This window comes from Streptomyces sp. Isolate_45 (assembly GCF_024721315.2).
Taxonomy (GTDB): domain Bacteria; phylum Actinomycetota; class Actinomycetes; order Streptomycetales; family Streptomycetaceae; genus Streptomyces.
In genome coordinates this window covers 1-56,542 of sequence record NZ_JANFAK020000037.1, presented here as the reverse complement: position 1 = coordinate 56,542, position 56,542 = coordinate 1, and the positions used below count along the sequence as shown (strand labels likewise).

Annotated in this window: 49 protein-coding genes and 1 pseudogene (1 of these 50 cut by a window edge); 22 read left to right on the top strand and 28 right to left on the bottom strand. The window is 73.2% G+C overall.

Translation table 11 applies throughout. The features are described from left to right. The 3 genes and pseudogenes from NOD94_RS14985 to NOD94_RS14975 form a co-directional block, all read right to left on the bottom strand. Positions 1–899, bottom strand: the 5' portion of a protein-coding gene (locus tag NOD94_RS14985) for an amidase (RefSeq protein WP_281206399.1). It extends 511 nt beyond the left edge of the window; 899 of the gene's 1,410 nt are visible here — the first part of the coding sequence; its start codon is at positions 897–899; its stop codon lies off the left edge, out of view. Positions 900–1,014: 115 nt separating this feature from the next. Next, a pseudogene (locus NOD94_RS14980) lies at positions 1,015–1,680 on the bottom strand (formylglycine-generating enzyme family protein); the annotation flags it as partial. 42 nt (positions 1,681–1,722) lie between these two features. Next, complete coding sequence (locus NOD94_RS14975) at positions 1,723–2,982, bottom strand: aminotransferase class I/II-fold pyridoxal phosphate-dependent enzyme (protein ID WP_281206398.1); 1,260 nt, start codon at positions 2,980–2,982, stop codon at positions 1,723–1,725. Positions 2,983–3,262: 280 nt separating this feature from the next. On the opposite strand from NOD94_RS14975, the gene NOD94_RS14970 reads away from it, so the two are divergent. After that, entirely contained in the window at positions 3,263–4,120 is an 858-nt protein-coding gene (locus NOD94_RS14970) for a methyltransferase domain-containing protein (RefSeq protein ID WP_281206397.1), read from the top strand. Positions 4,121–4,198: 78 nt separating this feature from the next. Here NOD94_RS14970 and NOD94_RS14965 read toward each other — a convergent pair whose 3' ends face one another. Beyond that, the gene (locus NOD94_RS14965) at positions 4,199–5,572 is read right to left on the bottom strand and encodes an MFS transporter (protein ID WP_281206396.1); all 1,374 of its coding nucleotides are present in this window, start codon (positions 5,570–5,572) and stop codon (positions 4,199–4,201) included. A 110-nt stretch (positions 5,573–5,682) separates the two neighbouring features. Here NOD94_RS14965 and NOD94_RS14960 point away from each other — a divergent pair, with 110 nt between their 5' ends. Further along, positions 5,683–6,600: a LysR family transcriptional regulator gene (locus tag NOD94_RS14960; protein WP_281206395.1), complete on the top strand. Its 918-nt coding sequence runs from the start codon at positions 5,683–5,685 to the stop codon at positions 6,598–6,600. On the opposite strand, the gene NOD94_RS14955 is transcribed toward NOD94_RS14960, so the two are convergent. The 3 genes from NOD94_RS14955 to NOD94_RS14945 form a co-directional block, all read right to left on the bottom strand. Next, the gene (locus tag NOD94_RS14955; protein ID WP_281206394.1) at positions 6,597–8,588 is read right to left on the bottom strand and encodes a DUF5107 domain-containing protein; all 1,992 of its coding nucleotides are present in this window, start codon (positions 8,586–8,588) and stop codon (positions 6,597–6,599) included. The genes NOD94_RS14960 and NOD94_RS14955 overlap by 4 nt on opposite strands. Before the next feature lie 64 nt (positions 8,589–8,652). Next, a complete protein-coding gene (locus NOD94_RS14950) occupies positions 8,653–9,552 on the bottom strand; it encodes an arginase family protein (protein ID WP_281206393.1) in 900 nt (299 codons plus the stop codon). Then, complete coding sequence (locus NOD94_RS14945) at positions 9,549–10,151, bottom strand: GNAT family protein (RefSeq protein WP_281206392.1); 603 nt, start codon at positions 10,149–10,151, stop codon at positions 9,549–9,551. The genes NOD94_RS14950 and NOD94_RS14945 overlap by 4 nt, the downstream gene beginning before the upstream one ends. A gap of 37 nt (positions 10,152–10,188) precedes the next feature. Between NOD94_RS14945 and NOD94_RS14940 the strand changes: the two genes are divergently transcribed. Further along, the gene (locus NOD94_RS14940) at positions 10,189–10,908 is read left to right on the top strand and encodes a hypothetical protein (protein ID WP_281206406.1); all 720 of its coding nucleotides are present in this window, start codon (positions 10,189–10,191) and stop codon (positions 10,906–10,908) included. Between the two features lie 89 nt (positions 10,909–10,997). On the opposite strand, the gene NOD94_RS14935 is transcribed toward NOD94_RS14940, so the two are convergent. From NOD94_RS14935 to NOD94_RS14915, 5 genes are all read right to left on the bottom strand, one after another. Next, the gene (locus tag NOD94_RS14935) at positions 10,998–11,237 is read right to left on the bottom strand and encodes a DUF1049 domain-containing protein (RefSeq protein ID WP_281206391.1); all 240 of its coding nucleotides are present in this window, start codon (positions 11,235–11,237) and stop codon (positions 10,998–11,000) included. Positions 11,238–11,270: 33 nt separating this feature from the next. After that, positions 11,271–13,286, bottom strand: a complete 2,016-nt coding sequence (locus tag NOD94_RS14930; protein ID WP_281206390.1) for a prolyl oligopeptidase family serine peptidase — start codon at positions 13,284–13,286, stop codon at positions 11,271–11,273. A 13-nt stretch (positions 13,287–13,299) separates the two neighbouring features. Next, positions 13,300–14,652 carry a M20/M25/M40 family metallo-hydrolase gene (locus NOD94_RS14925; protein ID WP_281206389.1) on the bottom strand — a complete coding sequence of 451 codons (1,353 nt, stop codon included), beginning with the start codon at positions 14,650–14,652 and terminating at the stop codon, positions 13,300–13,302. Beyond that, complete coding sequence (locus NOD94_RS14920; RefSeq protein WP_281206388.1) at positions 14,645–15,478, bottom strand: M55 family metallopeptidase; 834 nt, start codon at positions 15,476–15,478, stop codon at positions 14,645–14,647. The genes NOD94_RS14925 and NOD94_RS14920 overlap by 8 nt, the downstream gene beginning before the upstream one ends. A 226-nt stretch (positions 15,479–15,704) precedes the next feature. After that, complete coding sequence (locus NOD94_RS14915; protein ID WP_281206387.1) at positions 15,705–16,148, bottom strand: SRPBCC family protein; 444 nt, start codon at positions 16,146–16,148, stop codon at positions 15,705–15,707. Between the two features lie 174 nt (positions 16,149–16,322). Here NOD94_RS14915 and NOD94_RS14910 point away from each other — a divergent pair, with 174 nt between their 5' ends. The 3 genes from NOD94_RS14910 to NOD94_RS14900 all read left to right on the top strand — a co-directional run bounded on the left by NOD94_RS14910 (position 16,323) and on the right by NOD94_RS14900 (position 19,564). Then, positions 16,323–17,408 (top strand): Rv2578c family radical SAM protein, encoded by a 1,086-nt coding sequence (locus NOD94_RS14910; protein WP_281206386.1) that lies wholly within the window; start codon positions 16,323–16,325, stop codon positions 17,406–17,408. Positions 17,409–17,520: 112 nt separating this feature from the next. After that, a complete protein-coding gene (locus NOD94_RS14905; RefSeq protein ID WP_281206385.1) occupies positions 17,521–19,119 on the top strand; it encodes an alpha/beta hydrolase in 1,599 nt (532 codons plus the stop codon). Between the two features lie 25 nt (positions 19,120–19,144). Next, complete coding sequence (locus NOD94_RS14900; RefSeq protein WP_281206384.1) at positions 19,145–19,564, top strand: RidA family protein; 420 nt, start codon at positions 19,145–19,147, stop codon at positions 19,562–19,564. A 54-nt stretch (positions 19,565–19,618) separates the two neighbouring features. On the opposite strand, the gene NOD94_RS14895 is transcribed toward NOD94_RS14900, so the two are convergent. Next, entirely contained in the window at positions 19,619–20,188 is a 570-nt protein-coding gene (locus NOD94_RS14895) for an adenylosuccinate lyase (protein ID WP_281206383.1), read from the bottom strand. Positions 20,189–20,628: 440 nt separating this feature from the next. Here NOD94_RS14895 and NOD94_RS14890 point away from each other — a divergent pair, with 440 nt between their 5' ends. The 11 genes from NOD94_RS14890 to NOD94_RS14840 all read left to right on the top strand — a co-directional run bounded on the left by NOD94_RS14890 (position 20,629) and on the right by NOD94_RS14840 (position 33,833). Further along, positions 20,629–22,431, top strand: a complete 1,803-nt coding sequence (locus NOD94_RS14890) for a 3-hydroxyacyl-CoA dehydrogenase (RefSeq protein ID WP_281206382.1) — start codon at positions 20,629–20,631, stop codon at positions 22,429–22,431. 163 nt (positions 22,432–22,594) lie between these two features. Continuing rightward, on the top strand, positions 22,595–23,407 hold the full coding sequence (locus NOD94_RS14885) for a TetR family transcriptional regulator (RefSeq protein ID WP_281206381.1): 813 nt from the start codon (positions 22,595–22,597) through the stop codon (positions 23,405–23,407). Between the two features lie 416 nt (positions 23,408–23,823). Then, complete coding sequence (ccrA, locus tag NOD94_RS14880; RefSeq protein WP_281206380.1) at positions 23,824–25,161, top strand: crotonyl-CoA carboxylase/reductase; 1,338 nt, start codon at positions 23,824–23,826, stop codon at positions 25,159–25,161. Positions 25,162–25,183: 22 nt separating this feature from the next. Continuing rightward, positions 25,184–27,244: a protein meaA gene (locus NOD94_RS14875; protein WP_281206379.1), complete on the top strand. Its 2,061-nt coding sequence runs from the start codon at positions 25,184–25,186 to the stop codon at positions 27,242–27,244. Continuing rightward, positions 27,241–28,215, top strand: coding sequence for a CoA ester lyase (locus NOD94_RS14870; RefSeq protein ID WP_281206378.1), 975 nt, complete (start codon positions 27,241–27,243; stop codon positions 28,213–28,215). Before NOD94_RS14875 ends, NOD94_RS14870 begins: the two co-directional genes overlap by 4 nt. A 15-nt stretch (positions 28,216–28,230) precedes the next feature. After that, positions 28,231–28,743, top strand: coding sequence for a MaoC family dehydratase (locus tag NOD94_RS14865; RefSeq protein ID WP_073909130.1), 513 nt, complete (start codon positions 28,231–28,233; stop codon positions 28,741–28,743). Positions 28,744–28,745: 2 nt separating this feature from the next. Further along, on the top strand, positions 28,746–29,951 hold the full coding sequence (locus tag NOD94_RS14860) for an acyl-CoA dehydrogenase family protein (protein ID WP_257553451.1): 1,206 nt from the start codon (positions 28,746–28,748) through the stop codon (positions 29,949–29,951). Between the two features lie 186 nt (positions 29,952–30,137). Then, entirely contained in the window at positions 30,138–30,794 is a 657-nt protein-coding gene (locus NOD94_RS14855) for a phosphatidylserine decarboxylase (RefSeq protein ID WP_281206377.1), read from the top strand. Positions 30,795–30,828: 34 nt separating this feature from the next. Then, positions 30,829–31,650, top strand: a complete 822-nt coding sequence (gene pssA / locus NOD94_RS14850) for a CDP-diacylglycerol--serine O-phosphatidyltransferase (RefSeq protein WP_281206405.1) — start codon at positions 30,829–30,831, stop codon at positions 31,648–31,650. A gap of 194 nt (positions 31,651–31,844) precedes the next feature. Further along, positions 31,845–33,329, top strand: a complete 1,485-nt coding sequence (locus NOD94_RS14845) for an AlkA N-terminal domain-containing protein (RefSeq protein WP_281206376.1) — start codon at positions 31,845–31,847, stop codon at positions 33,327–33,329. 12 nt (positions 33,330–33,341) lie between these two features. Continuing rightward, positions 33,342–33,833 carry a methylated-DNA--[protein]-cysteine S-methyltransferase gene (locus NOD94_RS14840; RefSeq protein ID WP_281206375.1) on the top strand — a complete coding sequence of 164 codons (492 nt, stop codon included), beginning with the start codon at positions 33,342–33,344 and terminating at the stop codon, positions 33,831–33,833. A 1-nt stretch (position 33,834) separates the two neighbouring features. On the opposite strand, the gene NOD94_RS14835 is transcribed toward NOD94_RS14840, so the two are convergent. The 3 genes from NOD94_RS14835 to NOD94_RS14825 are packed head-to-tail and all read right to left on the bottom strand — an operon-like array spanning position 33,835 to position 36,591. Then, positions 33,835–34,263 carry a hypothetical protein gene (locus tag NOD94_RS14835; RefSeq protein WP_281206374.1) on the bottom strand — a complete coding sequence of 143 codons (429 nt, stop codon included), beginning with the start codon at positions 34,261–34,263 and terminating at the stop codon, positions 33,835–33,837. A 59-nt stretch (positions 34,264–34,322) separates the two neighbouring features. Beyond that, on the bottom strand, positions 34,323–34,820 hold the full coding sequence (locus NOD94_RS14830; RefSeq protein ID WP_281206373.1) for an NUDIX hydrolase: 498 nt from the start codon (positions 34,818–34,820) through the stop codon (positions 34,323–34,325). Positions 34,821–34,872: 52 nt separating this feature from the next. Further along, on the bottom strand, positions 34,873–36,591 hold the full coding sequence (locus NOD94_RS14825) for a BCCT family transporter (RefSeq protein ID WP_281206372.1): 1,719 nt from the start codon (positions 36,589–36,591) through the stop codon (positions 34,873–34,875). Positions 36,592–36,734: 143 nt separating this feature from the next. Between NOD94_RS14825 and NOD94_RS14820 the strand changes: the two genes are divergently transcribed. Next, complete coding sequence (locus NOD94_RS14820) at positions 36,735–37,883, top strand: glycerate kinase (protein ID WP_281206371.1); 1,149 nt, start codon at positions 36,735–36,737, stop codon at positions 37,881–37,883. A gap of 155 nt (positions 37,884–38,038) precedes the next feature. After that, positions 38,039–38,551 carry a GNAT family protein gene (locus NOD94_RS14815; protein WP_281206370.1) on the top strand — a complete coding sequence of 171 codons (513 nt, stop codon included), beginning with the start codon at positions 38,039–38,041 and terminating at the stop codon, positions 38,549–38,551. Here the strand turns inward: NOD94_RS14815 and NOD94_RS14810 are convergent. Then, on the bottom strand, positions 38,512–39,159 hold the full coding sequence (locus NOD94_RS14810) for a cysteine hydrolase family protein (RefSeq protein WP_281206369.1): 648 nt from the start codon (positions 39,157–39,159) through the stop codon (positions 38,512–38,514). The two genes, NOD94_RS14815 and NOD94_RS14810, sit on opposite strands and share 40 nt — an antisense overlap. A gap of 113 nt (positions 39,160–39,272) precedes the next feature. On the opposite strand from NOD94_RS14810, the gene NOD94_RS14805 reads away from it, so the two are divergent. Together NOD94_RS14805 and NOD94_RS14800 are read left to right on the top strand one after the other, a co-directional pair. After that, complete coding sequence (locus tag NOD94_RS14805; protein ID WP_281206404.1) at positions 39,273–40,259, top strand: helix-turn-helix domain-containing protein; 987 nt, start codon at positions 39,273–39,275, stop codon at positions 40,257–40,259. Continuing rightward, the gene (locus NOD94_RS14800; RefSeq protein WP_281206368.1) at positions 40,256–43,120 is read left to right on the top strand and encodes a SpoIIE family protein phosphatase; all 2,865 of its coding nucleotides are present in this window, start codon (positions 40,256–40,258) and stop codon (positions 43,118–43,120) included. Before NOD94_RS14805 ends, NOD94_RS14800 begins: the two co-directional genes overlap by 4 nt. A gap of 36 nt (positions 43,121–43,156) precedes the next feature. Here the strand turns inward: NOD94_RS14800 and NOD94_RS14795 are convergent, their stop codons facing one another. The 7 genes from NOD94_RS14795 to NOD94_RS14765 form a co-directional block, all read right to left on the bottom strand. Then, positions 43,157–45,214, bottom strand: a complete 2,058-nt coding sequence (locus NOD94_RS14795) for a SpoIIE family protein phosphatase (protein ID WP_281206367.1) — start codon at positions 45,212–45,214, stop codon at positions 43,157–43,159. Between the two features lie 203 nt (positions 45,215–45,417). Further along, positions 45,418–45,897 (bottom strand): DUF3574 domain-containing protein, encoded by a 480-nt coding sequence (locus tag NOD94_RS14790; RefSeq protein WP_281206366.1) that lies wholly within the window; start codon positions 45,895–45,897, stop codon positions 45,418–45,420. Positions 45,898–45,976: 79 nt separating this feature from the next. Then, complete coding sequence (locus tag NOD94_RS14785; RefSeq protein ID WP_281206365.1) at positions 45,977–46,918, bottom strand: DNA-binding protein; 942 nt, start codon at positions 46,916–46,918, stop codon at positions 45,977–45,979. Next, the gene (locus tag NOD94_RS14780; RefSeq protein WP_281206364.1) at positions 46,915–48,123 is read right to left on the bottom strand and encodes an MAB_1171c family putative transporter; all 1,209 of its coding nucleotides are present in this window, start codon (positions 48,121–48,123) and stop codon (positions 46,915–46,917) included. The genes NOD94_RS14785 and NOD94_RS14780 overlap by 4 nt, the downstream gene beginning before the upstream one ends. Beyond that, entirely contained in the window at positions 48,120–48,701 is a 582-nt protein-coding gene (locus NOD94_RS14775; protein ID WP_281206363.1) for a toxin, read from the bottom strand. The genes NOD94_RS14780 and NOD94_RS14775 overlap by 4 nt, the downstream gene beginning before the upstream one ends. 346 nt (positions 48,702–49,047) lie before the next feature. Then, entirely contained in the window at positions 49,048–50,265 is a 1,218-nt protein-coding gene (locus NOD94_RS14770; protein WP_281206361.1) for an aromatic amino acid transaminase, read from the bottom strand. Then, positions 50,258–51,253, bottom strand: a complete 996-nt coding sequence (locus NOD94_RS14765; protein ID WP_281206360.1) for a DMT family transporter — start codon at positions 51,251–51,253, stop codon at positions 50,258–50,260. The genes NOD94_RS14770 and NOD94_RS14765 overlap by 8 nt, the downstream gene beginning before the upstream one ends. Before the next feature lie 146 nt (positions 51,254–51,399). Here NOD94_RS14765 and NOD94_RS14760 point away from each other — a divergent pair, with 146 nt between their 5' ends. Next, complete coding sequence (locus NOD94_RS14760; protein ID WP_281206359.1) at positions 51,400–51,882, top strand: Lrp/AsnC family transcriptional regulator; 483 nt, start codon at positions 51,400–51,402, stop codon at positions 51,880–51,882. A gap of 42 nt (positions 51,883–51,924) precedes the next feature. On the opposite strand, the gene NOD94_RS14755 is transcribed toward NOD94_RS14760, so the two are convergent. From NOD94_RS14755 to speB, 4 genes are all read right to left on the bottom strand, one after another. Next, positions 51,925–52,455: an O-acetyl-ADP-ribose deacetylase gene (locus NOD94_RS14755; protein WP_281206358.1), complete on the bottom strand. Its 531-nt coding sequence runs from the start codon at positions 52,453–52,455 to the stop codon at positions 51,925–51,927. Further along, positions 52,455–53,873, bottom strand: a complete 1,419-nt coding sequence (locus tag NOD94_RS14750; protein ID WP_281206357.1) for an NAD(P)/FAD-dependent oxidoreductase — start codon at positions 53,871–53,873, stop codon at positions 52,455–52,457. The genes NOD94_RS14755 and NOD94_RS14750 overlap by 1 nt, the downstream gene beginning before the upstream one ends. A gap of 86 nt (positions 53,874–53,959) precedes the next feature. Beyond that, on the bottom strand, positions 53,960–54,784 hold the full coding sequence (locus tag NOD94_RS14745) for an inositol monophosphatase (protein ID WP_281206356.1): 825 nt from the start codon (positions 54,782–54,784) through the stop codon (positions 53,960–53,962). A gap of 591 nt (positions 54,785–55,375) precedes the next feature. After that, entirely contained in the window at positions 55,376–56,365 is a 990-nt protein-coding gene (gene speB / locus NOD94_RS14740) for an agmatinase (protein ID WP_281206355.1), read from the bottom strand. Between the last annotated feature and the right edge of the window lie 177 nt (positions 56,366–56,542).

The window sequence follows — 56,542 nt, the reverse complement described above, 5'->3', positions numbered from 1 at the left end:
CGTACGTCGTGCCCGAGTTCGCGCAGGATCCGTACGGTGTCGTCGAGGGCGGCGACGTGTTCGGGATGCGGGCGCACCCCGAACACGGCGGGGGTGGCCGAGTAGCCGATCCGCAGCCTGCCGGGTTCCGTCGACGCCGCGTGGACGAAGCTCGTCCGGGCGGGTCGCGCCGTCCAGCGGTCCCCTTCGGCCGGACCGCTGAGGACGTCGTAGAGCAGGGCGCTGTCCAGCACCGTGCGGGTCAGCGGTCCGATCGTGCCGAGGGCGTACCAGAGGTGCGGATGCGGGGCGGTGGGGACGCGGCCGCGCTGCGGCTTGAGGCCGAACAGACCGCAGCAGGCTGCCGGGATCCGGATCGATCCGCCGCCGTCGCCGCCGAGCGCGGCGCCGGCGAGACCGGCGGCGACGGCGGCGGCGCTGCCCCCGCTGGACCCGCCGGTGGTGCGCGTGGGGTTCCAGGGGTTGCGGGCATAGCCGTGCGCGGCCGACTCCGTGAACGGCCACTGGCCGAACTCGGGCATCGTGGTCTTCCCGATGATCACCGCTCCGGCGTCCCGCAGTCGTCGCACGGCCTCGGCGTCGTGCGCGGCCGGCGTGAGGTTGGCGGCGCCGCCGAAGGTGGTCACCTCCCCGGAGACGTCCAGCTCGTCCTTGATCGCGACGGGGACGCCGAGCAGCGGTCCGTCCGCGCCGGGCCCGCCCGCCGCGAGCGCGGCGTCGCGGGCGTCCGCCTCGGCCAGGGCGCGTTCCGCGAGCAGCACGCGGAAGGCGCCGAGGTGGTCCAGCCGCTCGGCCCTGCGCAGCGTCGCCTCCACCAACCGGCGTGCCGACACCTTTCCGGCCCGCACGAGTTCGGCCTGCCGGGCTGCCCCCAGGAACACCAGCTCACGGTCGTCCATCGACGTCCTCCCCATGTTGTCCGACCTGTTCGGCCTGTCCGACGTGTTCGGCCTCTCCGGCCTCTCCGGCCCGTCCTGCCCCGACGCCCCGCCCGGCCGTGCTCGTGATGCCGGGCATGGAGCGCGCCACGCGGAAGCCGACGTCCTCCACCCGGAAGGTCGGGTGGCTGCGGCGGCGCGCGGAGGCCCGGCAGCTCCAGTGTTCGTCGAACCAGCCGCCGCCGCGCAGCACCCGGTAACTCCCGTAGACCTCCGGGTCGTAGACGTCCCAGCACCAGTTCCAGACGTTCCCGAGCATGTCGTACAGGCCCCACGCATTGGGGAGCCTGCCGCCCACCTCGTGGACGCGTTCCCGTGAGTTGCCGCGGTACCAGGCGATCTCGTCGAGGGGCCCGTAGTGCGGTCCGGTGGTGCCGGCCCGGCAGGCGTGCTCCCACTCGGCCTCGGTCGGCAGCCGGTACCCGTCGGCGGATTCATCGCGGTCGACGCCCTCGCCGTCGGGGTGGAGGCGGTGGACGGGTGTGAGGCCCTCGCTCTCCGACAGCGCGTCGCAGAACCGGACGGCGTCCCACCAGGACACGCTCTCGACGGGCAGTCGGTCACCCCGGGCGGCGCTGGGCCGCAGTCCGGTGACCTCCGCGTACCGGGCCTGGGTGACGGGGAGGGCCGCGATCCGGTACGGCGCGAGGTCCACGGCCCAGCTGCGCGACGTCCGCCGGTCCGACAGGGTGACCCGCCCCGCTGGTACGGCGATCATCCCCGGTTCCGCACTCGCGTCCATGAACAGGGGATCCTACGACATGAGTTCGAGGACGGGCGGAGGTCAGTCGGCCAGCTCGGCGAGGACCGAGCCGAGCAGGTCCAGGGCTCCCCGGACGTGCGGCAGGGCCAGGGGGTCCGGGGACTCCAGGGCGGCCAACCGCTGCCGCGGGCCGCTTCCCAGCAGCGGTCCGGTCGACAGCCGTACGCGCAGCGCTCCCAGGTCGTCCGCGAACCGTTGGCCGCCGGGCGTCGCCGAGCCCAGCCGGGCGCCCAGCCAGTCCTCCAGTTCCATCGCGTCGCCCACCCCGTGCCGGGCCAGTCCGGCACGCAGCGGCGTCAGGTCGGCGTACAGGTGCCGACCGGCCTCGGGGGGCCGGGCGAAAGCCCCGGCGGCCAGCAGCACCCGGTGCGCGGCGGCGGCGACCGTGCCGTGGAGGGCGGCGGCCGCGTAGGCCCGTTCGGTGACCGCGTCGGGTTCGTCCAGCGCGTGCGCGGCCGCCCCGGCGACGGGCCCCGCGACCAGGGCGCCGGTGGCGGTGAGGATGTCCAGGGTCCGGGCGCGCAGCCAGGTGCCGCGCGGGGTGCCGGGGAGGCGGAGCACGGCGGCGGGCCAGCCGCCGGGCAGCAGCGCGCCGGAGAGGTCGACGAGGACGGCGACCTGGTCGGGGAGCATCTCGGCGGGACTCAGCACGAGGGTCTCGCGGGGCCGGTGGACGGTGTCGCGCCAGCTCTCGTCGCCGACCACGAACAGGCCCGCGGACTCCGCCGCCTCGCAGGCCTCGCGGAGCATCTCGGGCGGGGGCACGGTCCCCGTCGGGTCGTCGGCCACGGACAGCAGCAGCACGCGCGGGTCGCCGCCCTCGGCCCGGACCCTCCGTACGGTTTCCAGCAGGGCGTACGGGTCCGGTACGCCGCCGCACTCGGCGGGAGTCGGCACGTGGTAGGCCCGCCGTCCCAGCAGTCGGACCTGCGGGGTCCACCAGGCGGGACAGGGGCGGGGCAGCATGACGTCGCCCCCGTACGCGCCGAGCAGGGCCAGCAGCAGGGCGGGGGCGCCGGGCCCCGCGGCCACGTTCTCCGGGGCGGTGGCGAGCCCGCGCCGGCCCCAGTGCCGGCAGGCGGCCTCGCGCAGGGCCTCTCCACCGCCCGGCGGCTCGGGGGCGGCCCGGTCCGCCGCCCCGGCCAGGGCGGCGGTGAGCTCGGGGAGGGCGGGCAGGCCCGGTTCCGGGGCGGGGGGTCCGTAGCGGACGGGCCCGCGCCCCACGGACACCGGCCCCCACGCCCGGGCCGCGCCCAGGCCGTGCGTCGTCCCTTCGGCCATCCCCGCCACTGTGTCCGCCTTCCGCCTTCCGCCACCACTGCCGCTGCCATCGACTGCCACCGACCGGCCCCACCCCTGCCCTTTATACGGTCATTCGGGCCACTGCGCCCGTCGGCCCGCGCGGCGGCCCGCCGAGCCGCAGCCGCCTCCCCTCCCCAGCCGCACACCCACCCCACACCTTTCCCGACAAGCATCGTGTCCACATGTCAAAACGCAGGTCTCATATGTCGGTCGAATCCCCTACCGTGATCACGACGCTTCGACGAGGAGGGGTTCCGCCATGAACGACGCCACCCGTGCCACCCACGAGAACGACGCCCGCACGACCCACGAGACGGCCGTCTACACGCACGGCCACCACGAGTCCGTGCTGCGTTCCCACCGCTGGCGCACCGCCGCCAACTCGGCCGCCTACCTGACCGGGGAACTGCGCGCGGGCATGCGGGTGCTGGACGTGGGCTGCGGACCCGGCACGATCACGGCGGACCTGGCGGAACTGGTCGCCCCCGGCGGCCGGGTGACGGCCGTGGACGCGGCGGCGGACGTGGTCGAGCAGGCCCGAGCCCACGCCGCCGAACGCGGCCTGGCCGGGGCCGTCGACTTCGGTACGGCCGACGTCCACGCCCTGGAGTTCCCCGACGACTCCTTCGACGTGGTCCACGCCCACCAGGTGCTGCAACACGTCGGCGACCCGGTGCGGGCCCTGCGCGAGATGCGCCGCGTGTGCAGGCCGGGCGGCATCGTGGCCGTGCGCGACGCCGACTACGCGGCGATGACCTGGTACCCCGCGACCCCTGGCCTGGAGGAGTGGCTGGACCTGTACCGGCGGGTGGCCCGGGCGAACGGCGGCGAGCCCGACGCCGGCCGCCGGCTGCTGTCCTGGGCCCGCGCGGCGGGCTTCACGGAGGTCACCGCGTCCGCGACGGCCTGGTGCTACGCCACCGCCGAGGAGGTCGCCTGGTGGTCCTCCCTGTGGGCGGACCGTACGACGGCCTCCTCCTACGCGGCCATCGCCACGGACGGCGGCCACGGCACCCGCGCCGACCTGGACGCCGCCGCCCGGGCCTGGCAGGCGTGGGGCGCGACCCCCGACGCCTGGTTCTCCGTCCTGAACGGCGAACTGATCTGCCGCGCCTAGGGTCTGTCGTCGAACTCCCGTCCGCCTCGCGACGTCCGGCACGCGCTCCCGCCGCACCGGGCGAAAGCCCGGCGGTTCCTACGGGCGGCGCCACCAGGACAGGGTGAGGAGCGAGCCGGCGAGCACCAGGACGGCGACGACGCGCAGGCCGAAGGACATCGCCTCGGAGAAGTCCTGCGAGCCGTGGGAGGAGAGGGCGGTGCCGAGGACCCCGACGCCCAGGGCGCTGCCGATCTCGCGCGTCGCGCCGTTCAGGCCCGAGCCGAGGCCGGCCCGGTCCTGGGGCAGGGACGTCATGACCGCCGAGGACAGGACGGGGACGCACAGACCCATGCCCAGGGAGAGGACCACGAGGAAGAGCGCGTAGACGGGATACGGGGTGGAGGCGGTGGCGAAGGAGATCAGGAAGAGGCCGGTGACGATCGCGGCGAGGCCGACGGCGACGACGGCGTCACCGAAGCGTGCGGCCAGGGCGATGCTGCGGCGGGAGGCGACCATCATGCCGACGGCGAGGGGGACGATCGCGCAGCCCGTGAGCAGCGGCGAGTACCCCTTGGCGTACTGGAGGTACTGGGCGTTGACGTAGAACAGCGAGAACAGCCCGAAGAACGCGACGCCGACACCGAGGGAACCGGCGCGCAGCCTGCGGCTGCGGAACAGCCGCGGGTCGATCAGCGGGTGGGCCGTGCGCAGCGAGCGGGCCACGAACAGGGTCAGCAGGACGGCCGACGCGGCGAGCGCGCCGAGCACCCGGACCGAGGTCCAGCCGGCCGAGGGGCCCTCGATGATGCCGTGGAGCAGGGCCGCGGCGGCAGCGACGAGCAGGACCGAGCCGATCGCGTCCAGTGCCGCGGGGCGCCGTTCGCCGCGCGGGGCGAAGCGGGCCGCCAGCAGGCCCAGTACGACGGCGGCCGGTGCGACGGCCAGGAACAGGGCCTGCCAGGGCAGGTACTGCAGGACGAGGCCGCCGCCGATGTTCCCGACGACGCCGGCGATGCCGGTCGCGGCCGTCCACACGGCGACGGCCTGGGGGCGTCCGGCGGGTTCGGTCACCTCCAGCATCAGCGACAGGGTGGCCGGCATCACGAGGGCCGCCCCCACGCCGGTGACGGCCCGTCCGGCGATGAGGACGGCCACGCCCGGGGCCGCGGCGGACAGCAGGGCGCCGGCGGCGACCAGGGCCAGCCCTGTCAGCAGGGCGCCCTTGCGGCCGTGTCGGTCGCCGATCGCGCCGGCGGGTATCAGCAGGCAGCCGAAGACCAGCACGTAGGTGTCGACGATCCACAGCAGTTGGCCGGCGGACGGATCGAGGGGGCTCGCCGCCAGTGCGGGGATCGCGAGGTTGACCGCCGCGACGAGCGACACCACCAGCACGGAACAAGCGGCCATGACCGTGTACACGGCTCGGCGGCCGGCGGGCCGCGGTGTGCGGCGCACTTCAACCAGGTTCATTTCAGGGGTCTTTCGTCCGAGGGAGGGTGACGGGGCCGGCCGTGCTCCCACGGTAGGCTCGCATCGGACTTGCCTTCAAATGCAACCTTGCGAAGAGATAAGTGCACCGCATGCAACTGGATCTGAATCTGCTGATCGCGTTGGACGCCCTGCTCGAGGAGGGCAGCGTCGGCGGCGCCGCCGACCGGCTCAACCTGTCGTCGCCCGCGATGAGCCGGACCCTCGCCCGTATCCGTCGCGCCCTGGGCGATCCGGTGCTGGTCCGGTCGGGGCGGGTCATGGTGCCCACCCCGCGCGCGCTGGCGCTGCGGGCCGAGGTCCACGAGGTCGTCTCGCGGGCCCGGGCCGTCTTCACCCCGGCGGGCGAAATCGACCCGGCACGGCTGGAGCGGGTCTTCACCGTCCAGGCGGACGAGTCGTTGGTCGTCCGCCTCGGGGCGCCCCTGCTGACCCGGATCCGGGCCGAGGCGCCCGGCGTCTCCCTCCGCTTCCTGGGCGAGGGCCCGCAGGACGTCCAGTACCTCCGCGAGGGCCTGGCCGACCTGGAACTCGGCAACGTCACCGACCCGAGCCCGGAGACCCGGATCGAACCGCTCCTGGCGGACCGCTTCGTGGGCGTCGCCCGGGCCGGCCACCCCTTGCTGGACGGTGCCGTCACCGTCGACCGGTTCGCCTCCGCCGACCACCTCAACTACTCGCGCCGCGGCCGGTTCACCGGACCGATCGACACGGCGCTGGCCGACCAGGGCCTGGCGCGCCGGGTGGTCGCCGTCTACCCGACGTTCGCCTCGGCCCTGCTGGCCCTGCTCGACACCGACCTCGTCGGCATCCTCGGGGACCGCGTCCACTCGGCGACGGCCCGCCGGTTCGGGCTGGCCACCTTCCCCGTCCCGCTCGACCTGCCGACCTTGGAACTGTCCCTCGCCTGGCACCCCCGCTACGCGGCCGACCCCGCCCACGCCTGGCTGCGCGGCCTGCTGCGCGAGGTCGTCCGGGACGAGCTCGGCGGGGCCGCGCCGTACGTCTAGGGCCTGTCGGCGGAGCCGCCGGGCGGGTGCATGCGGAAGTCGTACGCGGGCGGCAGCGGGGCGTCCGTCAGGGTGGCCCACAGCTCGGACAGGGCCTCCTCGCCCTCGCGGAGGTCGGCGAGTTCGAAGCCGTCCTCGAAGAGCCGGCGGGCCGCGCCGACGTGGCCCTCCGCCGCCAGCAGCCGGGCGGCGAGCAGCCGGAACCGGCCCTGTTCGCGCAACGCCGGGCGGAGCCCGTCCCACACCTCGCGGGCGGCGGCCGGTCGGCCCGCGGCGAGCAGCGCGGTCATCGCCTCCCGGCCCAGGGCGGATTCGGCGGCGGTCCAGGCGTCGCCGCCCCGGCTCTGCGCGACCAGGTCCGCGAAGGCCTCGGCGTACCGGTCGGCGGCCCGCAGCGGGTCCCCGGCCAGGGTGTCGGCCACCGCGAGACAGCGCAGCAGGGGCCAGCGGGAGGGGGCCAGGGCCAGCCCGCGTTCCCAACTCCGCACGGCCTGGGCGACGTCACCGGCGTGCCACTGGGCGACGCCCAGGTGGTACTCGGTGAGCGGGTCGGCGGGGGCCGTCTCCAGCATGTCCCGCCAGTGCCCGGCGACGAGGGCCTCGCCGGGCGGGGTCGCCCCGCGCGGCGCGGGCAGGACCCCGCTGCGCCACAGCCTCAGCCAGGGTTCCTGGGCGGCCCCGAGGGTGGATTCCTCGAAGGGGGTGCCGGGCAGGGAGTGGCCCGCGCACAGCACCTCCAGCGCGCCCCATCCGGAGCCGGTGGCGATCCGCTCCCCCGGCTCGGTGTCGGCGCGGGCCCGCCAGGCCTTGAAGGCGGCGTCGAGGGTCGCGGCCGGCAGGACGGCGTCCAGGGCCTCGGCGGCCGCGCCGCGGGCGGCCGCCCAGTCGGCTCCGTGCACCTGGGCGGGGTCGGCGCGCAGGGGCCCGTAGGCCTCCAACCAGCTGAACTCGGACCCGGCTTCGAGGCGTACGTGTTCCAGTTGGGTGCGGGCGAGCCCGGCCTGGATCTCGGCGTAGCCGCCGGTGCCGGGCCGGGTCAGCCATTCCTGCCAGCGCCGGCCACCCGGTCCGGCGCCCCACACGAACAACTTGCGGCCGCGCAGCCGGGCGGTGGAGGCCTGCGCCAGCCCGTACCCGTCGGCGTCGAGGGAGGCGATCCAGGGTCGGTCCGCGTCCGCGTCGCGGACCTCGTAGAAGAAGTCGGCCGGGTACTCGCTGCGCAGCGGGTAGGTGCGGTCCTCGCCCTCCCGATCGGGTACGGGGACGCGGCGCAGGGAACGCTCGTAACCGAAGTGCCAGGCCTCGTCGGCGGGGGCGAGGACGCGGCTGCCCGGCTCCTCGGGAACGGCGGTGTTGGACCACCAGTACACGGGCGCGGGGCGTTCGTGCGGGTTGCGGACGCGGACGCCGACGTACAGGAACTCCGAGTCGGCGGGGAGCCACAGGTCCACCTGGAACGGAAGGTCGCGCAGCCGTTCCCATTCCCACATCCGCAGCATCACGCCCCCGTCGGGCGCGGCGACGGGGGCGGCGTGCAGGGGGGCGCAGGACAGGGTGGTGTGTCCGGTGGCGCCGATGTTCCATTCGATGCCGCCGGAGAACCAGGCTCCGTTGAGGGCGAAGTTCGCGGGCTGGAAGACCGGGTTGCGGTACAGCAGTTCGCGGCCGGTCGGCAGGTGGACCAGGGAGTGGATCCGGCCGCCGAGTCCGGGCAGGACGGTGACGCGGAGCAGGCCGTTCTCGATGACGACCGCTTCGAACTCGCGCTCGGCGCGTTCGCGTCCGTACCCGTCCCGGACCGGGACGGGCAGCAGCGAGCGCAGCGGCTCGTACCCGATCTGGCGGGCCATGTCGCGCGGCAGCCCGTCGCGCGCGCGTTCGTCCAGCACGTGCACTCCGTCGGGTGCGCGCAGGGCGGGGAGGGGGTTGTCGGGACCCAACGGGGCCGCGGGAAGGGTCAGCAGGGCACGTCGGACGGTGGTGGCCATGAGGAAATGGAACACGCCGGCGCGGCCGGTGCACAGGGGTTCCGCGGATCACCACCGGTCAGGATTACGCAAAGGCGTCCGTGACGAGATCGGCGAGCAGTGCTCCCGCACGTCCGTCCGGATCCAGGTCCGGGTCGTAGACGGTGACGTTGAGCCCGACGCAGCGCGGCGAGCGGGCCAGTACGTCGAGCAGTCCGGCGAGTTCGTCGGGCAGCAGCCCGCCCGGGTCGGGGCTGTCCACGGCGGGCATGACGGACGGGTCCAGCACGTCGGCGTCCAGGTGGATCCAGAAGCCGTCGGTGCGCGGCGGGTGCAGTCCCTCCAGTGCGGCCCGGGCCACGGTCGCGGCGCCCCGCTCCCGGATGTCGCCGACGGTGGCGGCGGCGATCCCGGCGGCGCGCAGTTCGGGGAGGTCGGGGTCGCCGTCGCGGAGTCCGAAGAGGCGCACGTCCTCGTCGCGCAGGTAGGGACCGAGGCCTTCCAAGGTGGTCAGGTCGGCCTGGCCGCGGCCGGTGGCCAGGGCGAGTTCCTCGCCGGCGGCGGCGCCGACGGGTCCGTTGAGCGCCTCGTTGCCGGGGTGGCGGAAGTCGGCGGACCCGTCGATCGCGGCGAGCCCGTAGTGCCCGATGCGGCGCATGGCGAGTGCGGCGCCGAGTTGGATGGAGCAGTCGCCGCCGAGGACGACGGGGAATTCGCCGGCCCGCAGGTGCTTCTCGATCCGGTCGGCGAGGACGGTGGTGTATCCGGCGAGCGGTCCCGCGTGGAAGACGCCGTCGCCCTCCTGCCAGTCGCCCCGGTCGTAGCGCGGCGGGACGACGACGCCGCCCTCGCGTGCGCCGAGCCGGTGCAGCAGTCCCTGTTCCCGCAGGGCGCCGGCCAGTTTGTAGACCCCGGGGACGGTGCCCGGCGCGGGCGGCCGCAGGCCGAGGTTGGAGGGTGCGTCGATGAGTACGAGGCTTCTCATGACCCCATCCTGGGCGACTCGGGCGCCGCGGTCCCGGTTTTCGGCCGGCGGGGTTCTCCGGCCGTGACGGCCCAGCGTTCGTGGTCGCGCCAGGCGCCGTCGACGTGCAGGAAGTCCGGGGAGAAGCCCTCCAGCCGGAAGCCGCGGCTCCTGACCAGGGCGATGGAGGCGGTGTTGGCGGGCTGGATGTTGGCCTCCAGGCGGTGCAGGCCGAGGCCGCCCCGGTCCGCCGGCGCGAGGGCGTGGTCGACGGCCAGGTCGAGGGCCTCGCCCATCAGTCCGCGTCCGGTGGCGTGGGCGAAGGCCCCGTAGCCGAGGGCGCCGCACCGGAAGGCGCCCAGCACGATGTTGTTGACGTTGACGAAGCCGGCGATGGCCCCGGTGGCGAGTTCGCAGACCAGGAACCCGGCGCGGCCCTCGTCGCCCGTGAGGCGGGCCGCGTAGGGCTCGTACTCGGCGACGGTGACGGGCGGGAACAGCCAGGGGTGGTGCAGGTGCCGGCTCTCGTGCGCGCGGGCGGCGAACTCGGGGCCGTCGGACTGCCGGAAGGGCCGCAGGCCGACCGCCGGGCCGGTGGCGACGTAGTGCGAATATTCCATCGCCCCAGGCTAGGGGCCGTGACAACATCCCCCGGTGATGATCGCTGAGGACGTTTCCGCCCTGCTGCTCGCCGCGGCCCGCAACAACGCCGACTGGTGCGACGCCGTGTGCTGCGCCCACGGAGTGCCGACCACCTTCGCTCCGGCCGCCTGGAGCGGAGCCGCGCGCACTCCTCCGATGTATCCGGACGCGGTGTCCCTGACTCCGGGAGCCACCCCGGAGGAGGTGCTGGGCGGCGTCGACACGGCCTCGCCGGGTTGCTGCGTGAAGGACAGCTTCGCCGCGCTGGACCTGACCCCGGCGGGCTTCGAGGTGCTGTTCGAGGCCCGGTGGATCCACCGTCCGGCGGGGCCCGCGGCCGCCGGGACGGGCGACGCGGGCCCGGTGTGGTCGCGGGTGCGCGACGCCGGGGAGCTGGCGGACTGGGAGGCGGCGTGGGGCGACGGGGAGCCGTCCGGGCTGTTCCGACCGGAGCTGCTCGTCCCGGACATCGCCTTCCTGACGGGCCGCTCCGGGGGCCGGATCGTGGCCGGCGCGGTGCTCAGCCTCGGGGGCGGGGTCGTCGGGGTGTCCAACCTGTTCGCCCCGGACCCGGCCGGCGCGGACTCCGCGTGGGCGGCCGCCGTCGGCGCCGCCCACGAGCTGTGGCCGGGGCTGCCCGTCGTGGGCTACGAGCACGGGGAGGACCTCGACGCCGCCGTCCGCGCCGGGTTCGCCCCGCTCGGACCGCTCCGCGTCTGGTTGCACACGGCCTGAGCGGTCGGCCGTCGCGACGCCGACCGGTCGCCGGCGCGGGGTGAGCGGTCGGCCGTCGCGGACCGACCGGGCGGCCCGCGCGCCGCGCGCTACTTCGGGCGGCGGCGCCGGGCCAGGTAGGCGCCGCAGAGCCCGCCGAGCACCGCCGTGCTGAGCAGGGCCACCCACAGCGGCATCGTGACGATCGGGACCAGCAGCCGGATCTCCGTCGACCGGGTGTTCTCGAAGATGAAGACGAGGGTGAGGACCGCGAGGGCGAGGATGCCCACGCGGGCCGGGGTGAACGCGCCGCGGCCCTGGGAGCCGCCCTTCGGGGCTTGGTGGGTCATGGGCCCATGATCCGCCCGCGGGGCGCCCGGGGGTCAGCTGTGCAGGGCCAGACGGGGGACGTCGTCCCGGTCGATCCCGAAGACCTGTGCGTACAGCGACAGTTCCGCCTCCAGGGCCGTGACGATCGTCTCCGCGCGTCGGAACCCGTGGCCCTCGCCCTCGAAGGTGAGGTACGCGTGCGGTACCGCGCGGCCCCGCAGCGCGGTGAGCAGCCGCTCGGCCTGGGCGGGCGGGCAGACCCGGTCGTCCAGGCCCTGGAGCAGCAGGAAGGGCGCGGTGATCCGGTCGGCGCGGGCCACCGGGGACCGTTCGCGGCTGCGCAGGGACAGGGTCCGCGGCGGTCCGGCCAGGCCGTCGGCGTAGTGGGATTCGAGGTCGTGGGTCTCGGCGGCGAAGCCCCGCAGGTCCAGTACCGGGTAGATGATCGCGGCGCAGGCGTAGAGGTCGGTGGCGGCCAGGGAGGCGGCCGCCGTCCAGCCGCCGGCGCTGCCCCCGCGGACGGCGAGCCGGGCGGGGTCGGCGGTGCCCTCGGCGGCCAGGGCCCGGGCGACGGCCGCGCAGTCCTCGACGTCGACCACCCCCCACTGTTCGCGCAGCCGCTCCCGGTAGGCGCGGCCGTATCCGGTGGAGCCCGCGTAGTTCACCTCGACGACGCCGATGCCGCGCGAGGTGAAGTAGGCGATGTGCAGGTCCAGGGCGGGCGGGACGTGGTCGGTGGGGCCGCCGTGCGCCCACACCACGTACGGGGGCCGTTCGGCGGCCGGGGCCCGCACGGCGGGGTGGTGCGGCGGGTAGACGTGCGCGTGGATCTCCCGGCCGCCGGGGCCGGGGAAGGTCCTGGTCTGCGGTTCCGGGTAGTGGGCGGGGTCCACCGGGTCGGCGGCGTGGGCGCCGACGACCCGGGCGTGGCCCGTCGTGGTGTCCAGTTCGACGACCTCGTAGGCGCTGCGCGGGCTGGCGGCGACCCCGTAGACGCGGGTGCCGCTGACGGCCAGGGTCGGCTGCCAGGCGGTCCACGGTCCGGCGGCGTCGACGAGGTCCCCGCTGTCGGGGTCGAGGACGCCCAGCACCGAGGATCCGCGGCCGTGCAGGACGGCGAGGAGCCCGCCGCCGGAGCCCTCGGCGCGGGAGCCGGACAGCGGGGCCAGCCAGCTCAGCCCCGGCTTCCACAGGGGGCCGCCGAACTCCTCCTCGCGGGGGCACAGGTTGACCGCCCCGCCGCCCCCGGTGTCCACCCGGTACGGGTTCCACCAGCCGCTGCGGTCGCTCACCGCGAGCAGGCTCCCGTCGGCGGCCCACGCCACCTGGGCGACGGCCTCGTCCGGGCCGCCGAGGACGCTGCGGGGGGTGCCGAGCGTGCCGTCCGGGGTCACGTCGGCGACCTGGAGTTCGGTGCCGTCCCAGGGCATCCGGGGGTGGTCCCACACCAGCCAGGCGGCGCGCCGCCCGTCGGGGGACAGCCGGGGCCCGGTCCGGAAGCGGTGCCGGTCGTCGGTGAGCTCCCGTACGGCGGTCCGGTCGGCGGCGGCCGACCCGTCGAGCGGTACGGCCGCGGTCACCCGGCGCACGTCACCCGGTCCGGGGCCGGTGAACTCCTCCAGCGCGCACCACACCTCGGCGCCGCGCAGCACCGGGTCGACCCAGCGCAGGCCGCCCCCGACCGTGGAGAGCGGGGTCAGGGGGCGCGGCGCGGGGCTGCCGGGCGCGTCGGGTTCGTACGCGTACATCCGTTGGTCGGCGTGGTGGACGAACACCACGAGCGGCCCCCCGGTGGGCCGCTCGGCGCCCGCCCAGGGCATGCCGCCGTACTCGGTGAACCGGCTGCGGACGTTCCACGGGGCGGGCAGCACGGATCGGGCGGCCCGACCGTCGGCGGGGCGGCGCACGAGGGCGCGCCGGCCGCCCTCCTTCGGGCGGGGCTCGGTCCACCACACCTCGGCGCCGACGGTGCCCAGGTACTCGGGGCGGCCGTCGTGGGAGGCGGCGAGCGCGGCGTCGATCGGGGAGGGCCAACTGCCGTAGGGCAGGTACGGGCCTGGGGCCGCCATCACCGGGCTCCCTTCACAGCGCGCGCAGGGCGCGGTCGAGGACGCGGACGCCGAAGTGGAGGGCGTCGACGGGGACCCGTTCGTCCACGCCGTGGAAGAGGGACCAGTAGTCGAAGCCGGGCGGCAGCCTGAGCGGGGAGTAGCCGTAGCCGGTGATGCCGAGCCGGGAGAACTGTTTGGCGTCGGTGCCGCCGGCCATGCAGAAGGGGACGACGTGTCCGTCGGGGTCGAAGTGCTCGACGCTCTCGCGCAGGATGGCGAAGGTGCGTCCGTCCACGGGGGCTTCGAGGGCGACCTCCCGGTGGTGGAACTCCCAGTGCACGTCGGGGCCTGTGAGTTCCTGGAGGGTCGCCATGAACTCGGCCTCGCCTCCGGGCAGGATGCGCCCGTCGACGTAGGCGGTGGCGTGGCCGGGGATGACGTTCAGCTTGTATCCGGCGCTGAGCATCGTCGGGTTGGCGCTGTTGCGGACGGTGGCCTCGACGAGCGCGCCGACCGGGCCGAGCTTGGGCAGCAGCGCGTCGACGTCGAAGCCGGGGGCGCGGGGTTGGACCGACAGGCCTTGCAGGGCGGCGAGTTCGGTGATGCAGGCGGTGACGGTGTCGGTCAGGCGGACCGGCCATTCGTGTGCGCCGATCCGGGCGACGGCCGCGGCGAGCCGGGTGACGGCGTTGGCCCGGTTCGGCTTGGAGCCGTGCCCGGTGGTGCCGTGGGCGGTCAGTTTCAGCCAGGCGGTGCCGCGTTCGCCGGCCGCGATCGGGTAGAGGGTGCGGCCGGGTCCGGCGTGGACGGTGAAGGCGCCGGACTCGCCGAGGCCCTCCGTACAGCCCTCGAAGAGGTGCGGGTGGTGGTCGGCGAGGAACCCGGACCCGTCGACGGCGCTGTCCTCCTCGTCGGCGGTGTAGGCGATGACGATGTCCCGGCGCGGTCGAACGCCCCGGCGCGCCCAGGCCCGTACGAGGGCCAGCACCATGGCGTCCATGTTCTTCATGTCCACGGCGCCCCGGCCCCAGACCACCCCGTCCCGGACCTCGCCGGAGAAGGGGTTCACGCTCCAGTCGGCGGCCTCGGCCGGCACGACGTCGAGGTGGCCGTGGACGAGGAGGGCCTCGGCGCCGGGGTCGGTGCCCTCGATGCGGGCCACCACGTTGGTGCGGCCCGGGGTCCGCTCCAGCAGGACGGGCTCCAGGCCGGCCCCGGCCAGTCGTTCGGCGACGTACTCGGCGGCGGGCCGCTCCCGGCAGTCACCGCCGCCGCGGTTGCTCGTGTCGATCCGGATCAGCGCGGAGGTGAACTCGACCACCTCGTCGAACGCCGTTCGGTCCAGTGCTGCGTCGTCCTCGGCCACCCGGTGCATGTCAGCCATACTGCTCCTCCACGGCCGCCGAGACGACCGTCGTGACCGCCTTGAAGGTGCGGATCCCCTCGTACATGGTCCCGCTGGTGTACTCGACCCGGCGCTCGCCCGAACGTTCGACGCCGGGCACGACGGTGGCGGCGAGCGACAGGTGCTCGGCGTCGAACTCCACCTCGACGGTGAACGGGCCGCCCCGCACCGGTTCGTGCCGAACGGCGAGCGCCGCGGCCTCGGTGGCGGCGGCCCGGATGTCGGCGGCCGTGCGGGCGGGGGTGCGGCACACGGCCGCGTAGCGCGACACGTGGTCCTTGACGGCGACGGTGATCGCGTCCGGGGCGTAGCCGGCGGCGTCGACGCAGGTCAGGTCGTCGCCGGTGACGAGGACGACGGGGACTCCGTACTCGGCGACGACGTGCGCGTTGAGCGTGCCCTCGCTGGCCGGCAGGCCGTTCAGCCAGACCCCGGTGATGGAGTTGGCGAGGTAGGTGTGGGCGAGGACGCCCTCGGCGCCGGCGCCGGTGTGGTAGCCGACGAAGGCGATGCCGTCGACGTCGCCGCGCTGGACGCCCTCGACCATGGAGAGGGTCTTGTGGCGGCCGGTCAGCAGTTCCGCGCGGGCGTCGAGCTTCTCCAGCAGCAGGTTGCGCATCGTCGAGTGGGCCTCGTTGATGAGGACCTGGTCCGCGCCGCCGTCGTAGAAGCCGAGCACGGCGGCGTTCACGTCGGAGGTGAGCAGGCCGCGACAGCGTTCCCACTGGGACGCGCCGGGGAGTACGTCCTCGGGCCAGGTGACGCCCGTGGCGCCCTCCATGTCGGCGGAGATGAGGATCTTCATCGGGCCCCCCGGTGGGTCGGGTCACGGGAGGCCCACCCTAGGCCCTGGCCGGGCGATCCGCGGGGAGCGGCCCGCGCCGGACGGCGCGGCGCAGCGCCGGACGCGCGGTACCGGGCGTCGGGGCAATCCGGCGGCGCGGGGCCGGTCGGGGTTCCGGCGGCGCGGGGCCGCCGGAACTCCACCCGAACCGGTGAGCCCGGGGGTGGCGCCGTGCGAACGGCTCCGCTCAGTTCTCCACTTGGCGGGCCAGGTTGTCGAGGAGGGTGTCGTAGATGCGGCCGAGGCCCTTGGGGGCGAAGGTGCGCTCGAAGAAGCCGCCGATGCCGCCGGCGCCGTTCCAGACGGTGCTGGCCACGACCTTGGACTTGCCCTCGCCCGCCGGGGTCACGGTCCAGGTGGTGACCATGGAGGAGTTGCGGTCCTTCTCCACGAGCTGGCCGTTCGTGGGCTCGGTGACCTCCAGCAGGCAGTCGCGCACGCGCTTGCTGGTGGCCTGGAGCTTCCAGTGGACCAGGGTGCCCTCGCCGTCGCCGCCCTCGCGGACCTCGTACTCGCTGAAGTGCTCGGGGAGCAGCTTGCCGCGGGAGCCGCTGTAGTCAGCCAGCGTGTCGAACACGGTCTCCGCGTCGGCCGCGATGATCCGCTCCGTGGTGGCCTCGACCTGCGCCATACCTGTTCCTCCAGCAGTTGTGATCGCTCGTCACGGCGAAGCCAACCACCTCCGGCCCGGGCGCCCAAATCCGGTCCGCCCGGCCACCGGCCCGTGCGGGTCGGAGGTGCCGGTCCGCACGATCATGGGAACGTTTGTTCTATTCTCGGGGCCGAGCCACCGAGGGAGGCGCCGATGCGCTGGGACAGCCTGACCGATCACGCCGACAACGCCGCCCACGTCGGGGAGGGCGGGGACGTACGGCCCACCGGGCCCGCCGCGCTGTTCGGGGCGGGCGCCGTCGTGAGCCGTACGATCGACGCCCCCGAATTCCGGGGGATCACCTTCCACGAGGTCCGGGCCCGGTCCCTCGTCAACAAGGTCCCGGGCGCCTCGCGCATGCCGTTCGAATGGACGGTCAACCCGTACCGGGGTTGCAGTCACGCGTGCGTGTACTGCTTCGCCCGCCGCACGCACGCCTACCTCGATCTCGACACGGGCCTCGGCTTCGACTCGCAGATCGTCGTCAAGACGAACGCCCCGGAGGTGCTGCGCCGCGAGCTCGCCGCGCCCCGGTGGACCGGCGCGCACATCGCGATGGGCACCAATGTGGACTGCTACCAGCGCGCGGAGGGCCGCTACCGACTGATGCCCGGGATCATCGAGGCCCTGCGGGACCGCGCCAACCCCTTCTCCATCCTGACCAAGGGCACGCTCATCCTGCGCGACCTCCCCCTGCTCCGGGAGGCGGCCGAGGTCACCGACGTCGGCATCTCCGTCTCCGTCGGCTTCACCGACACCGCCCTGTGGCGGACCGTGGAGCCCGGTACGCCCTCGCCCGCCGCCCGACTGAACGCCGTGCGGACCCTGACGGAGGCGGGCATCGAGTGCGGGGTGCTGATGGCCCCGGTGATCCCCTTCCTCGGCGACTCCCCGGAGCAGCTGAGGGACACCGTCCGGGCCGTCGCGGAGTCCGGGGCCACCTCCGTGACACCCCTGGTACTCCATCTGCGGCCCGGGGCGCGCGAGTGGTTCACGGCCTGGCTGGGCGAGCACCACCCCCACCTGATCGAACGGTACGAACGGATGTACGCGGGCGGTTCGTACGCGCCGACCTGGTACCAGCGGCAGATCACCCGCCAAGTCCACCGACTGGCGGCCGAATTCGGCATCGGCCCGGGCGGTCGCGGGGCGCCCCGCCGAGCCGGTTCGGTCCGGCCGCAGGGCGCGGGAGCCGCCGGGGCGGAAGCGTCCGGGCCGACGCAGCTGACCCTCCTGTGACCCGCGACGGCCCTTGAAGGGTCATCACATCGGGCCAATGCGCCGCCCAATCCCGCCTTCCGGGCACGGTTTCCGGGACGATTCCGCCCAGAACCCTCGGCTGGGAGGCCCCATGCTCCACCCCACGAAGAAGCGCGCCGCCGCGAAGAGGCGCGCCGCCGTCCTGCTGTCGATCTCCGCCGTCGCCGCCGTGCTGACGAGTCCCGTGACGGCCGCCCCGGCGGACCCCGCGGCCCCGGCCGCCGCCGCGCCCGGGCAGGCGGCGCTGCGCTGGACCGGCTGCGCGACCCCCCGCTACCCGACGCTCCAGTGCGCCTCCCTCCCCGTCCCCCTCGACCACGACCGGCCCGCCGGACGGCAGATCTCCCTGGCCCTGACCCGGGTGCCGCACACCGCCGCCACCTCCCAGGGCCCGCTGCTGGTCAACCCCGGCGGTCCGGGCGGCAGCGGCCGCGCCCTGGCCGGGTTCGTCGCCTCCACCCTGCCCAAGGACGTGGCCGCCCAGTACGACGTGATCGGCTTCGACCCCCGGGGCGTCGGCAGGAGCGAGCCGTCCCTGGACTGCGCCGCCGGGCACTTCAACCCCGTGCGTCCGGACTCCGTACCGCTCGACGCGGCGACCGAACGGGCCAACCTGGAGCGGGTCCGCGCCTTCGCCGATTCCTGCCGGACCAAGCACGCGGACGTGCTCCCCCACGTCGGCACCGTCTCCGCCGCCCGCGACCTGGAGGTGCTGCGCACCGCGCTCGGGGCGCAGCGCCTGAGCTACTTCGGATACTCGTACGGGACCTACCTCGGCGCGGTGTACGCCCGCCTCCACCCGGACCGGGTGCACCGGCTCGTCCTGGACTCCGTGGTCGACCCGGCCGGGGTCTGGTACGAGGACAACCTCTCGCAGGACCTGGCCTTCGACGCCCGCCACAAGGCGTTCCTCGCGTGGGTGGCCAAGTACGACGCCACGTACGGGCTGGGCACCGACCCGGCGCGGGTCGAGAAGCTCTGGTACGGGATGCGGGACGCGCTGCGCGGCACCCCGGCGGGCGGCAAGGTGGGCCCGGCCGAGCTGGAGGACACGTACATGCCGGGCGGCTACTACAACGGCTACTGGCCGAACCTCGCCGAGGCCTTCGCGGCGTACGTCCTGAAGCAGGACGCGAAGCCGCTCGTGGCGGCGTACGAGCGGTTCGGCGCGGTGGAGCCCTCGGCCGGCAACGGGTACAGCGTCTACACGGCGGTGCAGTGCCGGGACTCGGCCTGGCCGACCGACTGGAACGCGTGGCGCGCCGACATGTGGCGCACGCACGCCAAGGCGCCCTTCATGACCTGGAACAACGCGTGGTACAACGCGCCCTGCGCGTTCTGGCCGACGGAGTCCCTGCGCGCGCCGGACGTGACGAACTCCGAACTCCCGCCCGCGCTGCTGTTCCAGGCGACGGAGGACGCCGCGACGCCCTTCGGCGGCGCGGTGAGCATGCGGGACAAGCTGAAGGGTTCGGCACTGGTGGTGGAGGAGGGGGGCGGCAACCACGGCATCGCCCTCAGCGGCAACAAGTGCCTGGACGAGAAGCTCGCCGCGTACCTGAGGACGGGAGCGGCCGCCGACGCCACCTGCCCGGCCCAGCCGGCCCCGACCCCGGCGGCGGCGACCAAGGCGCTCCCGCCCTCCTCGGGCGGCGCCGCCCTGCACGGGCTCCTGGGCTTCCGCCACTGACCCCGGCCGGGGCAGGATCGTCCCCATGATCACGACACCGCACACGGCCGGCGGGCTCACCCGCGTCGCCGCTCCCGAGGGCGTCGCGCCCGGCTCCGGATACAACCACGTCGTCTGGGGGACCGGCCGCTTCGTGGCCGTCTCCGGACAGTGCGCCTTCGACGAGAAGGGCGAGTTGGTCGGCGAGGGCGACGCCGCCGCCCAGGCCCGGCAGGTCTTCGAGAACCTGCGCCGGTGCCTGGCGGCGGCGGGCGCGGGCTTCGAACACGTGGTGAAGCTGACCTACTTCGTCACCGACGTCGCCCACCTGCCCGCCGTCCGCGCGGCCAGGGACGAGGTGATCGCCCCGGACCTCCTGCCGGCGTCCTCGGCGGTCCAGGTCGCGGCCCTCTTCCGCCCCGAACTCCTCCTGGAGGTGGAGGCCTTCGCGATCCTGCCCGCCTGACCCGCCCCGGGCGGCCACCCGGGGCGAAGCGACCAGGCGTCCGGGGACGGGACCCTAGGCGTCCGGGTGTCCGCCCAGCAGGCGGCCCAGGGCGTCCGTCGCCGCGACCGCGAGGCGCGGGTGGGACTGCGCCCGGACGAGCACGTCGCGGGCGCGGGCGTCGGCCAGGGCCCCCAGCCCCTCCACGCAGGCGAGCGCCACCCGCCAGTACGGGTCGTGCGGCGCGAGCAGCCGCGACAGGGTGGCGATCAGGGCGGGGGCCGACTCGGGGGCGCGCAGCGCGGCCAGCAGCCGCACCGGGTGCAGGGCGTAGGCGGTGCGCAGGGAGTTGGTGGCCAGGGCCGCCGCCGCGCGGGCGGTGCGCGGGTCCCCGAGGACGGCCAGGGCCCGGGCGGCGGCCTCGCAGCGCGGCGGGTCACGGTGGTTCAGGAGCAGCACCAACGGCTCGAAGGCGCGCCGGTCCCCGGCGAGGCCCAGGCGGTAGGCGGCCAGTTCGCGGGCCCACAGGGGCCGGCCGGCCGAGGTCAGGGAGTCCGCCAGCGCGTCGGGGTCGGCCGCGAGCAGCGCCTCGTACTCCGGGGATCCGGTCGACTCCGCCCGCAGGCGCTCCAGCACGTCGTTCACCCGCCCACCCTAGGCGCGCCGGGCCCCCGGAATCAGGCGTTCCGAGGACCCCGTTGATCGATGATCGATGATCGGTACATTTGGGCGTTCCAGGTCACATCTCCGCACTCTGGCGGACCAGTTACCAGCGGGTTACAGTCACTGCCATACGTACGAGGACGGCCTGGTGACGCAGCCGCCCCGTACCAGTCGGTTCAACCGCAACACCACGGCAGGACCCCGGGACAGGGTCGTGCCGCCCCACCGGCCCGCCGCGCCCCACCCTCAGGGCGCCTCTCACCGGGCCCACCCGCACGGCTCCTTCCGCACGGCTTCCGTTCCTTCCGTGCGGCTTCTTCCCCTCTCCCGTACGGCCTCCTTCTCCCCGTACGGACTCCGCGCGCGCCGTGCACCGCGCGCCGCCACCCTCAGTCGTCACCCTCTTCCACTGGAGTCCCGCGATGGACCGTCCGTCCACGTCCAGTCAGTCCACCCTCCGGACCGTCGCCGTCGTCGGCCTCGGCACCATGGGCACCGGTATCGCCGAGATCCTGGCCCGGGCCGGCCGCGAGGTCATCGGCATCGACGTCAGCGAGGCCGCCGCCCGGCGCGCCACCGCCTCCCTCGCCTCCGCCACGGCCCGTTCCGTCACCCGGGAGCTGATCACCGAGCAGGAGCGCGAGGGCGTCCTCGCCCGGTTCCGCACCTTCACCGACCTCGCCGCGGCCTCCGAGGCCGACCTCGTCATCGAGGTCGTCCCGGAGGACTACGAGCTCAAGCACCGGCTGTTCTGCGAGCTCGACGCGATCGTGCGGCCCGACACGATCCTGGCCACCGGCACCAACGCCCTCTCGGTGACCCGGCTCGCCGCCGAGTCGCAGCGACCCGAACGCGTGCTGGGCCTGCACTTCTTCAACCCGGCGCCCGCGATGAAGCTCGTCGAGATCGTCTCCTGCGTGCTCACCGCGCCGCCGGCCGTCGAGGCGGTCACCGATCTGGCGCGCGAGCTCGGCAAGGAGCCGGTGTCGGTCGGCGACCGGCCCGGGTTCGTCGCCGACGGCCTGCTGTTCGGCTACCTCAACCAGGCCGCCGCCATGTTCGAGGCCAAGTACGCCTCCCGCGAGGACATCGACGCGGCGATGCGGCTCGGCTGCGGCCTGCCGATGGGGCCGCTGGCCCTGCTCGACCTGGTCGGCGTGGACACGGCCCGTACCGTCCTGGAGGCGATGTACGCCTCCTCCGGGGACCGGCTGCACGCCCCGGCCCCGATCCTGGGCCACCTCGCCGAGGCCGGCCTCACCGGGCAGAAGTCCGGGCGCGGCTTCTACACGTACGAGGCTCCGGGCAGTTCGGTGATCGTCCGCGACCTCCAGACCCCGCCGGACGGTTCGCTGCTCGGCGCCGGCCGTCCGGTGTCCTCGGTCGGGGTGGCCGGTTCCGGGACGATGGCGAGCGGTATCGCCCAGGTCTTCGCGCAGGCCGGGTACGACGTGGTGCTGGCGGCCCGCAGCCAGGAGAAGGCGGAGGCCGCGAAGGCCGCGATCGGGAAGTCCCTGGGCCGTGCGGTGTCCAAGGGCCGACTGACCGAGGAGGCCGCCGCGGCGACCCTGGGGCGGATCGCGCCGGCCGGTTCGCTGGAGGCGTTCGCGGAGGTGGACCTGGCCGTCGAGGCCGTCGCCGAGGACCTCGCGGTCAAGCAGGAGCTGTTCGCCGGGCTGGACAAGGTCTGCAAGCCGGGCGCGGTGCTGGCCACCACCACCTCCTCGCTCCCGGTGATCGCCGTGGCCCGTGCGACGTCGCGGCCCCAGGACGTGATCGGGATGCACTTCTTCAACCCGGCTCCCGCGATGAAGCTGGTCGAGGTGGTGCGGACCGTGCTGACGGCCGATGACGTGCACGCCACCGTCCGCGAGGTCTGCGGCAAGGTGCGCAAGCACCCGGTGGACTGCGGCGACCGGGCCGGGTTCATCGTGAACGCGCTGCTGTTCCCGTACCTGAACAACGCCATCAAGATGGTCGAGCAGCACTATGCGGGCATCGACGAGATCGACGCCGCGATGAAGCTGGGCGGCGGCTACCCGATGGGGCCCTTCGAGCTCCTCGACGTGGTCGGCCTGGACGTGTCGCTCGCCATCGAGAAGGTGCTCCACCAGGAGTTCCGCGATCCCGGTCTGGCCCCGTCCCCGCTGCTGGAGCACCTGGTGGCGGCGGGCTGCCTGGGGCGCAAGACCGGCCGCGGATTCCGTGAGTACGCCCGCCGGTAACCGGCCGGGCCCCGAGCAGGATGCGTGGGGAGGGTTGCTCGGGTCCGCCGGACCCTCACGGCGGACGAACCCTCCCGAGCCCAGTGCGGGCCCTCCCCCGCATCCATCCCCCGTCCACCCCCCACAGGCGCGCTCCCCTGCGCGAATGAAGTACTTTCGCTCTATGTCCCAGCCCGCCAAGACCTCACCCCGCGCCTCCTCCGCCCCGGACGTCCCGGAGAGCGCGGCCGGCACCCGAGCGGCCGCCCAGCGGCTCAAGATGCGCCGGGAGCTGGCCACGGCGGCCATGGAGCTGTTCGCGACCAAGGGGTACGAGGCCACGACGGTCGACGAGATCGCCGCGACCGCCGGGGTGGCCCGCCGGACGTTCTTCCGGCACTTCCGGTCCAAGGAAGAGGCGATCTTCCCGGACCACGACGACACCCTGACCCGCGCCGAGGCAGTGCTGGACGTGGCGCCGGCGCACGAGCACCCGCTCGACACGGTGTGCCGTGGGATCAAGGAAGTCATGAAGATGTACGCCGCCGCCCCCTCGGTGTCGGTGGAGCGCTACCGGCTGACCCGTGAGGTGCCGGCGCTGCGCGAGCGGGAGATCGCCTCGGTGGCCCGCTACGAGCGGCTGTTCACCCGGTACCTGCTGGCGCACTTCGACGAGACCGACCACCACGACGGCAACGACGACCCGCTGCTGGCGGAGGTGGCCGCCTCGGCGGTGGTGACCGCCCACAACCACGTGCTGCGGCGCTGGCTGCGGGCCGGCGGGCAGGGGGACGTGGAGGCGCAGCTGGACCACGCCTTCTCGATCGTGCGCAAGACCTTCGGTTCGGGGATCGGCGCGGGCCGCACGGCGGGCACCGCCGCGCCGGCGCCGGCGGCGGTGCGCACCGAGGGCGAGGTGCTGGTCGCGGTGGCCCGTACGGACGCCCCGCTGGACGAGGTCATGCGGACCATCGAAGAGGCGCTCAGGAACAAGTAGGCGAACTTCCCGGCCATCGGCCGGGTGGTTCCGGTCACAGCGGCCGCTCCCGGTTTCGGGGGCGGCCGTTGTCGTATGTCCACCTTGCCCCTACTCGCGGGTAACTCTGATCGATCATCGCTCATCTGCGCAGGTCAATCGGCAAATGAGAGAAAGTTTTGGCACGCGGTGCCTTGTCGAGTGACACGGGGTGCCATACGTTGAATCTCGTCCGGATGTCCCCGCGGCCCACGCCCACTCGGCACGGAACGCGCCCCGGATGCCTGCGTCACCAGGCCACCGGGCCCGCCCCACCACAGGCGGGCCGGCACAAGCTCCGCCGGACCGACGGCACCCGCACCACCCACACCACACGTATCCCGCGCACCCGCGTATCCCTCAGCGCACCCTCATCAGCGCTCGCCGGAGGCAATACCGTGAAGGACATCCTGGACGCGATTCAGTCGCAGTCCGCCACCGCCGCAGACTTCGCGGCGCTGCCGCTGCCCGACTCGTACCGCGCGATCACCGTGCACAAGGACGAAGCGGAAATGTTCGCGGGGCTCACGACCCGCGAGAAGGACCCGCGCAAGTCCCTCCACCTCGACCAGGTCCCGCTGCCCGAGCTGGGCCCGGGCGAGGCCCTGGTGGCCGTCATGGCCTCGTCGGTCAACTACAACTCCGTGTGGACCTCGATCTTCGAGCCGGTCTCCACGTTCAGCTTCCTGGAGCGCTACGGCAAGCTCAGCGAGCTCAGCAAGCGCCACGACCTGCCGTACCACGTCATCGGCTCCGACCTCGCGGGCGTCGTGCTGCGCACCGGCCCCGGCGTCAACGCCTGGCGGCCCGGCGACGAGGTCGTCGCGCACTGCCTCTCGGTCGAGCTGGAGTCCTCCGACGGCCACAACGACACGATGCTCGACCCCGAGCAGCGCATCTGGGGCTTCGAGACCAACTTCGGCGGCCTGGCGGAGATCGCGCTGGTCAAGTCCAACCAGCTGATGCCCAAGCCCGACCACCTCAGCTGGGAGGAGGCCGCCTCCCCCGGCCTGGTCAACTCGACCGCCTACCGCCAGCTGGTCTCCCGCAACGGCGCCGGCATGAAGCAGGGCGACAACGTCCTGATCTGGGGCGCCAGCGGCGGCCTCGGCTCGTACGCCACCCAGTTCGCGCTGGCCGGCGGCGCCAACCCGATCTGCGTGGTCTCCAGCCCCGAGAAGGCCGACATCTGTCGGGCCATGGGCGCGACCGCGGTCATCGACCGCAACGCCGAGGGCTACAAGTTCTGGAAGGACGAGCACACCCAGGACCCGAAGGAGTGGAAGCGCTTCGGCAAGCGCATCCGCGAGCTGACCGGCGGCGAGGACATCGACATCGTCTTCGAGCACCCCGGCCGCGAGACCTTCGGCGCGAGCGTCTACGTCACCCGCAAGGGCGGCACCATCACCACCTGCGCCTCCACCTCGGGCTACATGCACGAGTACGACAACCGCTACCTGTGGATGTCGCTCAAGCGGATCATCGGCTCGCACTTCGCGAACTACCGCGAGGCCTGGGAGGCCAACCGCCTGATCGCCAAGGGCAAGATCCACCCCACGCTCTCGAAGGTCTACTCCCTGGAGGAGACCGGGCAGGCCGCCTACGACGTCCACCGCAACCTCCACCAGGGCAAGGTCGGCGTCCTGGCGCTGGCGCCCGCGGAGGGTCTGGGCGTCCGCGACCACGAGCTGCGCGCCCAGCACATCGACGCCATCAACCGGTTCCGGAACATCTGAAGTCCGCAGAGGATCGCCTGAGATGACAGAGCGCCAGAAGGACAGGCCGTGGCTCATGCGGACGTACGCCGGCCACTCCACGGCCGAGGCGTCCAACGAGCTGTACCGCCGCAACCTCGCCAAGGGCCAGACCGGCCTGTCCGTCGCCTTCGATCTGCCGACGCAGACGGGCTACGACCCCGACCACATCCTCGCCCGCGGCGAGGTGGGTCGGGTCGGGGTCCCGGTCTCCCACCTGGGTGACATGCGCCGGCTGTTCCAGGACATCCCCCTGGAGCAGATGAACACCTCGATGACGATCAACGCCACCGCCATGTGGCTACTGGCGCTCTACCAGGTGGCCGCCGAGGAGCAGGGCGCGGACATCGCCCTGCTCCAGGGCACCACCCAGAACGACATCGTCAAGGAGTACCTCTCGCGCGGGACGCACGTCTTCCCGCCCGGGCCCTCGCTCCGCCTGACGACGGACATGATCGCGTACACGGTCAACCACATCCCGAAGTGGAACCCGATCAACATCTGCAGCTACCACCTGCAGGAGGCCGGGGCCACCCCGGTCCAGGAGATCTCGTACGCGATGTCCACCGCCATCGCCGTCCTGGACTCGGTTCGCGACTCGGGCCAGGTGCCCGAGGAGCGGTTCGGCGAGGTCGTCGCCCGGATCTCCTTCTTCGTGAACGCGGGCGTCCGCTTCATCGAGGAGATGTGCAAGATGCGCGCCTTCGGCCGCATCTGGGACAAGGTCACCCTGGAGCGCTACGGCATCACCAACGAGAAGCAGCGGCGCTTCCGCTACGGCGTCCAGGTCAACTCCCTGGGCCTGACCGAGGCGCAGCCCGAGAACAACGTCCAGCGCATCGTGCTGGAGATGCTGGCGGTCACCCTCTCCAAGGACGCCCGCGCCCGCGCGGTGCAGCTGCCCGCCTGGAACGAGGCGCTGGGCCTGCCCCGGCCGTGGGACCAGCAGTGGTCGCTGCGCATCCAGCAGGTCCTGGCGCACGAGAGCGACCTGCTGGAGTACGAGGACGTCTTCGCGGGCTCCCACGTGATCGAGGCGAAGGTCGGCTCGCTGGTCGAGGAGTGCCTCGCCGAGATCGACCGGATCCAGGAGATGGGCGGCGCGATGGCCGCCGTCGAGTCCGGCTACCTCAAGTCGCAGCTGGTCTCCTCGCACGCCGAGCGGCGCGCCCGGATCGAGGCCGGCGAGGACAAGATCGTCGGCGTCAACTGCTTCCAGCAGACCGAGGAGAACCCGCTCACCGCCGACCTGGACGGCGCCATCATGACGGTCGACCCGGCCACCGAGGCCGTGACCGTGGAGCGCATCCGCCGCTGGCGCGCCGAGCGGCAGGAGTCCTCGGACCGCCAGGGCGACGGCGACCCCTTCGTCTTCCCGACCACCCAGCAGGCCCTCGAACGCCTCAAGGAAGCCGCGGCGGGCACCGAGAACCTGATGGAGGCCACCCTGGAGTGCGCCCGGGCGGGCGTCACCACCGGCGAGTGGTCGAGCGCCCTGCGCGAGGTCTTCGGCGAGTTCCGCGCCCCGACCGGCGTCTCCTCGGCCCCGGTCGCCGTCACCGCCGAGGCGGGCACGCCGATGGCGCTCGTCCGCGAGAAGGTCTCCCGCACGGCCGACGAGCTCGGCTCCGGCCGGCTGCGCCTGCTGGTCGGCAAGCCGGGCCTGGACGGACACTCCAACGGCGCGGAGCAGATCGCCGTCCGGGCCCGCGACGCGGGCTTCGAGGTGGTCTACCAGGGAATCCGGCTGACGCCCGAGGAGATCTCCTCGGCGGCACTGGCCGAGGACGTCCACTGCGTGGGACTGTCCATCCTGTCCGGTTCGCACAGCGCGCTGGTGCCCGACGTCCTGGAACGGCTGCGCGCGGCGGGGGCGGGCGACATCCCCGTCATCGTCGGCGGCATCATTCCCCAGGCCGACGCGGTGTCGCTGAAGGCGGCCGGGGTGGCCGCCGTGTTCACTCCGAAGGACTTCGGCATCACGGAGATCATCGGCCGTATCGTCGACGAGATCCGCAAGGCCAACAAGCTCGACTCTCTCGAAAGCACGGAGGTCCCCGCATGACCACGCCCTCTTCCCCGGTGAACCGGCTGCGGCCGCGCCGTTCCTGCCTCGCGGTGCCGGGTTCCAACCCGCGCTTCCTGGAGAAGGCCCAGGGCCTGCCCGCCGACCAGGTCTTCCTGGACCTGGAGGACGCCTGCGCCCCGCTCGCCAAGGAAGGCGCCCGCCACACCATCGTGGACGCCCTGAACAACGGCGACTGGACCGGCAAGACCCGCGTGGTGCGCGTCAACGACTGGACGACGCACTGGACGTACCGCGACGTCATCACGGTCGTCGAGGGCGCCGGCCAGAACCTCGACTGCATCATGCTGCCGAAGGTCCAGGACGCCCAGCAGATCGTGGCGCTCGACCTCCTGCTCACCCAGATCGAGAAGACCATGGGCTTCGAGGTCGGCAAGATCGGCATCGAGGCGCAGATCGAGAACGCCAAGGGCCTGGTGAACGTCGACGCCATCGCGGGCGCCTCGCCGCGCCTGGAGACCATCATCTTCGGGCCGGCCGACTTCATGGCCTCGATCAACATGAAGTCCCTGGTCGTGGGCATGCAGCCGCCCGGCTACGGCGCGGACGCCTACCACTACATCCTGATGCGCATCCTGATGGCCGCCCGCACCCACGACCTCCAGGCGATCGACGGCCCCTTCCTCCAGATCAAGAACGTGGACGGCTACCGCGAGGTCGCCGGCCGCGCCGCGGCCCTCGGCTTCGACGGCAAGTGGGTGCTGCACCCCGGCCAGGTCGACGCGGCCAACGAGGTGTTCTCCCCGTCGCAGGAGGACTACGACCACGCCGAGCTGATCCTCGACGCGTACGACTGGTGCACGTCCGAGGCGGGCGGCAAGAAGGGCTCGGCGATGCTCGGCGACGAGATGATCGACGAGGCCAGCCGCAAGATGGCCCTGGTCATCGCGGGCAAGGGCCGCGCCGCCGGCATGCGGCGTACCAGCAAGTTCGAAATCCCCGTCGGCTAGAAAGGCCTGACCCTCATGCAGTTCGGACGCACGTACGAAGAGTTCGAGGTCGGGGCGGTCTACAAGCACTGGCCCGGGAAAACGGTCACCGAGTACGACGACCACCTGTTCTGTCTGCTGACCATGAACCACCACCCGCTCCACATGGACAGCAACTACGCCGAGAACACCACCGACTTCGGCAAGAACGTGGTCGTGGGCAACTACATCTACTCGCTGCTGCTGGGCATGTCCGTGCCGGACGTCTCCGGGAAGGCCATCGCCAACCTGGAGATCGAGTCCCTGCGGCACGTGGCGCCGACCTTCCACGGCGACACGCTCTACGGCGAGACCACGGTCCTCGACAAGACGCCGTCGAAGTCGAAGGACGACCGCGGCATCGTGTACGTGGAGACCAAGGGATACAAGCAGGACGGCACCCTCGTCTGCGTCTTCCGGCGCAAGGTGATGGTCCCGACCGAGACGTACATCAAGGAGCGCGGCGGCGAGCAGCCCGGCCGGCCCACGCTGAAGGAACAGGGGAAGTAGCCATGGCCCGACTCGCCCAGACCGCCGGGCTGACCGACGTCCAGCGGGAGATCCTCAAGACCGTCCGGGAGTTCGTCGACAAGGAGATCATCCCGGTCGCGACCGAGCTGGAGCACCGCGACGAGTACCCGCAGCAGATCGTCGACGGCCTCAAGGAGCTCGGCCTCTTCGGGCTGATGATCCCCGAGGAGTACGGCGGCCTGGGTGAGTCGCTGCTCACCTACGCGCTGTGCGTGGAGGAGATAGCGCGGGGCTGGATGTCCGTCTCGGGCATCATCAACACCCACTTCATCGTGGCGTACATGCTCAAGCAGCACGGCACGCAGGAGCAGAAGGACCACTTCCTCCCGCGGATGGCGCTGGGCGAGGTGCGCGGCGCGTTCTCGATGTCCGAGCCGGGCCTGGGATCCGACGTGTCGGCCATCACGTCCAAGGCGGTGAAGGACGGTGACGAGTACGTCCTGAACGGCCAGAAGATGTGGCTGACGAACGGCGGCACGTCCACCCTGGTGGCCGTTCTGGTGCGAAGTGACGAAGGACACCCCGAGGGCACGGCGCCCCACAAGTCGATGACGACCTTCCTGGTCGAGAAGGAGCCGGGCTTCGGCGAGGTCCGTCCGGGCCTGACCATCCCCGGCAAGATCGACAAGATGGGCTACAAGGGCGTCGACACGACCGAGCTCATCATGGACGGACTGCGCATTCCGGCCAATCGCGTCCTCGGCGGGCAGACGGGCCGAGGGTTTTACCAAATGATGGACGGCGTGGAGGTCGGCCGCGTGAACGTGGCGGCCCGTGGTTGTGGCGTCGCACAACGTGCGTTCGAACTGGGTGTCTCGTATGCCCAGCAACGTCACACTTTCGGCAAGGCCATCGCTGAGCACCAGGCCATTCAGTTCAAGCTGGCCGAGATGGCTACCAAGGTCGAAGCCGCCCATGCGATGATGGTCAATGCGGCACGCAAAAAGGACTCCGGGGAACGAAACGACCTCGAAGCAGGGATGGCGAAGTACCTCGCCTCCGAATACTGCAAGGAAGTCGTGGAAGACGCGTTCCGTATCCACGGTGGATACGGATTCTCGAAGGAGTACGAGATCGAGCGCCTCTACCGGGAGGCCCCGATGCTGCTGATCGGCGAAGGTACCGCCGAGATCCAGAAAATGATCATTGGGCGACGCCTGCTCGAGGAGTACCGGCTCCAGGGCTGAAAGTCCCATTTGCGGTGGATCGCCCAGCGATCCTCCGCAACGGGATCACAGCCAGTGACTGGACGGCGGCCATCGACTCGGCTTCTGGCTTGCCCAGTTGTTGCGCGCAACCGATAGCATTCCAGTAAAGCCGCCGTCCCGTCCCCCCGTTTACGGCGCGGCAATCACCCGCTACGAAGGTCATCCATGCCCCACAGCCAAACCTCTGCACCTCGCGTCGGCCTCCTCGGCGGACGTATCGCTCGCGGAGCATCGCCGTGGCTTCTGCCGACCGTCGCCACCGCGGCGCTCAGCCTCACCCGGGCCCGCAAGTCCGGACGCTGGGCCGCGGCGGCCGTGCCCGCCACCGCGCTCGCGGCGGGCATGCTGTGGTTCTTCCGCGACCCCGAGCGTGAGATCGCGCAGGGCCGCGTCATCTCGCCCGCCGACGGTGTGGTGCAGAGCATCATGCCGTGGAAGGACGGGCGGACCCGCGTCGCGATCTTCATGAGCCCGCTGAACGTCCACGTCAACCGTGCGCCCCTCGCGGGCACGGTGACGTCCGTGGAGCACGTCCCCGGCGGGTTCGTCCCGGCGTTCAACAAGGAGAGCGAGAACAACGAGCGCGTTGTCTGGCACTTCGACACCGAACTGGGCGACATCGAAATGGTGCAGATCGCCGGCGCCGTCGCCCGGCGCATCGTCCCGTACCTGCCGGCCGGCACCAAGGTGGAGCAGGGCGAACGCATCGGACTGATCCGCTTCGGCTCGCGCGTCGACATCTACCTCCCCGAGGGCGTCGAGGTCGCGGTCGAGGTCGGTCAGGCCACCACCGCGGGGGTGACCCGAATTGACCGTGACTGACCCTGAGACTCCCTCCACCCCCTCGGCGGGGTGGGTGCCCGAGTCCGCCGAGGAGGAGTCCGCCGAAGACGACATGCCGCTCTCGTTGCGGCTGTCGATAGCGGACACCCTCACTCTCGGCAACGCGACGTGCGGATTCATGGCGGTGTACTTCACCACCACCGGGATCCTCATTCCGCACCTCACCGGCAGCGGTGAGTCGGGCATGGCCCGGCACAGCGCCGCGACGGCAGTGATACTGATGCTGCTCGCCGCGGTCTTCGACCTCTTCGACGGCATCGTGGCCCGCAAGCTGCGCAGCTCGCCGATGGGTGCCGAGCTGGACAACCTGTCCGACCTGATCAGCTTCGGTCTGGCTCCCGCCTACTTCGTGCTCGTCTACGGCATGGTCGCCGACGACGCGCACCAGAAGATGTCGGCGCTGGCCGCGATCGTCGTCCTGCTCGCCGTGGTGCTCAGACTGGCGAGATTCAGCTGCGTGACGATGAAGGACGGCATGTTCCAGGGCATGCCGAGCCCCTTCGGCGCGCTCACGGTCGTCTCGATCGTGCTGCTGGAGCTGCCCTTCATCCCGACGCTGCTGGCGATCATCGGGGTGGCCTGGCTGATGGTGAGCCGGGTCGAGTACCCCAAGCCGCGGGGAGTCCTCGCGGCGGCGATGCTCAGCTGGATCGTCGGGGCGATGGGCCTGCTGGCGGCCTGGGCGTTCGACGCCCCGGGCGGCCAGATCCTGCTCCAGGCCGGCTGCGCGCTCCAGATCGCGCTGGCGGCGACCATCCCGCTGTTCGCGACGACCCGGAGGGCCAACACCTTCCGGCACAACCGGCGCGAGGCGCGGGCGGCGCAGCTCCCGTAGGGCTGCCGCTCGTAACGACATGGCGAAGGCCCCGGGTGCCCCTGGCACCCGGGGCCTTCGCCATGTCCGCCTTCCCCATGTCCGTCTTCCCCGTGTTCGCCCTCGCCGGAGAGCCCCCGCCGGCAGAGCCCGGGGTTAGCCTTGATGTCGGAAAACCGCCAGCCCGGAGGGTCCGGGGTCGGGATCCTGGAGCCATGCACACCGATACAGACCGCTGCGTGAGAGCCGTGCAGTCGAAGGACGCCCGCTTCGACGGATGGTTCTTCACCGCCGTGCGGACCACGGGGATCTACTGCCGGCCCAGCTGCCCGGCCGTGCCCCCCAAGGTCGAGAACATGAGCTTCCTGCCCAGTGCGGCGGCCTGCCAGCAGGCCGGCTACCGGGCCTGCAAGCGCTGCCGGCCCGACACCAGCCCCGGCTCCCCCGAGTGGAACGCCCGCGCCGACTCCGTCGCCCGCGCCGTACGGCTGATCCAGGACGGGGTCGTCGACCGGGAGGGCGTGCCCGGCCTGGCCACCCGGCTCGGCTACTCGACCCGGCAGGTGGAGCGCCAGCTCCTGGCCGAGCTCGGGGCCGGTCCCCTGGCCCTGGCCCGGGCCCAGCGTGCCCAGACGGCCCGGCTGCTGATCGAGACCTCCGAGCTGCCGATGGGCGACGTGGCCTTCGCCGCCGGGTTCTCCTCGATCCGCGCGTTCAACGACACCGTCCGGGAGGTCTTCGCGCTCTCCCCCAGCGACCTGCGGATCCGGGCCGGCCGGGCGGCCGGGCGGCCCGAGGCGCAACCGCGGATCCCGGGAACGCTCAGCCTGCGCCTGCCGTACCGGGCCCCGCTGAACCCGGACAACCTGTTCGGGCACCTCGCCGCGACCGCCGTACCCGGGGTCGAGGAGTGGCGCGACGGCGCCTACCGGCGGACGCTGCGCCTGCCGTACGGCACCGGCGTGGTGGCCCTGACCCCCGGGCCCGACCACATCGGCTGCCGGCTCGCCCTGACCGACCTGCGCGACCTGACCATCGCCATCAGCCGGTGCCGGTGGATGCTCGACCTGGACGCCGACCCGGAGGCCGTGGACGACCAGCTGCGCGCCGATCCGCTGCTGGCCCCGCTCGTGGACAAGGCGCCGGGGCGCCGGGTGCCGCGCACGGTCGACGCGGCGGAGTTCGCCGTCCGGGCGGTGCTCGGCCAGCAGGTCTCCACCGCCGCGGCGCGGACGCACGCGGCCCGGCTGGTGACCGCGTACGGGGAGCCCGTCCAGGATCCCCACGGCGGCCTCACGCACCTGTTCCCGTCCCCGCAGGCCCTGGCCGCCCTCGACCCCGAGACCCTGTCGATGCCGCGCAGCCGCCGTACGACGCTCACCACCCTGGTCGGGGCACTGGCCGACGGCTCGCTGCCGCTGGGCATCGACAGCGACTGGGAGGCGGCCCGCGCCGGGCTGAACGCCCTGCCCGGCTTCGGGCCGTGGACCACCGAGATCATCGCGATGCGGGCCCTGGGCGACCCGGACGCGTTCCTGCCGTCCGACCTGGGGATCCGACGGGCGGCCGGGGAGCTCGGGCTCCCCTCCACCCCGGCCGCGCTGACGGCCCGGGCGGCGCTCTGGCGGCCTTGGCGCGCCTACGCCGTCCAGTACCTGTGGGCCACCGACGCCCACCCCATCAACCACCTGCCCGTCTGAGGAGCGCCCCCCATGAGCAGCAAGCAGCACACCGTCGTGGACAGCCCCTACGGACCGCTGACCCTGGTCGCCACCGACGGCGTCCTGAGCGGCCTGTACATGACCGGCCAGCGCCACCGGCCCGCCGAGGAGTCCTTCGGCGAACGGGTCGCGGACACCGAGGAACCCTTCCCGGAGGTGCGCCGGCAGCTGGCCGCGTACTTCGCCGGTGAGCTCAGGGAGTTCACCGTCCCGGTGCGGATGGAGGGCACCGCCTTCCAGCGCAGCGTGTGGGAGCAGCTGGTGCGGATCCCGTACGGCGAGACGTGGTCGTACGGGCAGCTCGCGGCGGAACTGGGCAAGCCGAGCGCCTCGCGCGCGGTGGGCCTGGCCAACGGGAAGAACCCGGTCGGCATCATCGTGCCCTGCCACCGCGTGATCGGCGCCTCGGGCGGCATGACGGGCTACGGGGGCGGCATCGAGCGCAAGGTGCGGCTGCTGGAGTTCGAAGGGGCGGGGAAGTAGCTCAGATCACCGAGAGGGGGACGAGGAGGGCGAATCCGGCGCCCGCCTCCACCGCGTAGGCGTAGAGGTCCGGGTGCTGGACGGGGGCCGCGAGGAGGACGACGCTCTGCTGGGCGGAGGCCGCGTCGACCCAGGCGGGGTCGGCGCCGAGGCGGCCCTGGTACCAGCCCTCGCAGGAGGCGGGTCCGGTGACGGCGAGGAGGTCGTCCTCGCGGCGGTAGAAGGCCTGCCAGCCCTCGGCGGGCGCGGACCAGCCCTCGAAATCCTCGAAGGGGGACCAGCCGCCCTCGCGTATCGCGTTGTCGAACAGCCAGACGGGCGAGCCGTCTTCGGTGACCTCGTCACCGGCCTGCTGGTCGGTGGTGAAGTGGACCATGGGGAGGGCGTCGGGCCCGTCGGCCGTGCTCGGCCAGGCGTACATCGTGATCATCTGCTGATTCTGTCCTGCTCGTGTCCGCTGCGGGTACCCGCCTGGCCTGCGATCTGCCGCTACGCCACGGGGCGGCGGCCGTTCTCCAGTTCCACGGTGCCCTCGCCGGACTCCAGCACGCGGTAGGCCTCTTCGGTCCGCCGGCCGAGGGATCCGAGGAGGTACGTGGTGAGTTCGCCCGGTTCGACCAGCTTCCAGGAGAGCAGTTCCTCCTCCTGGAGCTTGATCGAGGCGAGTTGCGCTTCGTCGAGCACGCCGCCGTCGTAGAGGTAGGCGGCCAGCGGCGGGCGGCCGGTGCCCAGCGACCAGTCCACGGCGAGGAGCCGGCCGAGCGGGACGTCGATGCCGATCTCCTCCGCGCTCTCGCGGCGGGCCGCCGTCCGCGGGGTCTCGCCGAGGTCGGATTCGATCGTGCCGCCGGGCAGGGCCCAGCCTTCACGGTAGTTGGGCTCCACGAGGAGGACCCGGCCCGCGGCGTCGCGGAAGAGGGCGGCCGCGCCGGCCAGCACCCGGGGCAGGCTCGCGATGTACGTGGCGAAGTCTTCGGTGGTGGTCACGGCGCCACCCTACCCAGCCGTCCGCGGCCGTCCGCAGGGCAGCCCCGCGCGATCACACCTGCGGGGTACCGCCGTCCTCGCGGTCCCGCCCCCTGGACTCGGCGACGCGCCGCAGCCGGAGGTGACGGGTCGGCGCCCGGTCGGTGACGGAGTCGCCGACCATGGCCTTGACGGCGTCCCGCACGCCGTGCAGGGCGTGGTGGCGTGCGGGGCCGGCGCCGGGGTCCTCGCGCAACTCCCTCACCAGGGCCCAGCACAGCAGCAGCATGACGACGGCGAAGGGCAGGGCGACCAGGATGGTCGCGGTCTGCAGGGACTTCAGACCGCCCGCGACGAGCAGCACGGCGGCCACGGAGGCCATGAGCACGCCCCAGGTGACGACGAGCCAGGTCGGCGGGTTCAGCGAGCCGCGGCTGGTGAGCGAGCCCATGACCAGGGAGGCCGAGTCGGCGCTGGTGACGAAGTACGTCATGACCAGGACCATCGCGACCCAGGAGGTGACGGTGCCGAGCGGCAGCGCGTCGAGCATGGCGAACAGCGAGGCCTCGGTGCCCTCCTTGAGCTTGCTCGCGAGGTCGGCGGCGCCGGTGGACTGGAGGCGGATGGCGGTGCCGCCCATGACGCAGAACCAGATCACGGTGGCGCCGCTCGGGACGAGCAGGACGCCGACGAGGAACTCCCGGATGGTGCGGCCGCGGGAGATCCGGGCGATGAAGGTGCCGACGAAGGGCGCCCAGGAGAGCCACCACGCCCAGTAGAAGATGGTCCAGGCGCCGAGCCAGGCGCTGTCGGTGAAGGCGCCGGTGCGGCTGGCCATGGGCAGCAGCTCGTCCAGGTATCCGCCGACACTGGAGGGGATCACGTCCAGGATGTGGACGGTGGGGCCGAGCACGAAGACGAAGAGCATCAGGACGGCGGCGAGCACGAGGTTGATGGTGCTCAGCCACTTGACGCCCTTGTGCAGGCCCGAGAAGGCGGAGAGCACGAAGGCGGCCGACAGCGAGGCGATGATGATCAACTCGACGGTGGTGGAGTCCTCGACGCCGGTGGTGATGTTGAGGCCCTTGGACACCTGGAGGGCGCCGAGGCCCAGGCTGGTCGCGGTGCCGAAGACGGTGGCGAAGACGGCGAGCAGGTCGATCGCCTTGCCGGCGGGCCCGTTCGCCCGCTCCTCCCCCATCAGCGGGACGAAGGCGGAGCTGAGACGGTTGCCGCGGCCCTTGCGGAAGGTCGCGTAGGCGAGGGCGAGCCCGGCGATGCCGTAGATGGCCCAGGGGGTGAGCGTCCAGTGGAAGAAGGAGTACTCCATGGCCGCGAGGGCGGCCGCGCCGGTGCCCGGGGCCGCCCCGGAGGCCGGGGGCGGGTTCAGGTAGTGGGTGAGCGGCTCGCCGACCCCGTAGAACATGAGGCCGATGCCCATGCCGGCGCTGAACATCATCGCGATCCACGCGAGGTTCGTGAACTCCGGTTCGGAGTCGTCGGCGCCGAGCCGGATCCGCCCGAAGCGGCTGAACGCGAGGACGACGCACATGACGAGGAAGACGTCGGCGGCGATCACGAACAGCCAGGCGAAGTTGTTCAACACCCAGGTGAGGGCGGTTCCCGAGGCGGAGTCGAAGGACTCCTTCCCGAGGGCGGCCCAGGCGACGACGGCCAGCACGGCGATCACGCCGATGGTGACGACGCCACGGTCGGGCGTGCCGTCCCCAGGGCCGCCGGACCCCCCACCCGGGGTATCCGGACGTGGCTGTTCCAGTGAATCCGTGCTCATGCGGCCACACTATGCAGGCGTATATCCGTATTTAGAGGCATGGCGCGCCGCCTGTGGCGTAGGCCACCCATGGGCATAGGAGGATCCTCCGGATAGGCTCATGGGGGCGCGACTGCACTGTTCGATAGCAAGGGATTAGCAAGGTGACGGACGGAGCAGTAACTGAGACCGCGCGCGTGCTCATCGCCGCGGACAAATTCAAGGGCTCGCTCACGGCCGTTCAGGTCGCGGAGCGGGTGACGGCCGGACTTCGCAGGGCCGTACCGGACGTGGAGATCGAGACCCTCCCCGTCGCGGACGGCGGCGACGGTACGGTCGCGGCCGCCGTGGCGGCCGGTTTCGAACGCCGGGAGGTACGGGTCACCGGACCCCTCGGCGACCAGGTCACGGCCGCTTTCGCGCTGCGCGACGGTACCGCCGTGGTCGAGATGGCGGAGGCCTCCGGCCTCCAGCTGCTGCCCGCCGGCACCTTCGCCGCGCTGACGGCCACCACGTACGGCTCGGGCGAGCTGCTGAAGGCCGCCCTGGACGCGGGCGCCCGCTCGATCGTCTTCGGTGTGGGCGGCAGCGCCACCACCGACGGCGGCGCGGGCATGCTGGCGGCGCTGGGCGCGGTGTTCCTGGACGCGAACGGTGAACCGGTCGGCCCGGGCGGCGGCGCGCTGGCCGGTCTGGCCTCGGCCGACCTGTCCGGGATCGACCCCCGCTTCGCCGAGGTCGAGTTCGTCCTGGCGAGCGACGTGGACAACCCGCTGACGGGCCCGAAGGGCGCGCCCGCGGTCTACGGCCCCCAGAAGGGCGCCTCGCCCGAGGACGTGGCGACGCTGGACGCGGCGCTGGCCCACTTCGCGGTCGTGCTGGAGAAGTCGATCGGCGCGAAGGCCGCCGAGTGCGCGGTGCTGCCGGGCGCGGGCGGCGCCGGCGGCATCGGCTACGGGGCGCTGCTCCTCGGGGCGACGTTCCGTCCCGGCATCGAGCTGATGCTGGAGGTGCTGGGCTTCGCCCCGGCGCTGGAGCGGGCCACGCTGGTCATCACCGGTGAGGGTTCGCTCGACGAGCAGACCCTGCACGGCAAGGCCCCGGCGGGCGTCGCGGCCGCGGCGCGCGCGGCGGGCAAGCCGGTGGTGGCGGTCTGCGGACGGCTGCTGCTGGACCAGGAGGCGCTGGAGGCCGCGGGCATCCGCAAGGCCTACCCGCTGACCGACCTGGAGCCCGACCCGGCGAAGTCCATCCCGAACGCCGGCCCCCTGCTGGAGCGGGTCGCGGAGAACATCGCCGCCGACGTGCTCTGACGAACGGACCGGCACGCACGGCGAAGGCCCGGAACCCCGCGACGACGGGGGTCCGGGCCTTCGCCGTCCGGGGCCGGGGACAGGGGCCGGGGGCGCGGGCGCGGGGGCGATATCCGGGTGCGCCGGCCCGGGGCCGGCTGGTACTCCGGGGTGCCATGGACACGTTGACGACCCCCCGACTGGACCTGCTGCCCCTCGACGCGGACGGCGCCCGGCGCCTCCTGGCCGGCGGCGGCCCCGCCGCGGGCCTGCTCGGGGCCCCCGGCTATCCCGACGCCGGGGACCGGGCCGGGGCCGAGCGGTACCTGCGGGTCCTGGCCGCGAGCGGGGACCCCGCGCCGTTCGGGGCGTACGAGATCCTGCGCCGTGCGGACGCGACGGTGATCGGCGGCGCCGGGTTCCACGGGCCGGCCGACGGGGCGGGCCGGGTGACCGTCGGCTACGGGCTGGTCCCGACCGCCCGGGGGCGGGGTTACGCGAGCGAGGCGCTGCGGGCCCTGGTGGAGCATGCCCGACGGCACGGGGCGGCCGCAGTGCTGGGCGACACCGACCGGGGGAACACGGCCTCCCGGCGGGTCATGGCCGCCGCCGGGATGCGGCCCGTCGGCGAGGACGCCCGGCTCGCCTTCTACGCGGTGACCTGGGCTCGGGCGGCGGACAGCAGCTGAGCGGTGGTCACGACCCGGGCGAAGCCGCCACCCTGCAGGTTCACCGCGGTGGCCGTGGCCAGTTCGTCGGCGGTCAGGGACAGTCCGTCGGGGCCGGCGAGGTCGAAGGTGTGCGTGGCGTCCAGCGGCACGAGGACCCGGTAGCCGAGGTTGCCCGCCATCCGGGCCGTGGTCTCGACGCACATGTTGGTCTGGATCCCGGCGACGACCACCTGGCGGATGCCCCGGGCGGTCAGCCAGTCGGCCAGGTCGGGGGTTCCGTAGAAGGCCGAGTTGACGGTCTTGGTGATCAGCAGGGCCTCGTTCCGGCGCTCCTCCACCAGGTCCTTGAACGCGTACCCGGGCAGGTCCTCGGCCAACACGGAGCCGGGCTGCACGGACCTGTGCCGTACGAGGACCACCGGGCGCCCCGATTCCCGCCAGGCGTCCATCAGGGCCGCGATGTTGTCCTCGGCGTCCGGATTGTTGCGCCGCCCCCAGAAGGAGGCGTCGTCGAATGCCTTCTGGACGTCGATGACGATCAGGGCGCTGTCGGCGGCGAGCTGCGGGCCGCCGGCTTCGGGGGTGGTGGGAGCCGGTCGGGGCGTGGTGTGCGCGGTGTCGGTCATGGCTCCATCGTGTCCTCGGCGGCGCACCCGTCCCAGGGGCTGCGCGGACCTTGATCGATGGGATCCTGCCGGCCTGGCAGGACGGTGCGGGCGGGGTCTGGCACAGTGGCTCCATGGAGCGCGTCGCGATCGTCGCCCAGCCCGGGATCCGGAGCTTCGACCTCGCCGTCATCACCGAGGTGTGGGGACCCGACCGCAGCCGGGTCGGGGTGCCCCCCTTCGAGCTGCGCCGGTGCGCGCTGGACGGCGGCCCGATCGCGCTGCCCGGCGGGCTCACCCTCACGCCCGACCGCGGACTCGACTGGCTCAGCGCCGCCGACCTGGTCGTCGTGCCCGCGCTGGCCGAACCCGGCGACCCGACGCCCGAGCCGGTGCTCGCCGCGCTGCGCGCCGCGCACGCCCGCGGCGTTCCGGTGGCCGCCCTGTGCGCGGGGGCCTTCGTACTGGCCGAGGCCGGGCTGTTGGAGGGCCGCCGGGCGGTGACCCACTGGTGGCTCGCCCCGCAACTCGCGGCCCGCTATCCGGGGGTGCTGGTCGAGGACGCCCCGCTGTACGTGGAGGACGACGGGCTGTGGACCTCCGCCGGGGTGGCCTCCGGAATCGACCTGTGCCTGCACCTCGTGCGGGAGGCCCACGGGGCGGAGGCCGCGGCGGCCATCGCCCGCTCGATGGTGACCGGCCCGTTCCGCACCGGCGACCACGCCCAGTACCTGGACCGGCCCGTTCCGGCGGCGGACCGGATCGCCGAGGCCCTCGCCGCCGTACGGGAACAGGCCCTGCGCCGGCTGCACGAGCCGCTGGACGTGGCGACGCTGGCGCGCTGGGCCGGGATGTCCCCCCGTTCCTTCGCCCGGCACTTCACCGCGGCGACCGGGACCACCCCGCACCGGTGGCTGCTCGGCCGGCGTCTGGACGAGGCCCGCAAACTCCTGGAGCGCACCGACCACCCCGTCCCGGAAGTGGCCCGGCGGGCCGGGTTCGCCAGCGAGGTCACCTTCCGCCAGCACTTCGGCGCCCGGGTCGGCCTCAGCCCGCGCGCGTACCGTGCGGCGGCGGCCACCGCACCGGGACGCGGCGACAGTGTTAGAAAGGGCTCATGACCGGACGTTCGGGTCGACACGGGGAAGCGCGGCCGGCAAGCCTGCTCGCGCGCCTCTCCCTGGCGCCGGGCACGGTCGCCGGGCAGGTGTTCGCGCTCCAGGCGGTGATCGTCGCGGTGTTGATCACCGCGGCCGCGTTGGCCCTGGTGTTCCAGGCCCGCTACGACAGCCGGCAGGACGCCCGCAACCGTTCGCTGGCCGCCGCCGAGGCCTTCGCCCACGCCCCCGGCCTGCCGGCCGCCCTGCGGGGCCCGGACCCGACGGCCGGTCTCCAGGCCCTGGCGGAGGGCGCCCGGAAGGGCTCCGGGGTGGACTTCGTGGCCGTGATGACCATCGACGGCGTCCGCTACACCGATTCCCGGCCCGAGCTGATCGGCGAGAGGGCCACCGGCGACCTCGCCCGCGCGGCCGCCGGCCTGTCGTTCACCGAGGTGTTCCAGGGCAAGCCCAGTGACGCGGTCCGCGCGGTGGTCCCCGTACGGGACGAACGCGGCGACATCGTCGGCCTGGTCTCCACCGGCATCGAGATCGAGAGGGTCGCGAACGTGGTCGAGGGGCAGCTGCCGCTGCTGCTCGGCGCGGCAGCGGGCGCCCTGCTCCTCGGCACCGGCGGCGCCGCCCTGGTCAGCCGGCGGCTGCGGCGCCAGACGCGGGGCCTGGGCGCCGCCGAGATGGCCCGGATGAACGAGCACCACGAGGCGGTGCTGCACGCCGTGCGCGAGGGCGTGCTGATCATCGACACGTCCGACCGTCTGGTCCTCGCCAACGACGAGGCCCGCCGGCTCCTGGACCTGCCGCCCGACGCCGAGCAGCGGCACGTGGCGGAGCTGGGCCTGGACCCGCGTACCACCGAGCTGCTGACCTCCCGCAGGGTCGTGACGGACGAGGTCCACCGGGCGGGCGACCGGCTCATCGCGGTGAACGTCCGCCCCACCGAGACCTTCTCCGGACGTCCTTCGGGCAGCGTCATGACCCTGCGCGACTCCACGGAGCTCGCCGCTCTCGCCGGACGCGCCGAGGTGGCCCGGGAGCGGCTCCAGATGCTCTACGACGCCGGGGTGCGGATCGGCACCACCCTGGACGTGGTGCGCACCGCCGAGGAGCTCTCGGAGGTGGCCGTGCCGCGCTTCGCGGACTTCGTCACCGTCGAACTCCTGGAGCCGGTGCTGCGCGGCGAGGAGCCGTCCCCGGCCGCGGGCGCGCACACCGAGATGCGCCGGGCGGCGATGTCGGGGGTGCGCACCGACCAGCCGCTCCAGCCCGTCGGCGACGTGATCCGGTTCGCCGTCCCCACCGCCCCGATGTCCGCGGCCCTGGACGCCGGGCACGCGGTGCTCGCGCCCGACCTGAACGCCGCGATGGGCTGGCGGGCCCAGGACGCCGCGGGTACCCGGGTGGCCCTGGACTACGGGCTGCACTCGCTGATCTCCGTACCGCTCCAGGCGAGGGGCGTGGTGCTGGGCATGGCGAACTTCTGGCGGGCCGCGGACACGCCGGAGGCCTTCGACGACGAGGACCTGTCGTTCGCCGAGGAGCTGGGGGCGCGGGCGGCGGTGTCCATCGACAACGCCCGCCGCTTCACCCGGGAACACGCCACGGCCGTGACCCTCCAGCGCAGTCTGCTGCCGAGGGTGCTGCCCGACCTGAGCGCGGTCGACGTGGCCTTCCGGTACCTGCCCGCGAAGGCGGGGGTGGGCGGCGACTGGTTCGACGTGATCCCGCTGCCCGGCGCCCGGGTGGCGCTGGTGGTGGGCGACGTGGTGGGGCACGGGGTGCACGCGGCGGCGACCATGGGCCGCCTGCGCACGGCCGTGCACAACTTCTCCACCCTCGACATGCCGCCCGACGAACTGCTGGGACACCTGGACGAGCTGATCGACCGGATCGACCAGCTGGAGCGCGGTGTTCCGGCCGAGGGCCCGGGCGGCGCGGCATCCGACCGGGGCGGTGACGAGCCGTCGTGGACGGGCGGCCGGGCGGGTTCCGCCGCGGACGGGGAGGGCCCCGACACCGGCGAGGAGCCCGCCGGGATCACCGGCGCCACCTGCCTGTACGCGGTCTACGACCCGGCCTCCGGAGCCTGCACGATCGCCAGCGCCGGCCACCCCGGGCCGGCCCTGGTGCACGCCGACGGACGGGTGGAGTTCCCCGAACTACCTCCCGGGCTCCCCCTCGGCGTGGGCGGCATGCCGTTCGAGGCGACGGGGCTGCGGCTGCCCGAGGGGAGCCGGCTCGTGCTGTTCACCGACGGCCTCCTGGAGGACCGCGACCGCGACTTCGACTCCGGGCTCGCCCTGCTGCGCGAGACCCTGTCGCAGCCCGGCCGCAGCCCCGACCAGGCCTGCGCGGACGTGCTGGCCGCGCTGCTGTTCCCGTCGCCGAGCGACGACATCGCCCTGCTGATCGCCGACACCAGGCGGCTGGACCCCGACCGGATCGCGGAATGGGAGGTGCCCGGCGATCCGTCGGCCGTGTCCCGGGTGCGGGGCGCGGGCGGCGCCCAGCTCGCCGCCTGGGGACTGGAGGAGATCTCCTTCACCGCGGAACTCGTCCTCAGCGAGCTGATCACCAACGCCATCCGGTACGGGTCGGCGCCCGTCCGGGTCCGCCTGCTGTACGACCGGAACCTGATCTGCGAGGTCTCCGACGGCAGCAGCACCTCCCCGCACCTGCGGTACGCGGCGACCACCGACGAGGGCGGCCGCGGCCTGTTCCTGGTGGCCCAGTACGCCGAACGGTGGGGCACCCGCTACACGGACCGCGGGAAGGTCATCTGGGCGGAGCTGTCCCTGACGGCGGGCCCCGAGCCGGCCGTGGGGCCCGCCCTCGACCTGGAGGCCCTGGAGGACCTCGGCTGGTGACGGGCGGGGTCCGTGCGGGATCCGGCCGCTCGAACCTCAGCAGGCCCTGGTACGGGCCAGGAGGATCGCCACGTCGTCCTGGGGGGCACTGGGGAGCAGCTGGGCCAGGATTCCCTCGCACAGCTCCTCCAGGGGCTGTGCGGCCCGCCGCAGCGCCCGGCCGAGGCGCTCCATGCCCTCGTCGAGGTCACGGTCGCGGGCCTCGATGAGGCCGTCCGTGTACAGCACGAGCAGGCTGCCGGGGGGCAGCGGCACCTCCTCGGTGCGGAAGTCGTGTCCGCCCGTGCCGAGCGGGGTGCCGGACGGCCCGTCGAGGAAGGTGACCGTGCCGTCCGCGGAGGCCACCGCGGGCGGCGGGTGCCCGGCGCGGGCGATCACGCAGCCGCCGGTCGCCGGGTCGTGGACGGCGTACACGCAGGTGGCCATCTCGTCCTCGCCGAGGTCGGCGACGACCGCGTCGAGGGAGCGCAGCAGCCGGGCGGGCGGCACGTCCTCGCGCGCGAGGGTCCGTACCGCCGTGCGGAGCTGTCCCATGACGGCGGCCGCGTGGATGCCGTGGCCCATCACGTCGCCGATGACGAGGCCGGTGCGGCCCCGGGGCAGCTGGATGACGTCGAACCAGTCGCCGCCGACGTCGTGGTCGCTGGCGGGCAGGTAGCGGCCGGTCAGTTCCAGGCCGGGGACCTCGGGGAGGGCGCTGTTGGTGAGGCTGCGCTGGAGGGTGCGGGCGGCCTGGCGCTGCGTCGTGTACATCCGTGCGTTGTCGATGTTGAGGGCGGCGCGCGCGACGAGCTCGTCGATCAGTACGCCGTCCTGTTCGTCGAACGGCTCGCGTTCGCGGACCCGGGTCACGGCCACGGCCCCCAGCACCGTGCCGCGGGCGACCAGCGGCACCATGCGCGCCGAGCCGAGGGTGGCGAGGTAGTCGCGCAGGGGTTGTGCGCGGGGGTCGGTGATCAGCGCGGGGATGTCCGAGGCGTACAGGGCCATCGGTACGCCCTCGGTGACGACCCGTTCGTAGACCGTCCCGGCCGGGACCTGGAAGGTCTGACCGGCGGTGAGCTTCGCGGTGGGCGCCGTCGGGTCGGGGAAGGTGGCGGCGAGTCGGCGCAGCACCCCGCGGGTGGAGGCCGCGGACTCGTCCGGGTCGAGGACCGCTTCGAGGATCTGCACGTCGGCGGAGTCCGCGAGCTGCGGGACCAGCAGGTCCACGATCTCCCGGGCGGTCTGGCGCAGGTCGAGGGTGGTGCCGATGCGGGTACCGGCCTCGGCGAGGAGCGCGAAGCGGGTGCGGGCCCGCTCGGCCTCCAGCTGGGCCCGCTGGCCCTCGGTGATGTCGATGAGGGAGGCGATGAGGCCGAGGCGGCGGCCGCTCCCGTCGAGCAGCGGGGCGTACGAACAGGACCAGGTGCGGTCGTGCTCGGGGTCGGCGGGGGTGCGGCCGGTGCGGCGGACGTCGACGACGGCGCTGCCGCACTCCAGCACCTGCCGCATGGTCGCCTCCAGCGCGGCGGCGTTGACCCCGGGCACGACCTCGGTGAGCCGTTTTCCGAGGTGGTCGGCGGCCGGGACGCCGTTCATCCGGGCCAGGGCGTCGTTGACCCGCAGGAAGCGCAGGTCGGGGCCGAGGGTGGCGAGGCCGATCGGGGACTGGGTGAAGAGGCTCTGGAGGGCGGCGAGGGAGTCCCGCATGTGCAGGACCTCGGAGGTCTCGACGGCGATCAGGAGGGCGCCCGTGCGGCCCTGCGGGTCCGCGGCGGGCACGATCCACATCTCCATCACCACGCGGTGCCCGTCGCGGTGGCGGACGGGCAGCGTGCCGACGACGGTCTCCCCGGCCTGGACGCGGCGGGTCAGGTCGCCGGCGAGCTCGCGGTTGGCCTCGGGGACGAGCACGGAGGTGCCGGGCTTGCCGAGGATGTCCTCGGGACGGTGCCCGAGGAGGTCCTGGGCGGCCAGTGACCATTCCACGATGCGGCCGTCCGCGTCCTCCCGCCACAGGGCGATCGGCAGCAGCTCGCGGAGTACGCCGGCGTATCCGACCGCCGCCATCGGCTGATCGGGCACCTCGCTCGTCGACTGGTAAGTGTCCAACGCACCGACCTCACCCCGGGGGGCCTGTTTGCTTCCGATTCACCCTATCCGAGGGCATGGGACGGCGCGTCGGGGCGGAGCCGGGCGGGGACGGCACGGCCACCCGCCCGCCACGGCCACCCGCCCGTCACGGCCACCGGCCCGGTACGCCCGCCCCTGCCGTGTACGGCCGCCCGCCCTGCCACGGGCGGCCGCCGGCCGGGTCAGAAGTCGGCCTGCGCCCGCACGTCGGCCCGGCCGACCGACTCGAGCTCCCACATCTTGCAGTAGAGGCGACGGATGTACTCGATGTCGATGTTGCGGCGGTGCGCCTCGCTCACCGGGTAGAGCACGGTCAGCTCGAAGGAGCGCTCGCCGTTGATGTCGCCCTCCTTGTCCCGCCACTGGCCGCGCCCCTCCTGGAGGGTCAGGCCGGCAGGGAAGCGGGGGGTGACCACGTCGGCCACGAACTTCATGAACTGCTCGTCGGTGATCGGCGGGTTGCCGTTGTGACGGCCGGTGCCGAAGTACAGGTGCGTCGAGACGAAGGGGCTGCCCACCGAGGAGGCGGACTGCTGCTCCGCGGCGGCCGTGGTGGCACGTGTCTCGAACGCGACGTCGGCCACGGGTCTTCCCACGGCGAAGAGGAGCGCGCCCACCGCGAAGAGGGCGGCGGCGGGCAGCGGTATCCGGATCTGGCGCATGTGTCTTCAATCCCTGTCTGTCGTTCGTGGAGGGGGGTGGCGATGGGGGGGGCTGTGCCCGGGGTCCGGCCCGCGCCGCTCAGGCGGGCAGGGACTCCAGGAGGTGGACCGCCGCGTCCTTCAGGCGGCCCGGCGCGCGCCCGGACCGGCGCACGTCCCGCGCCGTCCGGCGCAGGGTCCCGGTGGTCCGCGCGGAGCCGATCGCGGCGGCGCGCGGCGCGAGCTCGGCGACGAGGTCCTCGGCCTCGTTCCAGGCGCCGGCGCGCACCAGGGCCGCGAGGAGTTCGGCGGTGAACAGGTGCCGGTAGGACGGGCCGGGGGCGGTGGCCGCGGCGTGCAGGAGGGGGATGGCCCGGTCCCAGTACCGCAGCCGGGCGAGGACCCAGCCGCGGTGGCCGAGGAGTTCGCTCTCGTCGATCCACCAGGCCCAGTGCGGGTCGCGGCGGGAAACGCCGTCGAGGAACCGGCTCCGGGCGCGGCCGATCAGCGCGAGGGGTTCCCGGCGTTCGCCGAGCATCGCGATGGCGTGGGCCTGCCGGATCAGGACGAGGCTGTGCACCCGGGCCGGCAACGGCTTGGGGCCGCCGACGCGGGCGGCGCTCGCCAGGGCCGCCCGCGGCCGGCCGGTGTGGGCTTCGAGCATGCTGTGGTTGAGCAGCACCAGCCGCGCCGTCCAACGGTCGCCGCACAGCCCGGCCAGGGCCAGGGCCCGGGCGTTCATCCGCCGGGCCGGGGAGTGCAGGCCGGCGTCGAAGAGGATCCAGCCGATGACCTCGGCGAGCTCGGCGAGCGCGGCGAGCAGGTCGCCGTCCTCGGCGTGCAGGCTCGCGGGGTCGGCCGACAGCTCCGGGAAGCGCCGTAGGGTCTCGCGCACGGCGGGCACGGCGGCCGTGGCGCCCCGCTCGGTGTCCAGGGCGACGAGCCGCCGGATCGTGTCCAGCGCCGGGCCGAGCGGTGTGCGCGGGTCCTCGGCCGGGGCCGTCGCGGGGGGTGCGGACTCGGGGTGACTCGGGGCGCTCACGACAGGAGCCCCGCCTCGATCGCCCCTTCGCCGCGTCGGCCGAGGCTCGTGAAGGAAGAGGCGACCTCCGTCAGCCACTCCACCTCCTGGCGGAAGTCCTCGTACGGCGGGCGGACGGGAATGTCGGCGGCGTCGGCCTGCTCCGCGCGCTCCTGCGCGGGGCGGCTGAGCACGGCGCGCACCTGGAGGGCCTCCCCCAGGGGCGAGGTGGGGTCCTCGGGGAGGTTCAGGGAGCGGGCGACGCGGGCGAAGTCCGCGAGGGAGAGGGAGGTGCGGAGCATCAGTTGGCCGTCGCGGATCTCGATGACGCGCCGGTAGAGGCTGTAGTGCGGGTCGCGGGGCGGGATGAGGTCGCGGGGCAGGGAGCGGGGCGGGTCGAGGGCGATGTCCGGCGACGCCTCGTAGAGCGCCCACCACAGCGGGCGCAGCCGCAGGTAGGAGCGGTAGCTGCGGATCCAGCCGCGGGCGCGGGTGACGCGGATGCCCCAGGAGGGGATGGTCCAGCCGATGATCTGGAGCAGGGCGCCGACGCTTCCGCTCGTCCACTGGATGGGATCGAGGGCGGCTCCGTCGAAGTCCAGCCGGGTGCCCGCGATCTGGATGCCGCGGGTCACGCAGTAGACGAGGATCAGGCTCGCGCCGAGGGTGACGGTGCGCATGCCGACGGCGAGCCACTGGCGGTTGGCCATCCTGGTGAAGCGCAGCGACAGCCGTACGGTCTCGAACTGTCCGATGGCGCAGATCAGCAGGTAGAACGACATGTACAGGGCGTACCGGCCGTCCTGGATGCTGAGCAGGATCGTGGAGGTGGCCGTCTCGGACTTGGCGGCGGGGCCCACGGCCAGCGAGGTGGGGACGAGGACGCACAGGGCGGCGGCGAAGAACAGGACGCGGCGGCGGGCCATCCGGCGGGCCTCGGCGGGCGGGGACGACCAGTAGACGAGGACGACCTGCTGGGCCGCGGTCAGGATGACGACCGCGACCTGGGTGATCAGCGAGGTGATGTTGGGCAGTCCGAAGAATCCGGAGATGTGCAGCCGCAGCAGGTCGAGGTCGACCAGGAAGCTGATCCCGGAACAGAGGAAGTAGGTGCACAGCGCCCACAGGGCGATGTCGTTCTTCCTGCGCAGCAGGTCCGGAAGGCGGTAGGCGAAGGCGGCGATGCCGACGACGGCGCAGATCCAGGCGAGGATCCCGTAGATCACAGGCACCCCTGGTCCGGCTTGCCGAGTCCGTTCTCGATGCGGGCGACGATCTCGGCGGCGTCGGCGGGGACGCCCCAGGCTGGTTCGGTCCACCGTTTCGCGGCCCGCGCGAGGATCAGCGAGGCCATCGTCTCGGCTTCCTGTTCCTCGTCGTCGCTGTAGCGGGAACGCATCAGCATGCCGCGTACGGCGGCGGGGTCGACGTCGGGAATCAGCTGGCCGGAATCGCCGCCGGCGAGTTGCAGGGAACCGTTGTGATCGAAGGCGATGTGCGCCAGTTCGTGCGCGATGATGTGTTCTTTGTGTGAGGAGGACGCGGCTTTCTCGTACACGATGACGTCGAAGTCATCCATTTTCAGCCATATGCCGAACAGGTGGCGTTCGGGGAACGGCGTGGATATCAAATGGATGGGCCGGTTGCGCTGTTCGGTCAGATGGCGGTGGAGTTCGTCGATGCCGCACCCGTGCTCCATGCCCCACTGCGCGAGGAGCTCCTCGCAGGTGTGGCGGACCTTCTTCAGGCGGCGCCGGAGCCTTCTGTCCTCGGACGTCGATGACGCAGAGCCAGGTAACTTCATCCTCAGTCCTCCGCCGAACCCCTGCCCGGCCGTACCCGTCCGGCCACGCCGCCGGCCCCGTACCGGCCGGCCCGGAAAGGGAATGGAACCCCCTCCGCCTCGGCACCACGGCGTCCGAAGGGTTCCGATTCCGGGGCGACGACGCGGCCATGATGCCACACGCCCGACACCCTTATCCGTGCGACGAGTTCCATCCGGCCATTCCCCGAACGTTTCCGCCATCGGTCCCGGAGGGATTTCGGCCACGCCTTTCACGTAACTTCTACGAATTCACCGAAATGTGCCGTGAAAGGCGGTCGGCTCCCGGGCCGTTGCTGGTGGGCGCACCCGTGCGGGGGCGTGGGGCTCAGTACGCGAGCCGGGCCCGGAGCGGGAGTTCGGCCGGGTCCAGGACGGCCGCGATGCCCCGGGCGAGGCAGGGGATCCGGTGGGGCGGGATCCCCGCGATGTTGACGCGGCCGGAGGTGGTGCCGTAGATGGCGAACTGCCTGCGCAGCAGGAGCATCTGGGGGGAGGTGAGCGGCAGCATGGAGAACATGCCCTTCTGCCGCGCGAGCGCCCCGGCCTGGACCTCGCAGCCCAACGCGTCGAGCTGCTGGGCGAGTTCCGACCGGTTGGCGGTGATCCGGCCCCGCATGAGGTCCAGTTCCGCTTCCCAGGAGCGGCGCAGCCGCTCGTCCTCCAGGATGGTCGTCACGACGGCGGCGCCGTGCTCGGGCGGCATCGAGTACAGGGTCCGGGCGGCGTTCTGCAGGGCCGTCTCGGCGTGCCGCACGGACCGGGCCGAGGCGCCGATGACGATGGCGCAGCCCGTGCGGTCGCTGTAGAGGCCGAAGTTCTTCGAGCAGCTGACGGCCACGAGCATCTCCGGTACCCGCGCGGCGAGCATCCGGGTGGGGGCCAGGTCGGCCTCCAGCCCGTCGCCGAGCCCGTGGTAGGCGAGGTCGACGAAGGGGACCCAGCCGTTGCGGGCGGCCAGCTCGGCCAGGGCCGCCCAGTCCCGCGGGGAGGGGTCGGCGCCGGTCGGGTTGTGGCAGCAGCCCTGGAGCAGGACGACGTCGTCGTGCCGCGCCGCGCCGAGGTCGCGCAGGACCGAGTCGGCGTCGAAGCCGCCCTCGGCGTCGCGCCAGGCGTAGGTGCGTACGGTCAGGCCGGCGGCCTCCAGGATGGGCCGGTGGTTGACGTAGGCCGGATCGCTGATCCACACGGTCGTGCCGGGGCGGGTGCGGCATATCAGGTCGGCCAGCAGCCGCAGCGCGCCGGAGCCGGCGACGGTCTGGACGGCCGCGGCCCGGTCGGCCGGACCGTCGGGGCCGAGGACCATGGAGAGCAGGGCCCGGTTGAAGCCGGCGTTGCCGGAGAGCCCGCGGTACTCCTTGGAGTCGGATCGCTCGGCGAGCAGGATCTCGGCCTCGCGGACGGCCGCCATGACGGGCGTGCGGCCGGTCGGGTCACGGTAGACGCCGAGGACGAGGTTCAGCCGCTCGGGGCGTTCGTCGGTGCCGAACTCGTACGTCAGGTCCCACAGCGGGTCGGTGGGCGGCGGGGGAAGGAGCTCAAGCATCTGCGGGAACCTCGGGTCGCGGGCGGGCGTGCGGGCGGGGACGGCGGTTGGCGAGGACCACGCCGGCGGTGATGAGGGGGACGCCGACGAGCACGGCGAGGGCCGGCTTCTCACCGAGCAGCGGCACGGCGAGCAGGACGACGGCGACGGGGCTGAGGCTGCCGACGACCGAGGCGCGCTCGGCGCCGAGCCTGCGGATGGCGAAGGCGTACAGGAGGCCCGCGCACAGGCCCACTCCGAGCCCCTGCACCACCAGGAACAGGAGGATGTCGCCGCCCTCGGCGTGCGCGATGCCGGTCGGGAGCACCCCGGTCAGGACCAGGAGGGCGATGACGGCGAAGGAGGGCAGGCAGAGCAGGCCGATCGAGCCGACGGGGTCGAGGTCCACGTCGCGCAGGCCGACCGTGTAGAGGGCCCAGAGCCCGCTGGCGACGAGGAGGGTGCCCGCGCCGGCCAGCACGTCGGTGTCGACGGGGACGACGTGGCGCCAGACGAGGGCCACCACCCCGGTCGCGATCAGGGCCAGGCCGGCGGTCTGCGCCCCGCGGGGCAGACCGCGACCGCGGGCGGCCATGAGGGCGGAGACGAACAGCGGGACCATGCCGGGGACGATCGAACCGACGAAGGCGGCCGAGGTCAGGGCGCCGCCGTGCATGGCGGCGAGGAAGAACGGCACCCCCGCGCCGCAGACGATCTTGATGGCGGGGCCGGGGCGGACCGCCGCGATGCGTGCCCGCCGCCGCCACAGCGCGGGGAGCAGGACGACCAGCGGGACGCCGAAGCGCAGCAGGGCCGCGTCGGCGGGCAGGAGGGTGGAGGCGCTCAGGGCTCGGGCGCTGAGTGCGAAGGCGGCCCAGATCGCCACGGTCACCAGCAGGGCGGCCATGCCCTGTGCCTGGGGGGAGAGCCCGCGGCGGCCGGGGTTGCCGGCCTGCGGGCCCACCGCGTCGAGAGGAGCGGCCGCCCCGGTGGTTGTGGTCGCGACCAACGAAGTTGCTCCAGCCTGTGAGAGCGGACCGGTCTGGTCCGTTCCCTCGCAACGCTAGGGCCTGGGCCGGGGCAGCCGATTGCCAGTTCTGTCGCTCGGACATACGTTTGGGGCAGAATCTGCCAAGAACCACCCCGGGAGGGTCCATGGACGCCGTCGATCTGCAGATCATCCGGGAATTGCAGGCCGACGGACGCCTGTCGAACCAGGACCTGGCCGACCGCGTCCGGCTGTCCCCGTCCCCTTGTCTGCGCCGGGTCCGCCGACTGGAGGAGGCGGGTCTGATCCGCGGCTACACGGCCATGGTCGACCAGGTCGCCTTCGGGCTCCCCGTCACCGTCTTCGTCCGCATCCGCCTGGAGCGGCACACGGCGGAGGCGGTCGCGGTGTTCGAGGAGCACGTCGCGGTCATCGAGCACATCCAGGACTGTTACCTGATGGCGGGCAGCAGCGACTACCTGCTGCGCGTCGTCATCGAGGACCTGGAGGCGTACGAGGCCCTGGTCCGCCACCGGATCCACGCCATTCCCGGCATCGCCTCGATCGAGTCGAGCTTCGCCTACGGCAGCGTGAAGCAGTCCCGGACCTACCCGCGCCCCTCCCCCGGCGGGTCCGCGCGGGGGCGGTGACGGCGGGCCGTCTCCTGCGGGACCTGCCGGTCCTGCCGGTCCCTACGCGCGGTCGACCTCCGGGCCCCCGACGGCCGCCTCGAAGGCCGCGTGGGCGGTCGCGTCGAAGAGCACGAACCGGACCTCCTCGACGTCGGTGCGGGCCGCCCGCACCGTTTCGACCGCGATGCGGGCGCCGTCGTCCATCGGCCAGCCGTAGATCCCGGTGGAGATGGCGGGGAAGGTGACCGTACGGGCCCCCAGTTCGTCGGCGACGCGCAGGGACTCGCGGTAGCAGGAGGCGAGGAGCGCGGAGCGGTCCTCCTCCCGCGACCACACCGGCCCGACCGTGTGGATGACGTGCTCGGCCGGCAGGCGCCCCGCCGTGGTGGCCACCGCCCCGCCCGTCCGCAGGCCCTTGCCGTAGTGGGAGCGCCGCAGGTCCTCGCAGGCGGCCAGGATCTCGGGGCCGCCGCGCCGGTGGATGGCGCCGTCCACTCCCCCGCCGCCGAGCAGCGAGGAGTTCGCGGCGTTGACGATCGCGTCCGCCGGTTCGGCGGTGATGTCTCCGAGGACGAGGGCGATGCGGACCATCAGGAGGCCTTTCGCAGGTGGCGCCAGACCGCCTTGGCGGCGTTGTGGCCGGACATGCCGTGGACGCCGGGGCCGGGCGGGGTGGCCGAGGAGCACAGGAACACCGCGGGGTGGGCGGTGGTGTAGGGGGACAGGGTGAGCTTCGGGCGCAGCAGGAGTTGGAGGCCGGAGGCCGCGCCGCAGGCGATGTCCCCGCCGACGTAGTTGGGGTTGCGGGCCGCGAGCTGCGGCGGACCTGCCGTGGCCCGGGCCAGTACGAGGTCGCGGAAGCCGGGGGCGAAGCGCTCCAGCTGCCGTTCGATGGGCTCGGTGAGGTCGCCGTCCCAGCCCGACGGGACGTGTCCGTACACCCAGAACACGTGCTTGCCCTCGGGGGCCCGGCCGGGGTCGACGAGGCTGGGCTGGGCGGCGATGAGGAAGGGGTTGCGCGGGGGGCGACCGCCGGAGGCGAGTTGCAGGGCGGCGTCGATGTCACGGGTCCGGGGGCCGATCTGGACGGTGCCGGCCCGGCGGGGGTCCTCCGCGGTCCAGGGCACCGGCCCGTCCAACGCGTAGTCGATCTTGAAGGCGGCGGCCCCGTACCGGTAGCCCTCGTAGGCGCTGCCCAGCCGGGCGATGCGGGCCAGGGCGGTCGGGGAGGTGTCGAAGACGTACGCGCGGGCCGGCGGGAGGTCGTCGAGCCGCTTGACCTCGAAGCCGGTGTGCAGGGTGCCGCCGAGGTCGCGCAGGTATCCGGCGAGGGCGTCGGAGAGGGATTGCGATCCGCCGCGCGGCAGGGGCCAACCGCCCGCGTGCGCGGCGAGGGCGAAGACCAGGCCGACGGCGCCGGTCCCGATGCCGTTCAGCGGAGCCATGACGTGCGCCACCAGCCCGGCGAACAGGGCGCGCGCCCGGTCGTCGCGGAAGCGGCGCAGCAACCAGGTGGAGGGCGGCAGTCCGGTGAGCCCGAACCGGGCGAGGGTGACCGGGTCCCGGGGCAGCGCGGTGTTCGGCAGGGACATGAAGTCGCGGGCGAGGGTGTCCCACTTGCCGAGGAACGGCTCCACCAGGCGCCGGTACGCGCCCGCGTCCCGCGGCCCGAAGGAGGCGGCCGTCTCGGCGACGGACCGGGAGAGCACGGCGGCCGTGCCGTCGTCGAAGGGGTGAGCCATCGGGAGCGGGGCGTGCAGCCACTCCAGTCCGTACCGGTCGAGCGGCATCGTCCTGAACACCGGCGATCCGGCGCCCAGGGGGTGGACCGCCGAGCAGGGGTCGTGCCGGAAGCCCGGGAGGGTGAGCTCCTCGGTCCGGGCGCCGCCGCCGACGGTGTCCGCCGCCTCGAACACGGCCACGGAGTGGCCTCGGCGGGCCAGTTCGACGGCGGCCGTCAGGCCGTTGGGCCCCGCCCCCACCACGACCGCATCGAGAATCGGCGGCACTTGCGACTCCTTCGTCCGATGGGCACTGACCCCACCCTATTGCGCCGCCCGCGCCGATCGGATCCTCCCGGGGCCCCGCGGCGGGCCTACGCTCCGCGCAGCAGGTCCCGGACGCGTACGGTCGTGGCCTCGTCACGGCCGACCGCGAACGGGAGGGCGTTGTCGCGGTCCACCCGGAAGGGCACCCCGTCGACGGTGCTCTGGGTACCGCCCGCCTCGGCGATCAGCAGGAGGCCGGCGGCGTGGTCCCAGGCCGAGGGCCAGTTGAAGGCCAGGGCGTCCATCTCCCCGCGGGCCACCTTCAGGTACTCCAGACCGGCCGAACCACAGGGTCGGACGGCGACACCGGGGACCTCCAGCCGGGCGAGGATCCGCCGCTCCTCCTCCGTCGTGTACAGCGGGTGGGCCGTGGCCACGCGCAGTTCGGCGCCGGGCTCGGGCGAACCGCTGTGGATCCGCTCGCCGTTGACGTACGCGCCCTGCCCGCGCACGGCGGTGGCCAGTTCGTCCAGGGCCGGGGCGAAGGTCCAGGAGGCGAGGATCTCGCCGCGCAGGGCCAGCGCCACCAGGGTGCAGAAGGCGGGGTCGCCGTTGACGAACTGCCGGGTTCCGTCGACCGGGTCGACGATCCAGACGGGGGCTTCGGCGCGCAGCGCGCGGTAGACGTCCGGGTCGGCGTGCACGGCCTCCTCGCCGACCACGGCCGAACCGGGCAGCAGCTTGGTCAGCGAGGCCGTGAGGTGTTCCTCGGCGAGCCGGTCGGCGACGGTGACGAGGTCGTGGGGACCGCTCTTCTGGTCCACCTCGTGGTCGGCGAGCTGCCGGAACCTGGGCATGATCTCCACGGCCGCCGCCTTGCGCACGGCCTCTTCCACGGCGGACAGGTCACGGGCCAGAAATTCATCGATCATGCGTCCAGCAAAGCACGCCCGACCGACAAACCCCACCCCCGCACACGTCCGAGCGGCGCACGCCGGACGACCGGCGGGTGAACGGGCCGGGCGGGTGGTGGGGTTGGGACTCCCGGCCCGTCCTGCGGAGCCGGCCGGCCGAGCTTGACACTGTAAGTAAACTTTCCTAACTTGGCCCGACGTCACCGTTCGGCATGCGACCGCCCCGCCCCGGGACCGCGCCGCCGGCGACCGGTCCGCGTCGTATCCCGTGAACTCAATGAACGAAATGATGACGGGGGCGTACGCGTCAGGTAATTCTAATCGGAACCGCGCCCCTTGGCGTATTTACGATCGCGCCCGACGGAAGGCGCGTCGGTTTATCCGCCTCTTACTTACGCGGGCAGCACGAAGCATCGGAAATGCTATCCGTGTCGTCCCGGGGTGCGCGCCGAATAGGGAAACGGTGAGGCGAAGTCGGCGTGGGTCGACGCCCGTCGGCAAGTATGGCCGAGCCCGGTCGGCTTGCGGCGTCCCGAGGATTTCAGTCAGGTAAATTCGCGCGTGCGGGAGGGGCCGGCGCCCCGTGCGGGCCGGCCCCTCCCGAGTCGGTTACTTCGCCATGCCCCAACGGACGGGGGCGATCTGCTTGGACATGATGGTGATCAGCTCGTACGCGGCGTGCGACGCGGCGATCGAGGTGATTCCGGCGTGGTCGTAGGCCGGTGCGACCTCCACGATGTCGGCGGAGACCAACTGGCAGTCGGCGAGGCCGCGCAGGATCTCCAGCAGTTCGCGGGAGGTCATGCCACCGGCTTCCGGGGTGCCCGTTCCCGGGGCGTGCGCGGGGTCCAGGACGTCGATGTCGATGGAGATGTACAGGGGCCGGTCACCGACCCGCTCGCGCAGTTGCTGGGCTATCTCGTCGACCCCGCGCCTCATCACGTCCGCCGAGGTGACGATGCCGAAGCCGAGCTTGGCGTCGTCGTCGAGGTCCTTCTTCCCGTAGATCGGGCCGCGGGTGCCGACGTGGCAGAGGGCGGAGGTGTCGATGACGCCCTCCTCCACGGCCCGACGGAAGGGCATCCCGTGGGTGTACTGCTGGCCGAAGTAGTCGTCCCAGGTGTCCAGGTGGGCGTCGAAGTGCAGGACCGCCACCGGCCCGTGCTTCTTGGCCACGGACCGCAGCAGCGGCAGCGCGATCGTGTGGTCCCCGCCCAGCGTCATCAGCCGGGCGCCGCCGGAGAGGAGCTCGTCGGCGGCGGCCTCGATGGTCTCCACCGCCTCGCTCGTGTTGAACGGATTGGCGCTGATGTCGCCCGCGTCGGCGACCTGGCTGTAGTGGAACGGGTAGACGTCCTGCGCCGGGTTGTAGGGGCGCAGGGTGCGGGAGGCCTCGCGGATGGCGTTGCCGCCGAAGCGGGCTCCGGGGCGGTAGGTGACACCGCCGTCGAACGGGACGCCTACGACGGCGATGTCCGCCTTCTCCACCTGGTCGATGCGGGGGATGCGGCCGAACGTGGCCTGACCGGCGAAGTGCAGCGTCCGGTCGGTCTCGGTCGGCGCCAGCGGCGGGGTCGGTCCGTTGGGCTGGGCGGTCATGGTGCGGTCCGTGCCTTTCCGGGTACTGCGGCCCGGTGCCCCGTTGGTGGGCCCGGGCGCGGGTGGGGGACGCCGGGCGGCTCCCGGGCGTGCGGTGTTCTACTGCGGCGGGTTGCCGTGCTTGCGCGACGGCAGGTCGGCGTGCTTGGTGCGGAGCATCGCGAGGGCGCTCGCGAG

Excerpts from the sequence above, each read along its gene's own strand:
- NOD94_RS14825 (WP_281206372.1), bottom strand. The coding sequence starts at position 36,591 with ATGAGCACGGATTCACTGGAACAGCCACGTCCGGATACCCCGGGTGGG.
- NOD94_RS14855 (WP_281206377.1), top strand. The coding sequence starts at position 30,138 with ATGCCCCACAGCCAAACCTCTGCACCTCGCGTCGGCCTCCTCGGCGGA.
- NOD94_RS14935 (WP_281206391.1), bottom strand. The coding sequence starts at position 11,237 with ATGACCCACCAAGCCCCGAAGGGCGGCTCCCAGGGCCGCGGCGCGTTC.
- NOD94_RS14745 (WP_281206356.1), bottom strand. The coding sequence starts at position 54,784 with ATGATCGATGAATTTCTGGCCCGTGACCTGTCCGCCGTGGAAGAGGCC.
- NOD94_RS14940 (WP_281206406.1), top strand. The coding sequence starts at position 10,189 with ATGATCGCTGAGGACGTTTCCGCCCTGCTGCTCGCCGCGGCCCGCAAC.
- NOD94_RS14885 (WP_281206381.1), top strand. The coding sequence starts at position 22,595 with ATGTCCCAGCCCGCCAAGACCTCACCCCGCGCCTCCTCCGCCCCGGAC.
- NOD94_RS14760 (WP_281206359.1), top strand. The coding sequence starts at position 51,400 with ATGGACGCCGTCGATCTGCAGATCATCCGGGAATTGCAGGCCGACGGA.
- NOD94_RS14845 (WP_281206376.1), top strand. The coding sequence starts at position 31,845 with ATGCACACCGATACAGACCGCTGCGTGAGAGCCGTGCAGTCGAAGGAC.
- NOD94_RS14970 (WP_281206397.1), top strand. The coding sequence starts at position 3,263 with ATGAACGACGCCACCCGTGCCACCCACGAGAACGACGCCCGCACGACC.
- NOD94_RS14975 (WP_281206398.1), bottom strand. The coding sequence starts at position 2,982 with ATGGCCGAAGGGACGACGCACGGCCTGGGCGCGGCCCGGGCGTGGGGG.
- NOD94_RS14920 (WP_281206388.1), bottom strand. The coding sequence starts at position 15,478 with ATGAAGATCCTCATCTCCGCCGACATGGAGGGCGCCACGGGCGTCACC.
- NOD94_RS14930 (WP_281206390.1), bottom strand. The coding sequence starts at position 13,286 with ATGGCGGCCCCAGGCCCGTACCTGCCCTACGGCAGTTGGCCCTCCCCG.
- NOD94_RS14925 (WP_281206389.1), bottom strand. The coding sequence starts at position 14,652 with ATGGCTGACATGCACCGGGTGGCCGAGGACGACGCAGCACTGGACCGA.
- NOD94_RS14755 (WP_281206358.1), bottom strand. The coding sequence starts at position 52,455 with ATGGTCCGCATCGCCCTCGTCCTCGGAGACATCACCGCCGAACCGGCG.
- NOD94_RS14905 (WP_281206385.1), top strand. The coding sequence starts at position 17,521 with ATGCTCCACCCCACGAAGAAGCGCGCCGCCGCGAAGAGGCGCGCCGCC.
- NOD94_RS14835 (WP_281206374.1), bottom strand. The coding sequence starts at position 34,263 with ATGATCACGATGTACGCCTGGCCGAGCACGGCCGACGGGCCCGACGCC.
- NOD94_RS14915 (WP_281206387.1), bottom strand. The coding sequence starts at position 16,148 with ATGGCGCAGGTCGAGGCCACCACGGAGCGGATCATCGCGGCCGACGCG.
- NOD94_RS14875 (WP_281206379.1), top strand. The coding sequence starts at position 25,184 with ATGACAGAGCGCCAGAAGGACAGGCCGTGGCTCATGCGGACGTACGCC.
- NOD94_RS14805 (WP_281206404.1), top strand. The coding sequence starts at position 39,273 with ATGGAGCGCGTCGCGATCGTCGCCCAGCCCGGGATCCGGAGCTTCGAC.
- NOD94_RS14840 (WP_281206375.1), top strand. The coding sequence starts at position 33,342 with ATGAGCAGCAAGCAGCACACCGTCGTGGACAGCCCCTACGGACCGCTG.
- NOD94_RS14770 (WP_281206361.1), bottom strand. The coding sequence starts at position 50,265 with ATGCTTGAGCTCCTTCCCCCGCCGCCCACCGACCCGCTGTGGGACCTG.
- NOD94_RS14900 (WP_281206384.1), top strand. The coding sequence starts at position 19,145 with ATGATCACGACACCGCACACGGCCGGCGGGCTCACCCGCGTCGCCGCT.
- NOD94_RS14860 (WP_257553451.1), top strand. The coding sequence starts at position 28,746 with ATGGCCCGACTCGCCCAGACCGCCGGGCTGACCGACGTCCAGCGGGAG.
- NOD94_RS14790 (WP_281206366.1), bottom strand. The coding sequence starts at position 45,897 with ATGCGCCAGATCCGGATACCGCTGCCCGCCGCCGCCCTCTTCGCGGTG.
- NOD94_RS14945 (WP_281206392.1), bottom strand. The coding sequence starts at position 10,151 with ATGGAATATTCGCACTACGTCGCCACCGGCCCGGCGGTCGGCCTGCGG.
- speB (WP_281206355.1), bottom strand. The coding sequence starts at position 56,365 with ATGACCGCCCAGCCCAACGGACCGACCCCGCCGCTGGCGCCGACCGAG.
- NOD94_RS14775 (WP_281206363.1), bottom strand. The coding sequence starts at position 48,701 with ATGAAGTTACCTGGCTCTGCGTCATCGACGTCCGAGGACAGAAGGCTC.
- NOD94_RS14800 (WP_281206368.1), top strand. The coding sequence starts at position 40,256 with ATGACCGGACGTTCGGGTCGACACGGGGAAGCGCGGCCGGCAAGCCTG.
- NOD94_RS14815 (WP_281206370.1), top strand. The coding sequence starts at position 38,039 with ATGGACACGTTGACGACCCCCCGACTGGACCTGCTGCCCCTCGACGCG.
- NOD94_RS14890 (WP_281206382.1), top strand. The coding sequence starts at position 20,629 with ATGGACCGTCCGTCCACGTCCAGTCAGTCCACCCTCCGGACCGTCGCC.
- NOD94_RS14870 (WP_281206378.1), top strand. The coding sequence starts at position 27,241 with ATGACCACGCCCTCTTCCCCGGTGAACCGGCTGCGGCCGCGCCGTTCC.
- NOD94_RS14810 (WP_281206369.1), bottom strand. The coding sequence starts at position 39,159 with ATGACCGACACCGCGCACACCACGCCCCGACCGGCTCCCACCACCCCC.
- NOD94_RS14950 (WP_281206393.1), bottom strand. The coding sequence starts at position 9,552 with ATGAGAAGCCTCGTACTCATCGACGCACCCTCCAACCTCGGCCTGCGG.
- NOD94_RS14965 (WP_281206396.1), bottom strand. The coding sequence starts at position 5,572 with ATGAACCTGGTTGAAGTGCGCCGCACACCGCGGCCCGCCGGCCGCCGA.
- NOD94_RS14865 (WP_073909130.1), top strand. The coding sequence starts at position 28,231 with ATGCAGTTCGGACGCACGTACGAAGAGTTCGAGGTCGGGGCGGTCTAC.
- NOD94_RS14910 (WP_281206386.1), top strand. The coding sequence starts at position 16,323 with ATGCGCTGGGACAGCCTGACCGATCACGCCGACAACGCCGCCCACGTC.
- NOD94_RS14960 (WP_281206395.1), top strand. The coding sequence starts at position 5,683 with ATGCAACTGGATCTGAATCTGCTGATCGCGTTGGACGCCCTGCTCGAG.
- NOD94_RS14955 (WP_281206394.1), bottom strand. The coding sequence starts at position 8,588 with ATGGCCACCACCGTCCGACGTGCCCTGCTGACCCTTCCCGCGGCCCCG.